This window comes from Streptomyces sp. NPDC002386 (assembly GCF_053593175.1).
In genome coordinates this window covers 57672-115342 of the sequence record NZ_JBSFBX010000016.1, presented here as the reverse complement: position 1 = coordinate 115342, position 57671 = coordinate 57672, and the positions used below count along the sequence as shown (strand labels likewise).

At 74.7% G+C, this 57671-nt stretch carries 27 protein-coding genes (2 of these 27 cut by a window edge); 13 read left to right on the top strand and 14 right to left on the bottom strand.

Going from position 1 to position 57671, the window contains the following annotated elements; translation table 11 throughout:
* On the bottom strand, nt 1–514 hold the 5' portion of the coding sequence (locus tag ACWCPN_RS28435) for a DUF4232 domain-containing protein (RefSeq protein ID WP_451211605.1). The gene continues 212 nt to the left of window position 1, outside the view; the window shows 514 of its 726 coding nt (coding positions 1–514); it begins with the start codon at nt 512–514; its stop codon lies beyond the left edge, outside the window.
* Nucleotides 515–664: 150 nt separating this feature from the next.
* Nucleotides 665–2053: a serine/threonine-protein kinase gene (locus tag ACWCPN_RS28430; RefSeq protein ID WP_451211602.1), complete on the bottom strand. Its 1389-nt coding sequence runs from the start codon at nt 2051–2053 to the stop codon at nt 665–667.
* 46 nt (nt 2054–2099) lie between these two features.
* Here ACWCPN_RS28430 and ACWCPN_RS28425 point away from each other — a divergent pair, with 46 nt between their 5' ends.
* The gene (locus tag ACWCPN_RS28425) at nt 2100–2648 is read left to right on the top strand and encodes an RNA polymerase sigma factor (protein ID WP_199213043.1); all 549 of its coding nucleotides are present in this window, start codon (nt 2100–2102) and stop codon (nt 2646–2648) included.
* Here ACWCPN_RS28425 and ACWCPN_RS28420 read toward each other — a convergent pair.
* On the bottom strand, nt 2642–5026 hold the full coding sequence (locus tag ACWCPN_RS28420; protein WP_451211599.1) for a SpoIIE family protein phosphatase: 2385 nt from the start codon (nt 5024–5026) through the stop codon (nt 2642–2644). The two genes, ACWCPN_RS28425 and ACWCPN_RS28420, sit on opposite strands and share 7 nt — an antisense overlap.
* A 264-nt stretch (nt 5027–5290) precedes the next feature.
* Between ACWCPN_RS28420 and ACWCPN_RS28415 the strand changes: the two genes are divergently transcribed.
* The gene (locus tag ACWCPN_RS28415) at nt 5291–8380 is read left to right on the top strand and encodes a glycoside hydrolase family 2 TIM barrel-domain containing protein (RefSeq protein ID WP_451211596.1); all 3090 of its coding nucleotides are present in this window, start codon (nt 5291–5293) and stop codon (nt 8378–8380) included.
* A 158-nt stretch (nt 8381–8538) separates the two neighbouring features.
* Nucleotides 8539–10788, top strand: coding sequence for a glycoside hydrolase family 9 protein (locus ACWCPN_RS28410; RefSeq protein ID WP_451211593.1), 2250 nt, complete (start codon nt 8539–8541; stop codon nt 10786–10788).
* Nucleotides 10789–10810: 22 nt separating this feature from the next.
* On the opposite strand, the gene ACWCPN_RS28405 is transcribed toward ACWCPN_RS28410, so the two are convergent.
* The gene (locus ACWCPN_RS28405) at nt 10811–12439 is read right to left on the bottom strand and encodes a multicopper oxidase family protein (protein ID WP_451211590.1); all 1629 of its coding nucleotides are present in this window, start codon (nt 12437–12439) and stop codon (nt 10811–10813) included.
* Nucleotides 12440–12753: 314 nt separating this feature from the next.
* Between ACWCPN_RS28405 and ACWCPN_RS28400 the strand changes: the two genes are divergently transcribed.
* The 3 genes from ACWCPN_RS28400 (at nt 12754) to ACWCPN_RS28390 (ending at nt 15593) form a co-directional block, all read left to right on the top strand.
* Nucleotides 12754–12993 (top strand): hypothetical protein, encoded by a 240-nt coding sequence (locus ACWCPN_RS28400; RefSeq protein ID WP_199213045.1) that lies wholly within the window; start codon nt 12754–12756, stop codon nt 12991–12993.
* 3 nt (nt 12994–12996) lie between these two features.
* Complete coding sequence (locus ACWCPN_RS28395) at nt 12997–13374, top strand: toxin Doc (RefSeq protein WP_451211587.1); 378 nt, start codon at nt 12997–12999, stop codon at nt 13372–13374.
* A 494-nt stretch (nt 13375–13868) separates the two neighbouring features.
* Nucleotides 13869–15593, top strand: coding sequence for an RICIN domain-containing protein (locus ACWCPN_RS28390; protein WP_451211584.1), 1725 nt, complete (start codon nt 13869–13871; stop codon nt 15591–15593).
* 46 nt (nt 15594–15639) lie between these two features.
* Here the strand turns inward: ACWCPN_RS28390 and ACWCPN_RS28385 are convergent, their stop codons facing one another.
* Complete coding sequence (locus tag ACWCPN_RS28385) at nt 15640–16809, bottom strand: lactate 2-monooxygenase (RefSeq protein ID WP_451211581.1); 1170 nt, start codon at nt 16807–16809, stop codon at nt 15640–15642.
* A gap of 437 nt (nt 16810–17246) precedes the next feature.
* On the opposite strand from ACWCPN_RS28385, the gene ACWCPN_RS28380 reads away from it, so the two are divergent.
* Nucleotides 17247–17678: a protease inhibitor gene (locus tag ACWCPN_RS28380; RefSeq protein WP_365124955.1), complete on the top strand. Its 432-nt coding sequence runs from the start codon at nt 17247–17249 to the stop codon at nt 17676–17678.
* 231 nt (nt 17679–17909) lie between these two features.
* On the opposite strand, the gene ACWCPN_RS28375 is transcribed toward ACWCPN_RS28380, so the two are convergent.
* The 3 genes from ACWCPN_RS28375 to ACWCPN_RS28365 are packed head-to-tail and all read right to left on the bottom strand — an operon-like array spanning nt 17910 to nt 19789.
* Complete coding sequence (locus tag ACWCPN_RS28375) at nt 17910–18107, bottom strand: CDGSH iron-sulfur domain-containing protein (protein WP_199213047.1); 198 nt, start codon at nt 18105–18107, stop codon at nt 17910–17912.
* On the bottom strand, nt 18088–18741 hold the full coding sequence (locus ACWCPN_RS28370) for a HemK2/MTQ2 family protein methyltransferase (protein WP_451211576.1): 654 nt from the start codon (nt 18739–18741) through the stop codon (nt 18088–18090). The genes ACWCPN_RS28375 and ACWCPN_RS28370 overlap by 20 nt, the downstream gene beginning before the upstream one ends.
* Nucleotides 18742–18763: 22 nt before the next feature.
* Nucleotides 18764–19789, bottom strand: a complete 1026-nt coding sequence (locus ACWCPN_RS28365) for an iron-containing redox enzyme family protein (RefSeq protein WP_451211573.1) — start codon at nt 19787–19789, stop codon at nt 18764–18766.
* Between the two features lie 222 nt (nt 19790–20011).
* Between ACWCPN_RS28365 and ACWCPN_RS28360 the strand changes: the two genes are divergently transcribed.
* Nucleotides 20012–20539 carry an SRPBCC family protein gene (locus ACWCPN_RS28360; RefSeq protein WP_451211837.1) on the top strand — a complete coding sequence of 176 codons (528 nt, stop codon included), beginning with the start codon at nt 20012–20014 and terminating at the stop codon, nt 20537–20539.
* Between the two features lie 25 nt (nt 20540–20564).
* Here ACWCPN_RS28360 and ACWCPN_RS28355 read toward each other — a convergent pair whose 3' ends face one another.
* The 5 genes from ACWCPN_RS28355 to ACWCPN_RS28335 all read right to left on the bottom strand — a co-directional run bounded on the left by ACWCPN_RS28355 (nt 20565) and on the right by ACWCPN_RS28335 (nt 27675).
* On the bottom strand, nt 20565–23381 hold the full coding sequence (locus ACWCPN_RS28355) for an NHLP bacteriocin export ABC transporter permease/ATPase subunit (protein ID WP_451211570.1): 2817 nt from the start codon (nt 23379–23381) through the stop codon (nt 20565–20567).
* Between the two features lies 1 nt (nt 23382).
* Nucleotides 23383–25605 (bottom strand): NHLP family bacteriocin export ABC transporter peptidase/permease/ATPase subunit, encoded by a 2223-nt coding sequence (locus tag ACWCPN_RS28350; protein WP_451211567.1) that lies wholly within the window; start codon nt 25603–25605, stop codon nt 23383–23385.
* On the bottom strand, nt 25602–26408 hold the full coding sequence (locus ACWCPN_RS28345; protein ID WP_451211564.1) for an HlyD family efflux transporter periplasmic adaptor subunit: 807 nt from the start codon (nt 26406–26408) through the stop codon (nt 25602–25604). Before ACWCPN_RS28345 ends, ACWCPN_RS28350 begins: the two co-directional genes overlap by 4 nt.
* 138 nt (nt 26409–26546) lie before the next feature.
* Entirely contained in the window at nt 26547–26762 is a 216-nt protein-coding gene (locus ACWCPN_RS28340; RefSeq protein WP_199213054.1) for a type A2 lantipeptide, read from the bottom strand.
* 499 nt (nt 26763–27261) lie between these two features.
* The gene (locus tag ACWCPN_RS28335; RefSeq protein ID WP_451211561.1) at nt 27262–27675 is read right to left on the bottom strand and encodes a PaaI family thioesterase; all 414 of its coding nucleotides are present in this window, start codon (nt 27673–27675) and stop codon (nt 27262–27264) included.
* 202 nt (nt 27676–27877) lie between these two features.
* On the opposite strand from ACWCPN_RS28335, the gene ACWCPN_RS28330 reads away from it, so the two are divergent.
* A complete protein-coding gene (locus ACWCPN_RS28330; protein ID WP_451211834.1) occupies nt 27878–29341 on the top strand; it encodes a S1 family peptidase in 1464 nt (487 codons plus the stop codon).
* A 193-nt stretch (nt 29342–29534) separates the two neighbouring features.
* Here the strand turns inward: ACWCPN_RS28330 and ACWCPN_RS28325 are convergent, their stop codons facing one another.
* Nucleotides 29535–31685 carry a SpoIIE family protein phosphatase gene (locus ACWCPN_RS28325; protein ID WP_451211829.1) on the bottom strand — a complete coding sequence of 717 codons (2151 nt, stop codon included), beginning with the start codon at nt 31683–31685 and terminating at the stop codon, nt 29535–29537.
* 1349 nt (nt 31686–33034) lie between these two features.
* On the opposite strand from ACWCPN_RS28325, the gene ACWCPN_RS28320 reads away from it, so the two are divergent.
* From ACWCPN_RS28320 to ACWCPN_RS28305, 4 genes are all read left to right on the top strand, one after another.
* Complete coding sequence (locus tag ACWCPN_RS28320) at nt 33035–34243, top strand: cytochrome P450 (RefSeq protein WP_451211558.1); 1209 nt, start codon at nt 33035–33037, stop codon at nt 34241–34243.
* A gap of 100 nt (nt 34244–34343) precedes the next feature.
* Entirely contained in the window at nt 34344–35696 is a 1353-nt protein-coding gene (locus ACWCPN_RS28315) for a serine hydrolase domain-containing protein (protein WP_451211555.1), read from the top strand.
* A gap of 806 nt (nt 35697–36502) precedes the next feature.
* Entirely contained in the window at nt 36503–55249 is an 18747-nt protein-coding gene (locus ACWCPN_RS28310) for a non-ribosomal peptide synthase/polyketide synthase (protein WP_451211552.1), read from the top strand.
* A gap of 13 nt (nt 55250–55262) precedes the next feature.
* Nucleotides 55263–57671: the 5' portion of a non-ribosomal peptide synthase/polyketide synthase gene (locus tag ACWCPN_RS28305; RefSeq protein WP_451211549.1), read on the top strand. 17673 nt of this gene lie beyond the right edge of the window; the window shows 2409 of its 20082 coding nt (coding positions 1–2409); it begins with the start codon at nt 55263–55265; the stop codon falls past the right edge of the window.

Genomic DNA, 57671 nt, shown 5'->3' with positions numbered 1-57671 from the left:
TGACGGTCGCCGCAGTGCCGGAGGAACGCTTGGGGTCGGGACCGAGCTGGGTGCCGGAGGCGTCCACGAAGGCCGCTCCCGGATAGCCGCGCAGGGTGCAGGTCCGGCCCGACCTGTTGGTGAGCACGAGGGGGAAGTTCTCCTGGCCGGCGCCGGGGTTGTTGCGGCCGACGGCGGCCCGCAGCTCCGAGGTGTGGCACCGGGTGCTGGTGGCGGCGGTCTTTCCGCCGCTGTCGGTGCCGGTGCCGGTGTTCGTGCCGCTGCTGGTTCCGCCCGACGTCGTGCCCGTCTTCGGTGCGGAGGAGGAAGCCGTGCCACCGGGGGTGGAGGCGGCGGGGGAGGAGACGGTGGAGGCCGGGCTGCCGCCGGCCTCGGTGGCCGGACCCGCCGTGCCCGACACCTTCTGGGGCGCGGAGCTGCCGTCCTGGCTGCCGCAGGCGGTCAGCAGGCCCAGTACGGCGACCGCGCCCGCGAGGAGGGCCCCGCGCCGCGGGGACCGGGATGAGTACGCCATGTCGCTCAACACTCCTGGATCTTCACGGCACGCGACGGGCGCGTGCCTCCGGCGCCGGGTGCGCCGTCACCACACTCCGATGCGCGGGGCGCCGGAAAAGTTCGCCTCGCCCGGAAATCCCTTCCCCGCACCTGGGCGCGCGGAACGTCCTCAGGTCACCCGCAGTGAGCGCAGTACGGTCTCGGTCCCGTCGCCGTCACCCCGCCGGCGGACCTGGACGTACACCTGCGGCCCCCCGGAGTCCCCTGCCGGTACCAGGGCCGACTCCGTGACCGAGCCGCCGTCCGGGCAGCCGCTCCAGGCCCGGACGCGGCCGTGCCAGTCGGCGCTCTCGAAGCTCCGGGATCCGGCGTAGTGACAGCTCGTGTGGGTGAGGGCGGTCACCCGGGCGGTGACGTCGCCGTGCTCGCTGAGTCCCACGAACACGCCGTCGACCCCGGCCCGCATGTCGGACCAGCGGGACAGGTCGCCGGCGACCACCAGCCCCGGCTGGTGCCCCGCGGGCAGCCCGAGGGCGTGCGGATCCCAGCCGGAGTCGCGCAGCTCGCGCGCCCAGCCGGCCGGCACCTCGACCGAGACGCGGCCGGTGGCGTCCCGCACCTCGGTCCGGCCGCCGGAGCCGGGGCGGTACAGCACCAGCGTCACCGTGACGGCGGCCGCCACCGCCGCGGCCACCGCGGCCAGGACCAGCGTCCCGGTGCCGAGCCGCCGCCGGAGGGAGTCGAGCCGCCCGCCCGCCCGGCCGTCCACGGGCGCCGCGAGCCGGTCCAGCTCGTCCGCGAACGCCTGCGCTCCCGGCCAGCGCCGCTCCCGGTCCGGCTCGAGGGCGCGCAGCAGGGCCCGCTCGGCGTCCGCGCCCAGGTCCGGCCGCAGCCGCCCTGGCGGCACGACCTTCCCGGGCGGTCCCGGGACGGTGCCGGTGACCAGTTCGTAGCCGACCGCCCCCAGGCTGTAGACGTCGGCGCGGGCGTCGATGCCCGCGCCCGGCTCCGCCTGCTCAGGCGGCTGGTAACCCGCCGAGCCGGCCGCGAGGGTGAGTACCGAGGCCTGCGCGAGGCTCTTGGCCAGCCCCAGGTCGGCGAGCAGTACCCTGCGTTCCCCGTCCGGGGCGGTGTGCAGCAGCACGTTGGTCGGCTTGATGTCCCGGTGCACGATGCCCGCCTCGTGCAGCGCGGCGGCGCCGCGCGCGGCCAGCGCGGTCAGCGCGAGCGCCCGCGGCACCGGCAGCGGACCGGCCGTCAGCAGATCGGCGAGGGTGCCGCCGTCGGCGTACTCCATCACGAAGTACGGTCTGCCGTCGGGGAGTTCACCGATGTCGTAGACCTGCACCACCCGGCTGGAGCCGGCCCGGCGCAGCAGCCGCGCCTCGGACAGGAAGCGCTCCCGGACGTCGAGCCGGTGCGCCCAGTTCTCGGCGAGGACCTTCACCGCCACCGGCGCGTCGAGCTCGTCGTCGTGGGCGAGCCACACCGTGGCGAAGGCGCCAGTGCCCAGGCGCCGTTGGAGGCGGTAGCGGCCGATCCGCTCCAAGGAGTGCATACCGCTATCATGCCTGCCCTGAGATCGACTTCCAGGGGGCCCCGACGTGCCGGACGAGGCGACGGCCGAAGACCTCGCCCGGAGCGCCGCCGCCGGCGACCGGGCGGCGCTGGACCGGTTGCTGGCCGGGCTGCGGCCCGAGGTGGTGCGCCGCTGCGGACGGTTCCTGCCGTGCCGGGAGGACGCCGAGGAGGCGGCGCAGGACGTGCTGCTCCAGGTGGCCCGGCACATCTCCGGCTTCGAGGGCCGCAGCCGCTTCAGCACCTGGCTGTACACCGTCGTGGCGAACTGCTGCCGGCAGAAGTACCGGGAGCTGAAGCGGCGGGCGGCCGAGCGGCCCGCCGTCATCGAGCCCGCCGAACACGTCGACCCGCGCACCACCAGCGTGATCGCCGGCTCCCGGGTGGACCTGCTGGAGGCCCTGGACCGGCTGGAGCGCGAGCACCCGCACCTGGTCGCGCCCCTGGTGTACCGGGACATCTGCCAGCTCGACTACGCCGAGGCCGCCGAGCGTGCCGGCATCCCGCTCGGCACCTTCAAGTCCCGCCTGCACGAGGCCCGCAAACAGGTACGGCCCTGGCTGCGGGTCTACTGATCCTCCCCGGTCAGGGTGAGTTCCGCCCAGATGGTCTTGCCCTCCGTGGTGTGCCTGCTGCCCCACCGCTGGGTGAGCTGGGCGACCAGCAGCAGCCCGCGGCCGCCCTCGTCGAAGATCTTGGCGCGCCTGAGGTGCGGCGCGGTGTGGCTGCTGTCGGACACCTCGACGATCAGCGTGGCCGCGTCGTGGATCAGCCGCAGCCGGATCGGCCGCGAGCCGTACCGGATGGCGTTGGTGACCAGCTCGCTCACCACCAGCTCGGCGGTGAACGAGGCCTCGCTCAGCGACCACGTCTCGAGCTGGTCCAGCACCTGCTTGCGGATCGGCGCGACCAGTGCCGGGTCGGCGGGGATGTCCCAGGTCGCCACCTGGGAGGCGGGCAGCCCCCGGGTGCGGGCCAGCAGCAGGGCCACGTCGTCGGTGACCTCGCCCGGCGGCAGCAGCGTCTGCAGCACGAGGTCGCAGGTGTCGTCCAGGGAGCCCGCGTACGCCTTCAGCGCCTCGCCGAGCAGCCGCCTGCCGACGTCCAGGTCCCGGCTGCGGGACTTCACCAGGCCGTCGGTGTACAGGGCGAGCACGGTGCCCTCGGGCAGCTCCACCTCGGCGGACTCGAACGGCAGCCCGCCCAGCCCGAGCGGGGGACCGGAGGGCAGCTCCAGTTCGTGCGGTTCGCCGCCCGGCCGCAGCACCAGCGGCTGCGGATGGCCCGCGCGGGCGAGCGTGCAGCGCCTGGACACCGGGTCGTACACGGCGTACAGGCAGGTGGCGCCCACCTCACCGGGGCTGTCGTCGCCGCTGTACTGCTCGGACAGCCGGATCACCAGGTCGTCGAGGTGGGTGAGCAGCTCGTCCGGGGCGAGGTCGAGGTCGGCCAGGGTGCCGACGGCGGTACGCAGCCGGCCCATGGTGGCCGAGGCCTGGATGCCGTGCCCGACCACGTCCCCGACGACCATCGCGACCCGCATGCCGGACAGCGGGATGACGTCGAACCAGTCGCCGCCCACCCCGGCCCGGGCCGCCGGCAGGTACCGCGAGCGGGCCTGCAGGGCGGCCGTGCGGGGCATCGTGCGGGGCAGCAGGCTGCGCTGGAGGGCGAGGGCGGTCTCGCGCTCGCGGGAGAAGCGGCGCGCGTTGTCGATGCAGACGGCGGCCCGGGTGGTGATCTCCTCGGCCAGCAGCGCGTCGTCGGCGGTGAAGGAGTCCGGCCGCCGGTGCCGGGTGAGGACGGCGACCCCGAGGGTCAGACCGCGCGCCCGGATCGGCACCGACATGGTCGAGTGGATGCCGAACCTCCGCACGACCTGGTCGCGCGCGGTGTGCCAGCTGTGCCACTTGGCCATGTTCCCGGCGGCCACCGAGGCGATGATGGTGCGCCCGGCGGTCAACGCGTCGGCCTGCGGGGAGAAGTCCGGGTACAGCTCCGCCCGTCCCGGCCGGACCACCGCCTCCGGTACGCCGCCCAGCACGGACTGATGGGCGGTGCGGCGCAGCCGCAGGGGCGCGGTGACGCGCGCCGGGGGCTCTCCGTCGTACTCCTGGGGGTCCAGCAGGTCGATGGTCACGAAGTCGGCGAGCACGGGTACGCACACGTCCGCCAGTTCCTGGGCCGTGCGCGTGATGTTCAGCGTGGTGCCGATCCGCGCGCTCGCCTCGTTGACCAGCTGCAGCCGCTGGCGGGCCCGGTGGTTGTCGGTGACGTCGTGCGCGGCCAGGCACACGCCGACCACCCCGCCCCCCGCGTCGGTGATCGGCGCCATCCGGGTGAGCCAGGCCGTGATCCGGTCGTCGCCGCCGACGTTCCCCGTGTTCTCCATGTCCAGCGGCAGGCCGGTGGACAGCACCTGGAGCATGCCCCGTTCCAGGTCCTCCGTCGGCCGCTGCCCGCCGAGTTCGGAGATCCGCAGGCCCCTGACACGCTCCTCGGGCAGCCCGATGAAGTCGGCCATGGCCGGATTGATGCGCCTGAGGCGGAGCTGGTCGTCGTAGAGCGCGACCGCGCAGGGTGACTGGATGAGGCTCGCCCCGGTCAGCGTGTCGTCGTCCAGGGCGTGCGGCCGGTCGCCGGTCAGGGGGGAGACCAGCAACCAGTCGGCGCCGTGGCCGTCACCGGGCGGCCGGCGGTGGGCGAGCAGCCACACGGGGACGGTGCGGCCGTCCCGGTGGCGCAGCTCCAGCGTCCCGTGCCAGCGCGTCCCGGGGGGCGCCTCGGGCAGGCTCTCCCCCGCCAGCAGGCGGGCGGCGGGGTGGCCCACGACGGACTCGGGCGGGTGGCCGAGCAGGCGGCGCGCGCCCTCGTTCCACTCGACCAGTGTTCCGTCGTCGTCGATGACGGCCCGGGCCGTGGCCGCATCGTCGAACGGATAGACCCGGCTCATCGTCGCCGCTCCCAGCGCACACTCACAGTGAACAGTTGGTACCCCGCGCGTTCCAGCCTAGTGCGTGCCGCACCTGGCGCGGGGACGGTGACTCCCGGCAGTCGGGTCGATCCGTCGAACAGGGTCAAGGGGGATTTCCGGCCGATGTGCCACCGGGTCCGAATGCGCGGTTCCGGGCCCTTGACGGCGGCGTGCGCGGCGACGTCAGAATCTGTTGGAACACGATCAGTTGTGAGTACTTCTGGGCCCGGATGAGGGAGAACGATGACGGTCACGCGCAGATCGGTTCTCGTCGCCGCCACGGCGGCGCCCGCCGCCGGGGCGCTCCCGGGCGCCCCCGAGGCACTGGCCGCCGGTGCCTCCGGGGCGGCGGGAGGGCGCCACACCCTCCCGCTCCGGGACGGCTGGCGCTTCGCGCTGGCCGACCTGGACGGCGGCGCCGGGGAGAGCGGGAGCCACGCCGGCGCGGCGGAGCCCGGATACGACGACTCCGGCTGGCGCCAGGTCGCCGTGCCCCACGACTGGAGCATCGAGCAGACGCCCACCACGGAACACGGCACCACCAGTGGCACCGGCTTCTTCCCGGGCGGCCTCGGCTGGTACCGGCTGTCCTTCACGCTGCCTCCGGCCTACGCCGGCCGGCGGATCTCGGTGGAGTTCGACGGCGTCTACATGGACTCGTCCGTCTACTGCAACGGCACCGAGGCGGGCCGTCATCCCTACGGCTACACCGGCTTCGCCGTCGATCTCACGGGCCTCGTGCACACCGACGGCAGGACCACGAACGTCCTCGCGGTCAAGGTGCGCAACCAACTCCCCAGCAGCCGCTGGTACTCGGGCAGCGGCATCTACCGCGAGGCCCGACTCGTGGTCACCGAGCCCGTGCACGTGGCCCGCTGGGGCACCCGGGTCACCACCCCGGAGATCACCGCGGGCCGGGCACTGGTCCGGGTGGCGACGACGGTGGTGAACGAGTCCGGCACCGGCGCGGTCGTCCAGGTGCTGTCCCGCGTCACCGGCCCCGACGGCCGCACGGTCGCCCGTACGTCGAGCACGGCCGCCGTCGCGGGCGAGGCCACCGAGACCCATGAACTGACAGTCCCCAAGCCGCGGTTGTGGGACTTCGACACCCCGCACCACCGCTACACCCTGCACACCGAACTCCGCGTCGGGGGCCGTACCACCGACACCCACAGCACCTCCTTCGGCATCCGCGCCTTCCGCTTCGACCCCGACGAGGGCTTCTCCCTGAACGGCGCGCACACCAAGATCAAGGGCGTGGACCTCCACCACGACCAGGGCGCCCTCGGTGCCGCGGTCAGCCTGGACGCGGTGCGCCGGCAGATGACCGTCATGAAGTCGATGGGTGTCAACGCCTTCCGCACCTCGCACAATCCGCCCTCGCCGCAGATGATCCAGGTCTGCGAGGAACTGGGCATCGTGATGATGGTGGAGGCCTTCGACTGCTGGCGCACCGGCAAGACGGCGTACGACTACGGGCGCTTCTTCGACGAGTGGTGCGAGCGGGACGCCACCGAGATGGTGCTCGCCGCCCGCAACTCGCCCGCCGTCGTGCTGTGGTCCATCGGCAACGAGATCCCCGACTCCACGACCACCGCCGGACTGGCCATGGCCGACCGGGTCATCGGCGCCGTCAGGGCGGCCGACGACACCCGCCCGCTCGTCATCGGCTCGGACAAGTACCGCCGGGTGCCGGCGAAGGGCTCGGCGGCCGACCTCATGCTGGCCAAGCTCGACGGACTGGGGCTGAACTACAACACCGCCCAGTCGGTGGACGCGCTGCACGCCGCCTACCCGCACCTGTTCCTCTTCGAGTCCGAGTCGTCCTCGGAGACCTCGACCCGGGGCGCGTACCAGGAGCCCGAACACCTCAACACCGGTGAGAACCACACCCCGGGCCGGCGCGACGCCTCCTCCTACGACAACAACCTCGCCTCCTGGACGATGAGCGGCGAGTACGGCCACAAGAAGGACCGCGACCGGAAGTGGTTCGCGGGACAGTTCCTGTGGTCCGGCATCGACTACATCGGCGAGCCGACGCCGTACGACGTCTTCCCGGTCAAGGCGTCCTTCTTCGGCGCCGTGGACACGGCCGGCTTCCCGAAGGACATGTACCACCTGTTCCGCAGCCAGTGGACGGACGAGCCGATGGTCCACCTGCTGCCGATGAGCTGGAACCACGAGGAGGGGACGACGGTCGAGGTCTGGGCGTACGCGAACGTGCCCTCCGTGGAGCTGTTCCTCGACGGCAGTTCCCTCGGAACGAGGGAGTTCGACGTCAAGCGGACCACCGACGGCCGCGCCTACCTGGAGACCACGGAGGCCACCGGTGACGACAAGACCTTCACCGGCGGCCCCTACCCGGGCAGTTACACCAGCCCCAACGGCAGCGCGGGCAAGCTGCACCTGAGCTGGAAGGTGCCCTTCCGGCCGGGGGAGCTGAAGGCGGTGGCCCGCCGGAACGGCAGGATCGTCGCCACCGACGTGCTGCGCACCGCCGGCGATCCGCACGCGGTGCGCCTGACCGCCGACCGCGAGTCCCTGGCCGCCGACGGCCGCTCACTGGCCTTCGTGACCGCGGAGATCGTGGACGCGCACGGTGTGGTGGTGCCCGACGCAGGCCACCTCATCTCCTTCTCCGTCACCGGGGGCTCCCTGGCCGGCGTCGACAACGGCCGCGAGGAGAGCGCCGAGCGCTACCAGGCGAGCACCCGCACCGCCTTCCACGGCAAGGCCCTGGCGATCGTCCGGTCCGGCGGCCGGCCGGGCCCGCTCGAAGTGACTGCGCGGGTGGCCGGCCTGCGCGAGGGCACCGTGCGGATGCGCACCGCACCGGCCCGCTCGGTCGCCACCACGCCGGTCACCTCGTTCGGGCCCGGCCGCCCGGAACCCGCCGGCCTCCCGCACGCGGACGCCAGTTACTCGGGACGGCCCGACACCCTGCCCGCCGCGATGCTGGACGGGGACCCGGCCACCGGCTGGTCCAACGCCTTCGCCAAGGCGGCGACGGCGCTGCTGCCCGCGTTCAGCGGCGCCCGCGCCGCGGACTGGGTGTCGGTCGACTTCGGCCGCTCCCGCGACCTCGACCGGGTGGCGGTCTCCTTCACGGTCGACAGCACCCACGCCAGGCCCGCCGAGGCGGCGGTGGAGGTGTGGGACGGCCGCGCGTACGTCCCGGTGACCGGGGCGAGGACGGACTGGGCCACCGCCTCGGACGCCCCGACGGTGATCACCTTCGACCGGGTGCGCGGCTCGCGGCTGCGCCTCCGGCTCACCAGCGCGTATCCGGGCGGGGCCGGGGGAGCGGTGCGCATCAGCCGGCTCGACGTCTGAGAGCCGGGGCGGGTCCGGACGGGGAGCCGCGAACGGGCGCCCCCGTCCGGACCGTTGACGCGGTGACATGTCTGGAACAAACATGGGGGACGTTCGCTCTTGGGAGCGCTCCCATTGACGCGGGCGCGACCCCCGCACCTCCCCCGAGGAGCCCAGACGTGAAACGACCGAGGACGGCGACACCGACCCTCACCGCCCTGCTGGCGGCCATGCTCACCGCGTTACCGGCCGCCCCCGCCGGTGCCGACGCGACCGAACAGATCAGGAACGGCGGCTTCGACACCACCACCGAGCCCTGGTGGACGACGAGCAACACGAGCCCGGCCCTGTCCGAGGGGCGGCTGTGCGCCGATGTACCCGGGGGCACCGCCAACCGCTGGGACGCCGCCGTCGGGCAGAACGACGTCACGCTGGTGAAGGGGGAGTCGTACCGCTTCTCCTTCAAGGCGTCCGGGGTGCCCGAAGGCCATGCGGTGCGGGCGCTCGTGGGGCTGCAGACGGCGCCGTACGACACCTGGTTCGAGGTCAGTCCGCAGCTCGGCGCCTCCGGTGACGGCTACTCCTACTCCTACACCTTCACCTCACCCGTGGACACCGGCCAGGCGCAGGTCGCGTTCCAGGCCGGCGGCGCCGCCGACCCCTGGCGGCTCTGCCTGGACGACGTGTCGCTGCTCGGCGGGGTCCCGCCGGAGGTGTACCGGCCCGACACCGGGCCCCGGGTCCGCGTCAACCAGGTCGCCTACCTGCCCACCGGGCCCAAGAACGCCACCCTCGTCACCGACGCCACCACCGCCCTGCCCTGGCGGCTGAGGGACGCCGGCGGCCGGACGGTGGCCCACGGCCGTACCGTGCCGCGCGGTACCGACGTCTCCTCCGGCCAGAACGTCCACTCGATCGACTTCGGCGCCTACCGCGGCCACGGCGAGGGCTTCACGCTGGTCGCCGACGACGAGACCAGCCGGCCCTTCGACGTCGGCACCGGCGCCTACGAACGGCTGCGCCTCGACTCGCTGAAGTACTACTACACCCAGCGCAGCGGCATCGCGATCCGCGACGATCTCCGCCCGGGCTACGGCAGGCCCGCGGGCCACCTCGGCACCGCGCCCAACCAGGGCGACAAGGACGTGCCGTGCCGCCCGGGGCTGTGCGACTACACGCTGGACGTCACCGGCGGTTGGTACGACGCCGGCGACCACGGCAAGTACGTCGTCAACGGCGGAATCTCCACCTGGGAACTGCTGAGCACGTACGAGCGTTCCCTGACGGCGCGCACCGCGGAGCCCGCCCGGCTCGGCGACGGCAGCCTCGACCTGCCCGAGAGCGGCAACAAGGTGCCCGACGTGCTCGACGAGGCACGCTGGGAACTGGAGTTCCTGCTGAGGATGCAGGTGCCACACGGGCAGCCGCTCGCCGGCATGGCCCACGGCAAGGTGCACGACGCCGAGTGGACCGGGCTGCCGCTGCTGCCCAGCGACGACCCGCAGAAGCGGGAACTGCACGCCCCCACCACCCAGGCCACCCTGAACCTGGCGGCGACGGCCGCGCAGGCCGCCCGGCTCTACCGGCCCTACGACCCGCGGTTCGCGGCGCGGGCGCTCACGGCCGCGCGCACGGCCTGGCGGGCCGCTCTCGCGCACCCGCGGACGTACCCGGATCCCAACGACGGCACCGGCGGCGGCGCCTACCCCGACGACGACGCGTCCGACGAGTTCTACTGGGCGGCCGCCGAGCTGTATCTCACGACCGGCGAGAAGGAGTTCGCCGACCACGTGCTGAGGTCGCCGGTCCACACCGCCGCCGTCTTCGGCCCGCTCGGCTTCGACTGGGGCCGCACCGCCGCGGCCGGCCGGCTCGACCTGGCCACCGTGCCGAACCGGCTGCCCGGCCGGGACCGGGTGCGCCGGTCCGTGATCAGCGCGGCCGACACCTATCTGGCGACCGCCGCCTCCCAGCCCTACGGCCTGCCCTACGCCCCGGAGGGCAACGTCTACGACTGGGGCTCCAACGCCCAGGTGCTGAACAACGCGCACGTCATCGCCACGGCCTACGACCTCACCGGCGCGGCGAAGTACCGGGACGGCGCGCTGGAGAGCATGGACTACCTGCTCGGCCGCAACGCGCTGAACATCTCGTACGTCACCGGCTACGGCGAGGTCGCCGCCCACCACCAGCACAGCCGCTGGTACGCCCGGGAACTCGACCCCGGGCTCCCGGACCCGCCGGACGGCACCCTCGCCGGCGGACCCAACTCCGCCATCCAGGACCCCTACGCGCAGAGCAGGCTGAAGGGCTGCACGGGTCAGTTCTGCTACATCGACGACATCCAGTCCTGGTCCACCGACGAGACGGCCGTCAACTGGAACGCGGCGCTGGCCTGGATGGCCTCGTTCGTGGCGGACCAGGGGTAGGGACGCGGACCCGGGCCCCGGGTCAGCTGCGGTACCCGAGGATGGTCATCATGCCGCTCTCCGAGTGGTACTGGTTGTGGCAGTGCAGCATCCACAGCCCGGGGTTGTCCGCGTCGAAGTCGACGACCAGCTTGCGGTGCGGCAGCACGATGGCCGTGTCCTTGCGCGCCCTCGCGCCGTCGAGACCGGCGACGGCGAACGTGTGGCCGTGCAGGTGCATGGGGTGCCACATGTCGGTGGCGTTGATGAGGGTGAGCCGTACCCGCTCGCCGGCGCGTACCGGGTGGCGCTGGCGGACGGAGTACGGGCGGTGGTCGAAGCCCCAGTCGTACTTCTCCATCGTGCCGGTGATCCTGATCCGCATCTCGCGGTCGGGACGGCGGTCGTCCAGGGCCACGGAGTCGTCCGGCCGCAGACGCCGGGCCGGGACCAGCTTCCGGTCGAGCCCGTCCGGGCGGACGTCGGCCGGGGGAACGTTCCGGCCCTTGTCGGTGCGCAGGACGGCGAGGGCCTGGCCCCGCTTGCCCTCGGCCAGGGCGACGAACGGGAAGACGCCGTCCTTGGCGGTGACGAGGACGTCGTAGCGCTCGGCCATGCCGACCAGGAGGGCGTCGGTCTCGGTGTGCCGCACCGGATAGCCGTCGGTGTGCGTGACGGTCATCGGGTGTCCGTCCAGCGCCACCCGGAACGCGGTCTCGGAACCGGCGTTGATGATGCGCAGCCGGACGCGCTCGCCGGGCCGGCACCGGAACACAGAGGGGTGCCCGGGGGTGCGGCCGTTGACCAGGTAGAGCGGGTAGTCGACGCTGCCGGCGTCCCCGTGCAGCATGCGGCTGTGCCCGTGGCGCAGCACCCGGTCGGGTCCGCCGGCCGCCGCCCGGGTGTGCGCGGCGTGCGGGGTGCCCGGCCGGCCGGACCGGGTGCCGGCCGGCTCGGGGCCCATGGCCATGCCCTCCATCTTCATGCCCTTGGGCATGAGCTGCTTGAGCACCTCGTCGGGGGTGGAGCCCTGGACGCCGTCGAGCCAGTCGTCCAGGACGATGACCCACTCCTTGTCGTAGGCCAGGGGCTCCCGGGGGTCCTCGACGATGAACGGGGCGTACAGACCGCGGTCGGGCTGCATGCCGACGTGGGAGTGGAGCAGGAACGTGCCCGGGTGCGAGACGGTGAAGCGATAGGTGAAGTCGGTCCCGGGCGCGATGGCGTTCTGCGTCAGACCCGGGACGCCGTCCATGTCACAGCGCATGCGCACGCCGTGCGAGTGCAGGGTGGTGGTGTCCGGCAGCCGGTTGGCGAGGGTGAGACTGAGGACGTCACCGGCGGTGACGCGAACCAGCGGGCCGGGAAGCTGCTCGTGGTACGCCCACGTGCGCACCTGCCGCCCGCCCAGGTCCAGTGTGGTCTCGGCGGCCGTGAACCTGAGCATGCGCACCGGGCCGGAGCCGCGTCTGCGCTCGGCGGCACGCACCTCGGGACCCGACGGTTCGACATATCCCTTCGGTCCGGGCGGAACGAAGTCCCCCTGGACGCTCGCCGCGGCGGCGGGGCCGGAACGGGGGTGGGAGCCGGAGTCGGTGCAGGCAGCCAGCAGTCCCGCGCCGGCGGCAGCGAACGGGGCTTGGAGCAGGGTACGCCGGGAAGGTGTGTGCATAAATGAAATAAGACACGTTTTGCTGTGATATGTGCGGGATCCCGGGCGGCGCGTCCGATGGAGTCGGCGCCCCCCCCGGCCGCGAGTGTCCTCGTCCGTTCCCGCGCGCGGGCGGCGGGCGCGCCGTGTTGCCCCGTCGGGGGCGGCGGCGCGAGAGTGGGGCCACCGGACTGCTTGGGGGTGTGGACCGTGTGCGTGGGCGTCGCGGCACCGGCGGAGAACGGACATGGCCCAGGAGTTCATCAGGTACCGGGACGAAGTGGTTCCGACCTGCTGATATTTACGGGCGAGTACCCGAGCGGTACCGTTGGCGCATGCCAGCTCTCAACGTGGAGTTCACTGACCGCGAACTGGAGGACCTGCGCCAGATCGCCAAGGAGCGCGGTACGTCGATGAAGGCGCTGGTGCGCGAGGCCGCCGCCGCCGACATCGCCCGCCACCGGGCGCTCCAGGAGGGCGCGGAGGCGTTCCGGAGCTTCTTCACCGCGCACGCCGAGGAGTTCGCGGCCGCGTTCCCCGACGACGAACCCCCGGCCAAGGGCGAGGCCGCCTGAGCGATGTCACCCGTCATCCACATAGACGTCCCCTGGCTGCTCCAGCGCCACGAGGAGGTCCTGCCGGACCAGCCCACGGTCGACGACTTCTCCGCGCTGGTCGCCGCCGTCGCCCGGCACCGGGTCGACCCGCCCCGGCTGGGCGTGGACTCCGACCCCGCCTGGCGGGCCGCCGCCCTGCTGCACACCCTCGCCGTGCTCAAGCCGCTGCCCTCGGCCAACGCCCGTTTCGCCTGCGCGACCGCGGTGGCCTACATGTTCGTCAGCGGCACCGGCATCGACGCGCCCTACGGCGCCCTCGTCGACCTCGCCCGCGACCTGATCTCCGGCAAGACGGACGTGTACGGCGCCGCCGACCGGCTGCGTTCCTGGCAGATCTGAGACGGCCCCGGGCCGGCGGGGGAAGCCGCCGGGGCCGCCGGCCGGGGACGCCCGCACGGAACGGGGCCGCCGGCCGGGGGCAGTGGAACGGGGCCGGCGGCCCGTTTCGCGGGGGAGAGCTGCCGTCCCGCCGCGCGGCCTTCCGAGGGGCCGGACCCAGTGCACCACCCGGCCGCGCGCCCCGGGAGCGTGCGTGGCCCTGCCGGCGCGGGCGCGGCGTTCGCACGGGGCGCGCGGAAACCGGAAAGGGACGGGGGAGACCCGTCCCGGCGGTACCCCTCCGGCTCCGTCGCAAAGGCCGCCGATGTCGCGCGAATGCCTTGTTCCGTGTGTGGAGGTTGTGCAAGGGTTGAAACACGGTGCGGGGGGTAATCGCCAGGATTCTCAGGCCAGTTGGGAACCGGGCCGGTCCGGCACCGGTGAATTCCCGCTCCCCGCGCGCGTATCCGGCGATCGGCAATCGACGCACCACACCCATCAAAGGATTCCGCTCAGTGCCCACCCCCCACCCCCCTCGTCCGCCCTATCCGCCGCCGGGCGGGGACCCCGGCGAGTCCGACGAGTTCCTCGCCGCCCCGTTGCGGGCCGGTTCGGACGCGGAGGCCTCCCGGTCCACCGCGCTGCTGATGGCCCGCCACTGGCCGGCCGCGCACGACTACGCGGTCGTCTGCCTGGCCACGCCGGGCCCGCTCGCCCACATGGTCACCGGCGCCGCCTTCCACCGGACCCTCGCCCGGCTCGCGCTCGGCGAGTCCGCCGAGGCCGTCCGGCCCCGTCTGCTGGTGGCCGTCCGGGACACGGTCCTCAACTGGTCCTGCGAGGACGGGATCACCGCCGTACTGCCGGCCCTGCGAAAACCCGCCGGGGGCCGCGGTATGCGCACCGCGAAGACCCTGATACCGGAAAACCGGACCCTTTCCGAACGTTCTTTCCAGAGCCTTCCGCGACTCGAACAGACGTTGCTGTGGCACATCGAGGTCGAGGCCGAACCGATAAACATCCCCGCCGCTCTGCTCGGACTGGACACCGACAGCGCGGCGGCGGCACTCGGACAGGCCCGGGAGAAATTCCGGGAAGGCTGTGTCCGGGCCCACCGGGAACTCGCGCCGAGCTCCGAATGCCGCCACTACAACCGCCTTCTGGACGTACCGATCCGCCGGGGCGGCGCCCTGCTCCCGGACGTCCGGCAGCACCTCGACGGCTGCCCGTACTGCCGGCACGCCGCCGAGCAGCTGGGCCGCGTCGACGGCGGCCTCGGCGTACTGCTGGCCGAGGCGGTGCTCGGCTGGGGCGCCCGGCGGTACCTGGAGTCGCGCCCCGGCCGGAGCGGAGCCGCCCGCGCCCGCGGTGTCTCGCCGGGCCCCGGCGGACGGGGACGCGGCGGGCGGCGCGGGCCGCTGGACGGGGTGCCGGCGCGGGCGTCCGGCGGACGCCGCAGACGCGGCAGGGCGTCCGGGCCGTTCGGCGCGGTCCTGGGCGCCCCGGCCGGATGGCCGGCCAGGACGCTGCTCGTGGGGGTCGGGGTCGCCTCGGCCGTGCTGCTCGCGACCGTCGTCGCCCTCAGCGCCTGGCCCGACGGCGGCGACCACACCGCGCCGGTCGCCTCCGACGCGGCCCCCGGTGGCGTACGGCCCCCGACCGGCCCCGCCACCTCGCCCGGCTCGGCGGGCCTGCCCACGGCCGGCCGGACCGCCCGGCTGCGCAACGCCGCCACCGGTCTGTGCCTGGACGTCCGGGGTGAGGTCAGGGCGGGCGCGAGCGTGGTGCTCGCGGCCTGCGCGGCGGCGCCGCGGCAGCAGTGGACCTACGAGGCCGACGGGCTGCTGCGCAGCGCGGCCGCCCCCCGGCTGTGCCTGGACTCGCACGCCGACGCGGGCGTCGTCATCGTCGGCCGCTGCGCCGGCGCGCAGGCGCGGCGGGGCGACGACGTGCGCTACGACCTCACCGCGCGCGGTGAGTTGCCGCCCCGCTGGGACCGCACCCTCGCCCTCGCGCCGGCGGGGGACCGGGCGGGCGCCGACGTCGTCGTCAAGGTCCGCGACGGCTCCGCCGCCCAGCGCTGGCGCAGCGACGCCCCGGCCGCGAGCCCGGGCTCCCTGTCGGTCGCCGGCGGCGACGGATCCGCCGGGTCCGGCGCGGCGCCGTCCGACGGACGGGCGGCGCGGCCCGTGCGGCAGGTTCCGGCCCGGGCGGCCACGGCGCCGGGAACGGTTCCGTAGGGAATCCGGCCCGTCCCGCCGCCGGCCCGGCGGCGGGACGGGCCGGTCAGACGGCCGACTCGACGAGGTCGTCCCGCGTGACCGTCGCGGGCGTGGCGTGGCCGGACAGGGCCAGGGTGAGGTCCAGTTCGGCGAGGACGCAGCGGACGACGTGCTCGACGCCCGCCTGCCCGTCCAGGCCGAGGCCGTAGACGTAGGGCCGGCCGAGCAGCACCGCCCGCGCGCCCAGGGCGAGCGCCTTGAACACGTCGTCGCCGGTGCGCACCCCGCTGTCGAAGAGCACGCTGAGCCGGTCTCCCACCGCGTCCGCGATCCCGGGCAGCGCGTCGGCCGCCGCGATCGAACCCGCCACCTGCCGGCCGCCGTGGTTGGAGACCACCACGCCGTCCATCCCGGCGTCCGCGGCGAGCCGGGCGTCGTCCGGGTGCAGGACGCCCTTGACGACGATCGGCCCGTCCCAGTGCTCGCGCAGGAAGCCCAGGTCGGGCCAGGTGTGGCCGGCGTCGCCGAACAGACCGAGGAAGTGCAGCACCGCGGCGTTCGGGTCCTCGTGGACGGGCTTGGCGAGGCCCGCCCGGAAGGCCGGGTCGGTGAAGTAGTTGGCGGTGCCCACCCCGTGCAGGAACGGCAGGTACGCCTGGTCCAGATCGCGGGGGCGCCAGGCCAGCAGCGGTGTGTCGAGGGTGACGACGAGCACCGAGAACCCCGCGTCCTTCGCGCGGGCCAGGAAGCTGCGCGTCACCTCGCGGTCCTTGCCCCAGTAGAGCTGGAACCAGCGCTCGGCGTCCCCCATGGCCTCCGCCACCGCTTCGAGCGGCGTGCTCGACGCCGAGGACAGGACGAACGGCACGCCCTGGGCGGCGGCCGCCCGGGCGGCCGCCGTCTCGGCGTCCGGGTGCATGATCGACAGCACGCCGACCGGGGCGAGGGCCAGCGGCGCCGGCAGCGTGCGGCCCAGTACCTCGGCCGTCAGGTCCCGCTCCTGGACGTCGCGCAGCATGCGCGGCACGATCCGGCGCCGGGCCAGGGCCGCCCGGTTGGCGCGCGCGGTTCCGCCGTCCCCCGCGCTGCCGGCGACGTAGCCCACCGGCCCCGGCCCGAGCCGGTGTTCGGCGAGCTCCTCCAGCCGGGTCAGATCGGTGGGCAGCCGGGGCACGGCACCCGTCATCCCGTTGAGGTAGATCTCGTACTGGAAGTCCGCCCAGTGCTTGGCCATCCGCCCCTCCCAAGGCTTGCCGCGCTCGCCGCCGTGTCAGCGCGTGCCGACGATACTCGCGGGCAGACCGGGGCGGCTCCACCGGGAAGGCCCTGGCCGCGGCGGCGCCACGCGCTTCCCTGGACGCTCCATGAACGTGAGAAGTCGTGAAGGGGTCGTGAAGGGCTCGCGGTGGGGCGGGGGCGTCATGTTTCAGGCCGATTAACGAGACGGTGTTTTTCGGCCATTCGACCGGTCGCCGCGATCAAGAACCGCTCAGTTGTGCGGTCGAAGCGTTCAGTTTCCGTGACTTCACGCCACTGTTTCAACACGCAATGTTACCGAAAGCTGTGGGTGGGATGTGTGTTTCGCCGACGGACTCGGCAGAGTGGCGCTCGCCGCTCCGGCGCCGACCGGGCCGGAGGGCACCCGTCTACTCGAGCGGAAGGATGCACACAATGCGGAACACCGCGCGCTGGGCAGCGATCATCGGCCTCACGGCCGCCGTATGCGGACCCCTGACCGGGGCCGCCCTCGCTGCACCGGGCGCCGCCCCGTCGTCGCTCTACGCCCCCTCGGCGCTGGTGCTGACCACCGGCCACGGCGAGACCGCGGCCGCGGCCACCCCCGAGCGCGCCGTCACCCTGAACTGCGCCCCGACGGCCTCCGGCACCCACCCGGCGGCGATCGACGCCTGTGCCGAACTGCGTGCCGCCGGCGGCGACCTCTCGGCCCTGAAGGGCCGCGACGACGTGCGGTGCACCAAGCTCTACGACCCCGTCGTGGTCACGGTCCAGGGTGTCTGGCAGGGCAAGCGCGTCGCATACGAGCGCACCTTCGGCAACTCCTGCGTGCGGGACGCCATGAGCAGCAGCGTCTTCGCGTTCTAGACCGGGATCGTACGGTTTCCGCGACGCCGGATCAGGCTCGCAACTGGGGAGTGCGGCCCCTGGAGCGGGAACCTGCGATCTCGCACCGGGACCGACGGGCGGAGTGGGGCCGCCCGCCGGACTCCCGGGCACACAGCCGCTCCCCGGAAAAGGCCCGTGGGGGGCCTCTCCGGGGAGCGGCGAAAAACGACCGGTATCGAAAAACAACCGGTTTCAACTGAAGATTGGACGTCACGCCTTGCGCCGGTGACTCGTGTCGCACCAGGGGTATGTGCGACTGCGCCGGCAGGTGCACAGGGCCACCCGGAAGCGGTCGGAGGAGACCGTGGTGCCGTCCTCCAGTTCGATCTCCACCGGGCCCTCCATCAGGAGCGGCCCGCGCCGCTGCATCCGGATCCGGCGGGGCCGTTCAGCGGGCTCGTTCGGCACGGATCACCACCAGCTCCTCCTTGTCGTCGGCGGCCGTGAGCAGACCGCTCCGGCGCAGCCAGTCCTTCCGGGAGCGCAGCACCGGACCGAAGTCGATCCAGCGGCGCCGGACGACGGCGGCCTTCAGATCCGCCGCGCGCAGCAGTTCCAGGGTCCGCTCCGGGCCGCTCAGCGCCGAGTGGACCAGCAGCAGCACCCCGCCGGGCCGCAGCAGCCCGGGCGCGTCCCGGCAGATCCGGTCCAGCAGCAGCCGCCCGTCGTGGCCCGCGTCCCAGGCCCGCGACCGGCCGTGCGGCTCGCGTCCGGTGCCCGGCGCCGGCACGTACGGCGGGTTGGCCAGGATGAGGTCGTACGTGCCGTCCGCGACCGGGACGAAGAGGTTGCCGCGCCGGATCCGCACTGGCAGCCGGGTCAGCCACGCGTTCAGCCGCGCCGTCCACACCGCCCGCCGGGACACGTCCACCGCGGTCACCTCGGCACCGTGCCGGGCGGCCGCCAGGGCCAGCGCACCGCTTCCGGTGCCCACGTCCAGCACCCGCGAGCCGGGGGCCGGTGCCTCTTCGTCCAGTGCCTCGGCCAGCAAGGCGGTGTCGTCCTGAGGGGCGTACACGCCCGGAAGTACCCATGCTGTCACGGAGCACTGAGTACCCGCGCGATCAGGATGTATGGGCCAGTTCTTGGGCATCCGCCGCGAACGGGACACGGAGCGACGACCGTCCCGCGCGCCACTCGCCGAGCAGCCGCCGCGCCAGCCGCCCCTCCAGGAACTCGGTGGCGTCGACACCGAAGGCGATGTCGTCCGCGAGACCGGGTTCCTCCGCGAGCAGCCCGCCGATCACGTCGTGGCGGACGACCTGCTCGTGCACCGCGTCCGCCTCGACGTGCTCGTCGTAGAAGAACTCGGCGGCCGGCCCGGCACCGGTGCGGCGCATCGCCTCGGCCAGCCGGCGGGAACCCGGCGAGGAGGTGATCTCCACGTCCGCGAAGTGGCCCACCAGGGCCCCGCGCAGCCGGCGGTGCAGCCCGAACAGGGACATCAGGTTGACGACGGCGAGCATCTCGGCGCAGGCCGCGTCCAGGTGGCGCCCGTACGTGGTGTCCAGGCCGAGGTCCGTCATCAGGTCGGCGAACAGCTTCGCGTGCATCCGCTCGGCCCGGCCCGCGCCGAACTCGTCGAACTCCACCGCCGCCATCGCCGCCTTGGCCCGGCCCCACAGCCGGGGCAGCACCCAGGCGTGCGGGTCGGCCTCCTTCAGGTGGTAGAGGGAACGCTGCGCCGCGTACTCGCGCAGATGCCACAGCTCGCCCTCGGCACACAGGAAGTGCGTGACGCCCGCGCCCTCGGCCGGCTCGACCAGGAGGGCCTCCAGGGCCTCGTCGAGGCTGTCGTGCGCCGGCGTGTCGGCGCGCAGCGCGGACAGGAAGCGGTCCTCCAGCGCGCCCCGCAGCGCGAGCAGCCCGGGATCCCACTCGAGTTCCGGGCGGACCCCGGCGAAGCCCCGGTAGTGCAGTTCGTAGCACAGGTACAGGGAGAGCTGGAGATCGTCGCCGTAGGGATCGGCCGCCGCCCCGGCGCCGCGGGCGTCGGGCAGCGGGCCGGTGCCGCGCAGAAACGCCGTGACCGCGGCGGAGAGGGGCCCGCGCGGCGCGGGCAGCTCGGGTCCTCGCAGGTGGTGGTTCATGACGGCCGGGTACCCGGACGGGGCGAAAGCACCGGCGGCCGCGCTCTCGGCCGGCCGGCCGACGCCTCCCGCCCCGGCCCCCGTCGCCGGCGGCCGCCCGGCCGGCACGGCCCGCTCAGTTCTCCCAAGCGCCCCGACGGGCACGGCGTCCCCCCACGAGTCCGGGCGGGCGGGTAGCCTCGGCGCGCGGAGGGGGACCGTACCGTGGAGGGACCGATCATCATGCCCGCCGACCTCACCGGCACCTTCCTGACGCTGGACGACGGCCGCCCGGCCGTCCGGTTCGGCCGCGCCTACGACCTGCCGGCGGACCGCGTCTGGCGGCTGCTCACCGACCCCGGCGAACTCGCCGGCTGGTTCCCCTCGCGCGCCGAGATGGACCTCCGTCCCGGCGGCGCGATCCGGTTCAGCGGCGACCCGAACATGCCGGAGTCCACCGGCACGGTGCTCGCCGCCGACCCGCCCCGGCACCTCTCCTTCGAGTGGGGCGGCGACGAACTCCGCTTCGACCTGGACGCGGAGGACGGCGGGCGCACCCGGCTCACGCTCACCGACGTGCTCGCCGCGGAGAACACCGCCGCGCGCAACGGCGCCGGCTGGGAGGTGTGCCTGGCCGCCCTCGACGCCAGGGCGCGCGGTGAGCGTTCCGCGGGACCGCACGCCGGGGCGGGCCCGGCCTGGCGGGAGTTCTACGACGGCTACGTCGCGGCGGGAGTGCCCTCGGGCGCGCCGGTCCCGGGCCTGGACTGACCGCTCGGCGCGGGCCGGCCCCGGCCTACGCGAGCTGCCTGCGCACCAGTTCGTGCAGCCTGCCCCCGGTGTCGGCGAGCAGTTCGGCGGGCGGCCCCTGCTGGATCACCCGGCCCTCCTCCATCACGATCACCCGGTCCGCGTCCAGCACCGTCGACAGGCGGTGCGCGATGACGATCCGGGTGGCGTTCAGCTTGCGGGTGCTGTCGATGACCGTGCGCTGGGTGTCGTTGTCCAGGGCGCTGGTCGCCTCGTCGAAGAAGAGGATCCGCGGACGCCGGATCAGCGCCTGGGCGATCATCAGCCGCTGCCGCTGGCCACCGGAGATCGCGCCGTTGCCGGCCACGATCGTGTGCAGGCCCATCGGCATCCGCCTGATGTCCTCCGCGAGGCCCGCCAGCTCGGCGGCCGCCATCGCCTCCTCCGGCGTGTACGGCTCGGTGCCGCAGATGACGTCCAGGATGGAACCGGTGAACGGCTGCGCGTGCTGGAGCACCACACCGCACTGGCGGCGCACCGCCGACTGGTCCAGGGCCGCCAGGTCCTGGCCGTCGTACAGGACGCTGCCCGAGACCGGCCGGTCGAAGCCGATGAGCAGCCGCAGCAGCGTGGACTTGCCGCAGCCGCTCGGACCGACGACCGCCACGAACTCGCCCGGGCGGACGGCGAAGGAGACGTCGTCGAGGACGAGCGGCCCGTCGTCGGCGTACCGGAACGACAGCCGGCGGGCCTCGACGGCGCCCGACAGCGGACCGGGGCGGGTGCTCGCGGTGCGTACCTCGGGCGTGGCGTCCAGTACCGGCCTGATCTCCTCGAACAGCGGCAGCGCCGCCACCGCGGAGACGAAGGAACCGGTGAGCTGGGTGACCGAGGTCAGCACCATCGTCACCGAGGTGCTGAAGGTGAGGAACGCCGCCGCCGACATCGAGCCCCTCGCCGGTCCCGCCAGCAGCATGAACATCAGCAGCGTGCACACCGGCAGGTAGACCGCGCCCAGCACCGAGGTGAGGTTCTTGATCCGGCCCACCTTCTGCTGGAGTTCCCGGCTGTGCGCGAACTGGCGCGCCCAGGCGGCGTACGCGTAGTTCTCCGCCGCCGCCACCCGCAGTTTGGGCAGGCCGCGCAGGGTCTGGAAGGCCTGGTTGTTCAGCTTGTTGCCGAGTACCACCAGGCGCCGCTGCCAGCGCACCTGCCACAGGCCGAGCCCCAGGAAGACCGCCGCGATGACGACGAGCATGCCGATCGCCGCCATGGCCATCGGCGCGCTGTACCAGAACAGCAGCCCCAGGTTCATCGCGCCGACCGTCACCGACTGCGCGACCACCGGGCCGGTACCGGCCAGCAGCCGGCGGATCGCGCTGATGCCCATGGCGGCACTGGCGAGTTCGCCGGTGGAGCGCTGGGTGAAGAACCGGGTGGGCAGCCGCAGCAGCCGGTCCCAGACGGCCGGCTGCAACGCCGACTCGATACGGCCCTCCATGCGCAGGATGGTCAGGTTCTCCAGCAGCGTGAACGCGGCCGACACCACCCCGCTCACCATCACCGCCAGGCACACCTGCACGATCAGACCCGTCTGGGCCTTCGGCACGTACTCGCCGAGCACCTTGCCGGTGGCGATCGGCACCAGCGCGCCGATGGCGACCGTCACCAGCCCGGCGAGCATCAGGTTGCCCAGGTCGCCACGCGTGCCGCGCAGGCTGAAGCGCAGCAGTCCGAGCGGCCCGAGCCGCCGCTCGGGCAGCGGCCGGTAGAACATCACCGCGCGCGGCTCGAACTCCTCGGCGTTCGCCTTCTCCACCGGCGTCTCGCGCCCGGTGCCCGGATGCACGGCCACATAGCCGCCGCGCCGCCACAGCAACGCGACCGGCGCCCCGGACAGTGCCCGGTGCCCCACCAGCGGACCCACGTTCTCCCGCCACCACCGGCCGTCCAGACGGACCGCGCGGGTGCGCACCCGGGAGGCGAGCGCCACCCGTTCGACCGGGTCGAGGCGCTCGCTCTCGGTGCCGCTCTGCGCGGGGGCGGCCAGCTCGATGCCGGCCGCCTCGGCGACCAGCTTGCAGGCCGCGTAGCCGGCGTCGGCGTCGGCGGCCGTCGCGGGACGGGCCGAGCGCCTGCCGATGGAGGCCAGCAGCGTCCGGTCGGCCTGGGCGCGGACCGCCTCACCGGCCTTGATCCCGGCCGCCGTCCGCGTCTCGTGGGTGCGTTCGAGCTGCTCGATCCACCGGTCCAGCGCGGTCAGCAGCCGGTACTGCTGATCGACCATGCTCTGCCACAGCGCCGGGTCCATCAGCAGATCGGCGGCGGCCTCGGCACCGTACACCGAGCCGTACTGCACGCTGCCCGGCGGCACCTGCATCCAGAACACGTCGTCGTCCGCGGGCGCGGCGGTACGCTCCTCGGCCATCGGCGCCTGGAAGAGGACGGACAGACCGCGGCCCACGCCGAGGGCGAGGGCGTACTCCAGCGGGCTGGTCGTGGGCGGCACGTACTGCGGGTTGCCGTACTCGTCGTACGACCAGGTCTGGGTGTGGGCGGGCTGGTACAGCTCACGCAGGTTGACGCGGTGCAGCACGCAGTCCCGCACCGGGCGGGCCACCAGCGTGTGCTGGGGCCCGGCGACCGGGCCGAGCAGCAGCGCGCCCGCCTCGAGACGGCCCAGATGGTGCCAGTGGCCCTGCTGCTCGGCGTCCACCGCGAACAGGTCGAGCGCGCCGGCCGCGACCAGCCACAGCACCTGCGGCCCTTCGAGGTCCACGCGGCTGAAACCGGCGCAGTCGATCCGCGTGCCCAGCGAACCGAGCGCGCCGAGGACGAGGTCGCCTTCGTGCACGGACGTCATCTCACCGCTCCCTGACCAGCGCGGCGTACGCGCCACCGCGCGCCACCAGCTCCTCGTGCCGCCCGCGCTCCACGACCGTGCCGTGCTCCAGTACGACGATCTCGTCGCTGTCGCGGACCGTGCTCAGCCGGTGGGCGATCACCACGCAGGCGCAGCCGCGCCGGCGCAGGTTGTCCATCACGACCAGCTCGGTCTCCGCGTCCAGCGCGCTGGTCACCTCGTCCAGCACCAGGATGCTCGGCCGGCGCACCAGGGCCCGGGCGATCTCCAGTCGCTGCCGCTGCCCGCCGGAGAAGTTCCGGCCGTCCTGCTCGACCGTGCTGTGGATACCGCCGGGCCGGCGGGCCACCACGTCGTACAGGGCCGCGTCCTTCAGCGCCTCGATCACCGCGTCGTCGGGGATCGACGGGTCCCACAGGGCCACGTTGTCGCGGATCGAGCCCTCGAACAGGAACACGTCCTGGTCGACGAAGGACACCGAGGCGGCGAGCGCGCCGCGCGGGATGTCCTCCAGCCGGCGGCCGTCGATGCGGATCACCCCGTCCCACGGCGTGTACAGGCCCGAGATCAGCCGGGACACCGTCGACTTGCCGCTGCCCGAGCCGCCGACCAGCGCCACCTGCCGGCCGGGGCCCACGGTCAGGTCGAACCCGGTCAGCAGCGGCTGGTCCAGGGGGCTGTAGCCGAAGGTGACGTTCTCCAGCTCGATGTGCCCGTGCAGCCGGCGGGTGGAGTCGCCCGAGCCGGGCCGCGCGTAGAGCGGGTCGGCCTGGAAGTTCTCCACGTCCTTCAGCCGGGCCACGTCGGCGGCGAAGTCCTGGATGCGCCCCGCCACGCCGTTGAGCCGGGTCAGCGGCGCGGTGAACCGGGTGACCAGCGCCTGGAAGGCGACCAGCAGACCGACCGAGATGTGCCCCTCGACCGCCCGCATGCCGCCGATCCATAGGATCAGCGCGCTGTTGAGCGTGGCGAGCGTCGGCGCGACCACGCCCAGCCAGGCGCTCGGCACGCCGAGCCGCTGCTGCTCCTCCAGCGTGGTGGCGTGCTGTCCGGCCCACTTGCGGAAGTAGCCGTCCTCGCCGCCGGTCGCCTTCATCGTCTCGATGAGCTGCAGCCCCGAGTACGAGGTGTTGGTGAGCCGGGCGGTGTCCGCGCGCAGCTTCGCCGTCCGGGTCGCCCGCAGCCGCACCACCAGCCGCATCGCCACCACGTTCAGCAGGGCCACGCCGATGCCGACGAACGTCAGTTGCGGGTCGTAGGTGTACAGCAGCACGGCGTACAGCACGACGACGATGGCGTCCACGCCGGCCGCCGCGAGGTCGCGGGCCAGGGTCTCGGCCACCTGGTCGTTGGACTGCAGCCGCTGCACCAGGTCGGCAGGGGAGCGCTGGGAGAAGAAGGTGACGGGCAGCCGCAGCAGATGGCGCAGGAAACGTGCGCTGGAGAGGGTGGAGGAGATGATCCGGCCGTGCAGCAGGTTGGCCTGCTGGAGCCAGGTCAGCACCAGGGTGAGCGCGACGCAGGTGGCCATCGAGGCGAACAGCACGCCGAGCAGCGAGGTCTGGCCGCCGATGAGGAACATGTCGATGTACGTACGGCTGAGCGCGGGCACCGCCGCGCCCACCGCCACCAGCAGCAGGCTGGCCAGCACGGCGGCCGGCAGGGTGCCGGCCGTGCCGCGCAGCCGGGCCGGCATCGCACCGAGCACGCCCGGGCGGCGGCCGCCCCTGGCGAAGTCGTCGCCCGGCTCCATCACCAGCACCACACCGGTGAAGCTGCCGTCGAATTCCTCCATCGGCACGAACCGGCGGCCCTTGGCGGGGTCGTTGATGTACACCCCGCGGCGGCCGAAGCGGCGGCCCATGCCGTCGTAGACGACGTAGTGGTTGAACTCCCAGAAGAGGACGGCCGGCGCCTTCACCTCGGCGAGCGCCGCCAGGTCCATCTGCATGCCCTTGGCCGTCAGCCCGTAACCGCGGGCGGCCTTCAGCAGGTTGCTGGCGCGCGAGCCGTCGCGGGAGACGCCGCAGGCGATGCGCAGCTCCTCCAGCGGGACGTGCCGGCCGTAGTGGCCGAGCACCATGGCGAGGGAGGCGGCGCCGCACTCGACGGCCTCCATCTGGAGCACGGTGGGCGTACGCACCGTGCCGGCGCTCGACTTGGGGACCGGCCTGCGGGCCGGGGCGGCCCGTCTGCGGCCGCGGGTTTCCGTCTGCGTGGTCACGGGAGCAGCCAATCGACGGGACGCTGGTCGGCCAGCTTGATCGAACCGGAGGCGAGCGTCATCGAGTCGAGCCGGTACGGCGGACCCTCGGCGGACGACCAGCGGTAACCGCTCTTCGCCGACGCCGACCTGTCCAGCGCGACCAGCACCGCCACCGGGCGGCCCTTCCGGGTGAACTGCTCGCCCAGCTGGCTGTCGCCGAGGAACGCGGCGATCGACTGCGGGGACTGCGCGGCGCGGTCCACCGACTTCACGTGCCCGCGCAGCACGCCGTACCGCTGCGCCGGTACGGAGGACACGGTCAGGTCGACCGGGGCGTGCGCCGGGATGGCGGCCGCGTTCTCCGCGGGGACGTACACGGTCGCGTACAGCGGGTCCGAGGCGTGGGCGACCTTCTCGACGGAGGCCACGTTGGCGCCGGTCTGGACGATCTGCCCGATGGTGGCGGCGAGCGCGGTGATCCGGCCCGCGGCGACGGTGCGCACCACCGTCTCGCCCTGGCCCGTGCGGACCTTGAGGACGGGCGCGCCGGCCGGCAGCCGCTCACCCTGCTCGGCGAGCACGGCCGTGACCTGCCCGGCCACGGGGCTCTGCAGCAGGTAGCTGCCCTGCCCGTGGGTCAGGACGGCCTGCGCGCCGACGGTGGAGGCGACCGATCCGGTCACCGCCCACACGGAGGCCGCCGCCATGACGACGACGGTGACGCCGAGCGCGAGCCAGCCCTGGGGACGGGCCAGCCGCACCGGAAGGTCCAGCTCCTCCGGCGACTGGAGCTTGGCGAGGGCCTGTTGGCGGAACTGCACGGAACTTCCCTCACCCGAGGAGAGACATCGTTACGACAAGACCGCGGGTGCCGCGGCCGGACCACCGGTCCGGTGCGGGCACCCGAGAGTCCCGGAGCCGGGGGGCGGCTCCGGGACTTCGGTTACACCGAGGTGCGATCAGAGACCGGCGACGAGGCCGGTGACCGGGGCGGTGTTCAGGCCGGTGACACCCTCGACGGTGCCGACGGCGGTGTCCACCAGGCCGGCGACCGGGGCAACGCCGTTCACGGCACCGGTCACGGTGTTGAGGGCGTTCAGGGACAGACCGCCGGAGACGTTGTCCAGCTCGGCGTCCGAGATCTCGACGGTCTCAACCTGGGGGGTGGAGTTCATGGTGGAACTTCCCTTCGTATGGATATTCATAAGGGGGGAAGCGGCCCCCTCTGGGGACAGACGGACGGCCGCGACCGCGGGCTGCGAACCCCCGTTTCCGGAAGCCCGGGGAATGCCCGCGGTGCGAAGGATCAAAGCACGCCCGCAGCCCTGGCTTCCAATCAAACAGGCCTCTCACCTGGGCACTTGGCGCGCCAAGGGGCTCAACGGTGCAGGTTTGCGCACGCCGTGTCGGCCACTCCTTCACATGCCGCACGGCATCGGCGCGGCCATGTCCTTGCCCGCCGGGCGGCGAATCCGGCACTCCGCGCCAAAGACGTACCCGGGGGGCGCGCGGATGTGCAGATACGGCGGCGGCGGTGACGCGCTTGGGCATTCGATGTGCAGATTCCCTGAAGCAGGGATTCCGGTACGTGTACGGAACTGACCGTTACCGGTCGGTAGCCGAGCGTGCCGGTTCGGGGGCGCGCGGACTGCCGGTCGGGGAACCTACGGACCGTCAGCCCAGGAGCGCGTAGACCGTGCTCGCCCGGGCCGCGAGCTCGCCCGACTCCGCGTCGCACAGGGTGATGTCGGCGAACGCCGTCCGCCGGCCCAGCTTGGTGAGCACCGCCTCGATCCGGACGTCCGACCCGGTCACCGCGCGCTGGAAGGACGTCGACTGCTGCACCGTCGTCATCGGCACGAAGCCGCCCCGCGCGGCCGAGACCGCGATCACCGTGGCCGTGTCGGCCGCCGCCATCAGCGCCTGCCCCGACAGCCCGCCGCCCTCCCGGGCCAGCCGCTGCGACCAGGGCAGCCGCAGCACCGCGCGGTCCTGGCCCAAGGACTCCACCGCCAGCCCCAGTTCGAGGACCCAGGGGGCGAAGCAGGTGGAGAGGATCTTGTCGGCTCCGGCAATGGTCAGCGTCATGGGGGCGATTGTTCCCGGCCCGGCACCGGGACACGCGCGACGCGGCCGATTCGCCGCCGTGGCAGGGGAGTCGGCAACCGGAATTGAACGCACCGCGTGACCCGCCCGTACCTGTAGCCATCCAGGCGCCCCGAACGAACGACTGCCCGACTGCGGCAGACCCCCCGTCCCCAGGAGGTCGAGAAGTTTGAGTCACAAGCGAATGCCCAAGCGCAAGGCCGCGATAGCGGTGGGCGGTGTCGCGGCGCTCGGCGCGGCGGCCCTCCTGCTGCCCAACGCCAACGCTTCCCAGGACAAGGCCTCGGGTGCCGCCGGCACCGCCAGGACCCTCAAGGCCGCGGACGCCTCGGATCTGGCCGCGCAGCTGCAGAAGGCGCTCGGCGACGCTCTCGCCGGGTCCTACTACGACAGCTCCAAGCAGCAGCTCGTCGTCAACGTGGTCGGCGGCGACAAGAACGTGATCGTGCAGGCGGAGAAGGCCGGCGCCGCCGTGCGCCAGGTCGACAACAGCACCGCCGAACTGAAGTCCGCCGCCCGGACCCTGAAGAGCAGGGCCACCGTCCCGGGTACCGCCTGGGCCGTCGACCCGCGCACCAACAAGGTCGTGGTCACCGCCGACTCCACCGTCACCGGCGCCAAGTGGGACCGGGTCCAGTCGACCGTGCGCGGTCTCGGCTCCGGCATGGCCACCCTGAAGAGGTCCTCGGGTTCCTTCAAGACCTTCGTCTCGGGCGGCGACGCCATCTTCTCCCAGGTGCAGGGCGGCAACGTGCGCTGCTCCCTCGGCTTCAACGTCACCGCGTCGGACGGCAGCCCCGCCTTCCTGACGGCCGGTCACTGCGGAGTGGCGGCCAAGCAGTGGTCCGACTCCCAGAACGGGCAGCCCATCGCCACCGTGGACCAGGCCACCTTCCCCGGCGAGGGCGACTTCTCGCTCGTCAAGTACGACGACCCCAACACCCAGGCGCCCAGCGAGGTCAACGCGGGCAACGGCCAGACCGTGCAGATCAACCAGGCGGCGGACGCGACGGTCGGTCAGACCGTGTTCCGGATGGGCTCCACCACCGGCCTGCACAACGGCCAGGTGACCGGCCTCGACGCCACCGTCAACTTCCAGAGCGAGACCGACCCGAACGGCGTCGACACCGTCACCGGCCTCATCCAGACCAACGTCTGCGCCGAGGCGGGCGACAGCGGCGGCTCCCTGTTCACCCAGGACGGCGGCGCGGTCGGCCTCACCTCCGGCGGCAGCGGTGACTGCACCAGCGGCGGCGAGACCTTCTTCCAGCCGGTCACCGCGGCCCTGCAGGCCACCGGCGCCACCCTCGGCGACGGCGGGAACGGCGCCGGCGGCCAGGCGGGCGCGGGGGACCAGTCGGGCGCCGGCGCGGGCGACCAGGCCGGTGCCGGTGACCAGGCGGGTGCCGGCGCGGGCGATCAGGCCGGTGCCGGTGACCAGGCGGGTGCCGGCGCGGGCGATCAGGCCGGTGCCGGCGACGGTTCGGGTGCCGGTGACCAGGCGGGCGGCGACCAGATCGGCGGCGGCGCCGACCCGTCGGCCACGGCGGGCGGCGACCAGAGCGGCACGGGCGAGGGCACCGGCACCGGTGCCGGTGACCAGTCGGGCGCGGGCGACGCGGCGTCCTCCGCCGACGGGTCCCACTGACCCGCACCGGGTCGCACCGACCCGCACCAGGTCCCACCGAGCCGTAACGGGACCACCGGGAAGCACCACCGCTCCCTGACCGGCCCGCAGCGGTTCCGGCCGGCCGGGGAAGGTCCGGTCCTCCGGCGGGAGGGCCGGACCACGGCCGTCACGGCACCCGGGACCCGGCCGCCGCGGCACGGCGGCCCGCCGCTCAGCCGCACTCGTGCGCCCTGAGCAGCAGCACCGCCACGTCGTCCACCCGTTCCTGCGCCGCCGCGCTGTGCCGCACCAGTTCGTCGGCCAGCTCCTCCAGCGGCCGGCCGCCCACCTCGCCGAGCAGCGCGCCCAGGTCGACCAGGGAGTCCTCGATGTCCACGCCGGGCGACTCCACCAGGCCGTCCGTGTACAGCGCGAGGACCGAGCCCGGCGTCAGCGACACCTCGGTCGTCGGGTACGTGGCGGAGGCGTCGATGCCCAGCAGCGGGCCGCCGGCCAGGTCCAGCACCCGCACCCGGCCGTCCGGGCGTCTGAGCAGGGGCGGCGGATGCCCGGCGCGGGCCATCACGGCCCGGCCCCGGGCCGGATCCAGACTCAGGTACAGGCAGCTCGCGAACAGTTCGGCGCCGAGGTCGATCAGCAGCCGGTTGGTGCTGCTCATCACCTCCTCCGGCGGCTGCCCCACCGTGGTGTAGGCGCGCACCCCGGTGCGGATCTGGCCCATCAGCGCCGCCGCCGTCACGTTGTGGCCCTGCACGTCCCCGATCACCGCCGCCGCCCGCGGCCCGGTCGGCACCAGGTCGTAGAAGTCGCCGCCGATCTCCATCCCCTGAGTGGCCGGAAGATACCGGGCGGCCGCCTCGATACCGGGCAGCCTCGCCAGCGAGTGCGGCAGCAGGGACTCCTGCAGCCCCTGCGCCAGCCGGTGCTTGGCGTCGTACAGCACGGCGCGCTCCAGCGCCTGCGCGATGAGACCGCCGAGACTCGTCAGCACCGCCCGCTCGTCGGCGGGGAACGCGCGCGGTTCGGCGTACGCCAGCACACAGGTGCCCACCGGCCGTCCGGACGCGATCAGCGGCAGGAACGCCCAGGCCGCGTAGCCGTCCGGGGTCTGCTGCCGGCTGGGGTACAGCCGTTCGAGCTGCTCCTGGGTCTCGAAGAACCCCGGCACGCCGCTGTTCAGGACATGGGTGCCCGGCGTGCGCTCGCTCAGCGGCAGCCCGTCGAACCGCTCCACGACATGCGGGTCCGCGTACCCGCGGTGCCCCAGCACGTGCAGCCGCCCGCCCTGGGAGCCGAGGATCACCAGCGCCTGGCTGCCGACCGCCGGCGCCACCTCGTCGGCGACGAGCTGCACCACGTCCTCCACCCCGATCGCCTCGGTCAGGGCCCCGGCGAGGCTCAGTACCTGAGAGATCGTCACCAGCCGGGACGGTCCCGTGCCCGGCTGCGGCGCCTCGCGGGTGATCTCCGCGACCGCCCGGGCCCGGGTGATCCGCACGCTCAGCCCGGTCGTGCTCGGGTACAGCCGGAACGACAGCCACTCGCCCGGCGGGCGCAGCGCCACGAACGACGCCACCTGCTGGCTGATCAGCGCGGCCCGGTAACGGTCCTCGTACACCGGGTCGTTGAGCCAGGGCACCGACACCCAGGGGAGGGTGCCCAGCAGTTCGCTCGCGGGCCTCCCGAGCAGTTCGGCGGCGGCCGCGTTGACGAAGCCGACCCGGCCGTGCAGGTCCAGCGACACCAGCCCGTACGGCAGCCGGGCCACCATCCGCGCCGCCTCCAGCGAGCCCAGTGAGCCCGCCGCCCCCGACACCGGCGCCGCCAGCAGATCGGCCTCGGGGAGCAGTGTCAGGTTCTCCTCGGCGGCCCGGGCCAGCCGCAGCGCCAGCCGGTCGCAGCTCCCGGTCAGACGGTCCCGCTCCGGGGCCGACAGCTCCGGCGGACGTGCTCCGGGCCAGGTCACGAACACGGCGCCGTACACGGCGTCGGCCGTCGCCACCGGCGCGGCGGCCAGCGCGAAGGGGTACGGCAGCACCACCGAGATACGCGGATAGCGGCGCGCCATCTCCTCCTCGCCGTTCACCCACACCAGCCGGCGCTCGCGCGCGGCGTCCGCCACCGGGATCGGCGCGTGCAGCCCGACCCGTTCCCACGGCGCGGCGAACGCGCGGGGCATGCCCGCCATGACCGCCATCTCCAGGACCGGCTCGGAGTGACGCAGCAGGTAGACCGCGCCGGAGTGCGCGCCCAGGTCCTCCAGCAACGCGGCCAGCGCGAGCGACAGCAGCGGCCGGCCCGCCGTCGTGCCGGTCACCTCGGGTGTACGCCCGGCCCCTGGCCCGTCGGGCACGGCGACCACCTCCTCGTACGGCCGCGCCTCACCTCCCGGGATCAAGGTTGCCCCGTGGGGGCGCCGGGCGCACGGCGAACGTCCCGGGGGCGTCCGGGAGGCCGTTCTCCCGCCTCCGCGAGGCGGACGCCTCCGAGTGCCCCGTGCAGCCGTCTCCATACGCCGGCGCTCACCGGTGCACGGACCGGCGCGGCGGGCGCGGTGGGCCGGGCCGTCGCCCCGGCCTCCCCCTCCGCACGGGTGCCGGGTGCCCAGCCGGGGGTCCTCCCGCCCTGGACGGTGCCCGTGCGATCGGATGGCCGCCGCGGCCGGGCCGGCCCGGCCGCGGCGGGCGTGCCCTGGTCGCCGGCCGGGACGCGCGACCCCTCGGGAGAAGCACGGGTGGTGTGCCGATGCCCCATGTGCGCCCCCTAGCGCCAGGATGGCCGAATCCACGCGCAGGGCACGTCGTTCCGCTTCGGGGCGGTGGCGGGTGCGGCGGCGGTCCGCCGGAGGACCGGGGCGTGTCGGCCGCGGGCCGGTGCCGCGCACGGCGTGTCGCGTCACCGCCTCACCGGTGGGACCCACAGGGTCAGTCAGTCATATCATCGCCCCAGCTCAGGGGTGGTGGCGGCCGGATCGCCGGAGGGCCGTGCCGGGAGACGGCCGGGCCCGGCCGCCGGGCGGCCGGCGTGTCGGCCACGCGGCGGCGGCTTCCTTTTCCGCCGTGTGCGGTTTACGGCTGCGGCCCAGGGGCACACGCGGTGCGACGTTCGACCGGCCCCGTGCGCCAGGGCCGTGCGAAGTGGCCGAGCAGTGACGCAAAAGCACCGGCAAAGTACGCTCCGTTCAACTTCAAGGGGTTGCTTGCACGTGACTCGCCGTGAAGACTGTGGCCGAGTTCCATCGAAACGAAGGTGTCGCACGGTGCGCATCATGCCAATCGTGGGGCGGCATGGACTGCGGCTGTGTATGTTCACACCTCGTCTCGAACGGCACGGGCCGGCGGCCTCGCTGTCCGTGACGGAGCAGGAAGGGTCCCGCGTGGTCGTTGCGCGGGAGGTGTCACCGAGGGGATGGGGGATGTCGGGTAGGCGCGCCACACGACGAGGCTCGCTGCGGAGCCGGGGCCGGCCGAGTGGCCGTCACGTCCCGCACCGCGTGTGCTGAGGTCTGTGCGCCGCCCCTGTACGAGACCGACGCGGGCCGGCCGTCCCGCCGCTCATGAAGAGGGCCACGCGGGCCATGCGCCGCTCTCGACCGATCCGATGTCCGCGACCACGGCGGCGCAGCCGTGCCTGCCGCCTTCCAGGTCCGCCACACCGCTGCGTGCGTGACTCCTCATGCCCGCAGGCGCCACCCGCAAGCAAGGAGACAAGGTGATCAGCAAGCAAGTGACGGGGGAACGCCTTCTCTTGGAGGAGTTACCCGAGCGCTGGCGGGGCTTACGCGACGCCGGACCCGTGCGGTACGACGAGACGCAGCGGGTCTGGCAGGTGCTCGACCACGAGACCGTCGCGGCCGTGCTCGCCGACCCGGCGACGTACTCCTCCGAACTCTCCGCCCTCGCGCCCACCCAGTCCGACTTCGAGATCTTCACCCGCGGCAACTTCGTCGCCATGGACCCGCCGGAGCACCGCAAGCTCCGCACCCTGGTGAGCCAGGCGTTCACCCCCCGGGTCGTGCAGGGGCTCGGGCCCCGCATCGAGGCCGTCTGCGACCGGCTGCTGGACGCCGTCGCCGACCGCGACCGATTCGACCTGGTCGACGCGCTGGCCTATCCGCTGCCCATCATCGTGATCGCCGAACTGCTCGGCATCCCGGCCGGGGAACACCGGCTCTTCCAGGAGTGGGCGAGCGTCCTGTTCGGCGGCGACCAGCTCGGCGAGGCGCCCGACATGGCCGACCTCGAACGGGCGCTGGAGGCCATCGCCCCGACCGTGCGCGAGATGAACGGCTACATGCTGGAGCACATCCGCGCCCGCCGTGCCGACCCCGGTGACGACCTCACCAGCAGACTCATCGCCGCCGAGGTGGACGGCGCCCGTCTCGCCGACCAGGAGATGGTCGGTTTCGTGGCCCTGTTGCTGGTGGCCGGGCACATCACCACGACCGCACTGCTGGGCAACGCGGTCGTCACGTTCGACCGGCACCCCGGCACGGACGCCGCGCTGCGCGCCGACCCGGCCCGCGTCCCGGCCGCCGTCGAAGAGGTGCTGCGCTGGCTGCCGCCCTTCCCCGAACTGGGCCGCCGGGTCACCCGCCCCGTGGTCCTCGGCGGTCACGAGATCCCGGCCGACAGCCTGCTGATGGCGCATCTGGGCGCCGCCAACCGGGATCCCGCCCGGTTCGCCGCACCCGACGTCCTCGACGTGACCCGGAACCCGAACCCGCATCTGACCTTCGGGCACGGCATCCACTTCTGTTTCGGCGCACCGCTGGCACGGCTCGAGGCGCGGATCGCTCTTCACAAGTTGCATGAACGATTCCGCGCCCTGGCGATCCCCTCCTACGAGGACGTCGCCTACCAGAACCCGGCCGTCATCGTCGGCGTGCGGCATCTGCCCGTAGAGGTCGGCAGAGCCTAGCCCCGGCGCCCAGGCGCCCCCGGCCGGCCCCACACACCGCTCGTACGGGCCGGACCGGCACACCCGCACATGAGACCCACCCAACGGGAGTCCCCTTCTCATGCCGTACATCACCCCCGCCGCTCCGGCGGCCGCCGGGACGCCGTCCCTGTCGCACCGGGAGTTGCAGGACCGCCTCGACGCCCTGGCCAGGATCCACCGGGTGCCCGGCGCCCAGCTCGTCCTTGACACGGGCGGCGACGTCGTCGACGTGCACACCGGCACGGCCGATGTCACGACCGGCAGCCCCCTCACCGCGGACACCGCGGTCCCGCTCGGATCGATAACCAAGCCCTACACGGCCGCGCTCGTCATGCTCCTGGCCGACGACGGCGACCTCGACCTCGACGAACCCGCGGCCGAGTACCTTCCGGAGCTGTGCGGAACACCCGAGGTGACGATCCGTCAACTGCTCAGCCACACAGCCGGACTGCCCACCGGGCCCGACTCCGACACCGCCGCCGCGACCACCGCCGCGCGCTACCTCACGGCCGTCTGCGCCGACCGTGACCTGCTGTTCGCGCCGGGCACCGACTTCTCCTACTCCAACGCCGGCTACGTCGCCGCCGGACGGCTGGTGGAGACCGTGACCGGCATGCCGTGGCCCGAGGCGATGCGGGCCCTGCTCCTCGAACCCCTCGGCATCGTGCCCGCGTTCGTCGGTGACTCCGCGCCCGGCCGCCCGGTGGCCGCCGGGCACGCCGTCAACACCGCCACCGGGCTGGCCGTCCCGGCCCGCCAGAACCTGGCACCGCTGGAGGCGCCGGCCGGCGCGCTGCTCGCGAGCGCCCGGGACCTCGCCGCCCTCGGCAACGCGCTGACCGGCCGCTCGGACGTGCTGCCGCCCGCCGTCGCCAAGGAGATGCGCCGGGCCGAGACCGCCGCCCGCCCCGGCACGCTCGCCGACGGCTGGGGCGCCGGGCTCGCCCTCTTCCACCGGGACGGCCGTGTCTGGTGCGGTCACGACGGAAACGCCCAGGGCACGTCCTGCCATCTGCGGGTGGACCCGGAGAGCGGCGTGGTGGTCGCCTTCACGGGCAACGCCGGGGCCGCCACCGCGCTCTGGCGCGACCTCACCGAGGAACTGGGCCGGGTCGCCGGCATCCGGGTGCCCGCCGGCACGAAGGTCGTGGACCGGGGCGGGGCCGTGGACCTGCCCGACTGCGCGGGCACCTATCGCAACGGCACCACGACCTACCGCATAGAACCCGGCCCGGACGGCGCGCCGGCCCTGTCCGTGGACGGGGATCTGCACCTTCCGCTGGTCTGCTACGCCGACCTGTCCTGCGATCTGCGTGATCCGGCCACCGGGCGCCTCGAACCGGGAGGCAGGTTCCACCGCGATCCGGCCACCGGCCGGGTCGACCGGGTCCAGATATCCGGGCGCACGGCACGCCGTACCGACGACGGCTGAGCCCCGGTCCCGGGCGGCACCGGCGCGGTCCTTACGGCGCGGCGGGATCCGGCGGTCGCGGGCGGCCTTCCGCGGCGGGTCCGCCGGGCTTCGGCAGCCGCCGGTGGATCCCGCCCCGGCGTACGGGCGGGCGGACACGACCGGTACGGATCCATCCGGTCGCCGCCGGCGCTCCGTCCCCGGCGCTCCGGAAAGGCCCGCCGGTGTCCCGTCGCCCGGTCCTTCCGGTGACGGGGCCGCCGACCGGCGTGCGGTCCGGGCCGGTCGGGCCGAGCGGTTCCGGCCGGATCCGGCCCGGGGGCGCATGCCGGGCCGGACGGCGGGGCATCGGCGCCGGCCCGCCGGCCGGCGGCGCCGCGGGTTCGACCGCCGGGCCGCCGGGCCGACGCTTCCGGTCACCGGTACCCGTGGCCCTGCCCATCGGCCCCGACGGCGTGCCGCCCGCCGGGTGGTCCACCGCCCGGGGGCCGGTGGGCCGGTCACCGGCCCGGTGACCTCTTCGCCCACCTGCTCCCGCCGGCCGTCCCCTGCGACACCGTCCCGCCCCACCTCGGCCGGCCCGCCCACCCGTCCGTTCCCGCCCCGAGCCGCTGCCCGGCTCACCCGTCCGCTCCGGAACCGAGCCGCCGCACCGCTCACCGTCCGCTCCCGCACCAGGCCGCCGCCCCGCCGACCGCACCGCAGTACCGCCCCGCCGTCTCGCACACCGGCGTGTCACCTCCGATCCGGCGCACCGCTCCCGAGGCGGTCCGGGGTCGTCCGTGTGGCCCGCGCCGCTTCGTCCCGCTCTCCAAAGGACTTGACCCATGACGGACCTGCACGACAAGCCCGCACCGGCGTCCTCCGAGCCGCAGGCCGGCAACGCCGCCGGCGCGCCGGAGAGCGCGACGGACCCGGCGCGTCCGACGCTCGGCGAGCTCTTCACCGCCTGGGTGGCCCGCACTCCGGACGCGCCGGCCCTCACCGACGGGCGGCGCACCTGGACGTACCGCGAACTGGGCGTGCGCGCCGACCGGCTGGCCGCACACCTCGTGCGGCGGGGTGCCGGGCCCGACCGGGTCGTGGCCCTGGTCCTGCCCCGATCCATGGAGCTGATCGCGGCGGAGCTGGCCGTCGCCCGGGCGGGCGCCGCCTTCCTGCCCGTGGATCCCGCCTACCCCGCCGAGCGCCGGGCGCTGATGCTCGCCGACGCCGGGCCCGCGGTCACCCTGGACGATCCGCGCCGGGTCGCCGAACTGCTCGGCACCGGCGAGCCGCCGGACACCGAGGACGCGGGACACGTCTGCCCGGACCACGCGGCCTACGTCATCTACACGTCCGGCTCCACCGGCACTCCCAAGGGCGTGACGGTCACCCACCGCGGCATCGGCGGCTTCACCTCGGCCGCCGCCGAACGGTACGCGGTGGGTCCCGGCGACCGGGTCCTCCAGTTCTCCTCGCCCAGCTTCGACGCCTCCGTCCTGGAACTGTGCGTCTCCGTCCTGTCCGGTGCCACGCTCGTCGTACCGCCGCACGGGCCCTGGCTGGGTGACGAACTCGCCGCGGTCCTGGACGAGCACCGGATCAGCCACGCCCTCATCCCGCCCGCCGCGCTGGCCACCCTGCCCGACCCCGCCCAGGGCACCGCACGCCACCTGCGCACGCTGATCGTGGGGGCCGAGGCCTGCTCGGCCGGGCTCGTCGACCGCTGGGCACCCGGCCGCCGCATGATCAACAGCTACGGTCCGACCGAGACCACGATCGTCGCCACCTGGACCGGACCGCTCGGCGCCGGCCGCGGCACGCCGACGATCGGCGGAGCCCTGCCGCACACCCGGGTCCATGTGCTCGACGCCGCGATGCGGCCCGTACCGCCCGGCGCGGACGGCGAGTTGTTCGTGGGCGGCGACGCCGTGGCCCGCGGCTACCTGGGCCGCCCGGGCCTGACCGCCGCGCGTTTCGTCGCCGACCCGTTCGGCCCGCCCGGCGCCCGCCTGTACCGCACCGGGGACCGCGTCCGCCGGACCGCGGAGGGGGAGCTGGAGTTCCTGGGCCGACTGGACCGGCAGGTGAAGATCCGCGGCTTCCGGATCGAGCCGGGCGAGATCGAGACGGCGCTGCGCGGCGCCGGCGCCGGAGCGGTCGGCGAGGCCGTGGTCGTGGTCCGCGAGGACGAACCGGGCCGCCGGCGCCTCGTCGGCTACGTCACCCCGTCCGAAGGGGCGTCCGCCGCGGACCCGGCCGCTTCCACCGGCCCCTCCGCGCCCGCCGCCGCGGACGCTCCCGCCCCGCCGCCCGCCCGCTCCCTCGATCCGGCCGCCCTGCGCGCCGCCGTGGCCGCGGTGCTGCCCGCGCACATGGTGCCCTCCGCCGTCGTGGTGCTGGACCGGATGCCGCTCACCCCGCAGCACAAGATAGACCGGCGGGCGCTGCCGGCTCCCGAGCGCGCCGTCCCGGCGGGCCGGGTGGGGCCGCGGTCGGCCGAGGAGCGGGCGCTCGCCGCGATCTGGGCGGATGTCCTGGGCGCCGACGAGGTCGGGGTCACCGACGACTTCTTCGACCTGGGCGGTGAGTCGATCCTCGCCGCCCGTCTCCTCGCCCGGGTCCGGGACGAGCTGGGCGTCCGGCTGACCGTGCGGGACGTCTTCACCGCGCGGACCGTCGCCGCTCTCGCCCCGTTGCTCGCCGACCCGTCGGCCGCCGTGGCGCCGGAGCCGATCCCGACCGTCCCGCACGAGGGCGGCCTGCCGCTGTCCAGCGCGCAGCGCCGGCTCTGGTACCTGGACGACCTCACCGCGGGCGGCACCGAGTACAACACCGGTGTGGCCCTGCGGCTGCGCGGCGCGCTGGACCCCGACGCGCTGCGCCGCTCCCTGCTCCGCCTGGCGGCCCGGCACGCCTCCCTGCGCACCACCTTCCCGACGGTCGACGGCCAGGGCGTCCAGCGCGTCGCGCCCGAGCCGGAGCTGCCCCTGCGGACGGCCGACGTCGCCGGATTGCCCGAAGCACGTCGCGCCGAGGCCGCCGAGGCCCTGCTCACCGAGGAGCTGAGCCGTCCGTACGACCTGGCGGCCGGCCCGCTCACCCGGGCCCTGCTCGTCCGGATCGCCACCGACGACCACCTGCTGCTCCTCGCCCAGCACCACATCGTCACCGACGGCTGGTCGGTGGGCATCCTCACCCGGGAACTCACCGCCCTCTACCACGCGGAGACCACCGGGGAGCCCGACGCACTGCCGCGACCGGCCCTGCAGTACCCGGACTTCGCGGTGTGGGAGCGGGCGCGGCGGGCCGGTGACACGGACACCGGCGATCTGGCCTACTGGAAACGCCACCTGGCGGGCATCGCGCAGCTCGAGCTGCCCACGGACCGGCCGCGTCCCGCCGTACGCACCACCGCCGGCGCCGCCCACCGGCACGCCCTGCCCGCGGAGTTGACGGACCGGCTGCGGCAGCTCGCCGCGGGCCGCGGCACCACGCTGTTCACCCTGTTCGCGGGCGCCGCCGCCCTGCTGTTCTCCCGCTACTCAGGACAGCGCGACATCGCGTTCGGCACCGTCACCAACGGCCGCGGCCGGCGGGACCTGGAGGACGTCCCGGGCTTCTTCGCCAACACGGTCGTGCTCCGCGGCGAGGTGGACGAGCGGGCGACCGTGGACCGGTTCGTGGAGACCATGCGGACGACGGTGCTGGACGCCTTCGCCCACGACGGGGTCCCGTTCGACCGGGTGGTGGAGGAACTGGCCCCGCCCCGCGACCCGAGCCGCACCCCGCTGGTCCAGGCGGTCGTCGTCCAGCAGACCGGGCTTCCGCCGCGGCCGCTCGCCGGCGGCCTGCGTGTCGGCGGACATCCGCTGCCGCGCCCGGCCGCCCGCTTCGACCTGGTGCTGGAGTTCACGCCGGACGCGGACGGCGGCTGCGTGCTGACCGCCGAGTTCAACACCGACCTGTTCGACGCGGCGACCGTGGCCCGGATGACCGCCCATCTGCACCGGCTGCTGGCGGGCATGGCGGACGGGCCCGGCCGCACCCTGGCCGAACTGCCCATGCTCGCGCCCCACGAACAGCGCGCGCTGGTGGACAGCTGGAATCCGCCCGCCCGCCCGGCACGGGAGACCGGGTACGGCACGCTCCCCGGACTGCTGCACGCCCAGGCGGCCCGCACCCCGGACCGTACCGCCGTCGTCTGCGGCCCGGTCCGGCTGGACTACGCCGAGGTCGCCCGGCGCGCCGGCCGGCTGGCCCGGCTGCTCGTCGCACGCGGAGCCGGCCCGGAGACCCTGGTCGCGCTCTGCCTGCCGCGCTCCGCCGACCTCGTGCCCGTGCTGTGGGCGGTGCTCGCCTCCGGCGCCGGCTACCTCCCCGTCGACCCGGCCTACCCCGCCGAGCGCGTCCGCCTGATGCTCGACGACGCCGGGCCCGCGCTCGTGATCGCCACCCGCGAGACCGCCGCGGCCCTGCCGCCGGAGTGCGCGCCGCTGCTCCTGGAGGACCACGCCGCACCGGACGCGGCCGACACGCCGCTGACCGACGCCGACCGGCTGCGGCCGCTGCTGCCGGACCACCCCGCCTACGTCATCTACACCTCGGGCTCCACCGGCCGCCCCAAGGGGGTGGTGGTCACCCACCGCAGCGTCGGCGCGCTCGCGCGGTGGGCGGGGGAGCGGTTCGGCGCCGAGGGGCTGGCCCATGTGATCGCCTCCACGTCGCTCAACTTCGACGTCTCGGTCTTCGAACTGCTCTGCCCCCTGATGGCGGGTGGCACCGTCGAGGTGGTCGCCGACCTGCCGGCCCTCGCCGACGGAGCCGGGCCCCGGCGGGCCGGCCTGCTCAGCGGCGTGCCGTCCGTCGTCTCGCGGCTGATCGCGGGCGGCACCGCGCCCGTCACCGCCGACACCGTCGTCCTCGCCGGTGAGGCGCTGCCCCTCCAGACGGTCCACGATCTGCGGGCCGCCATGCCCGGCTGCCGCATCGCCAACATCTACGGCCCCACCGAGGCCACCGTGTACGCCACCGCCTGGGTCGCCGGCGACCGGCTGCCGGAGCAGGCCCCGCCCATCGGCGGTCCGGTGGCGCTCACCCGCTGCTACGTCCTCGACGGCCGCCTGCGGCCCCAGCCCGTGGGCGTCACCGGCGAGTTGTACCTCGGGGGCGGCGGCCTGGCCCGCGGCTACCTGAACCGCCCCGGACTCACCGCCGCCCGGTTCGTCGCCGACCCGTTCGGCGCGCCGGGGGAGCGCATGTACCGCACCGGCGACCTGGTCCGCCGGCGCCCCGACGGCGGGCTGGAGTACGTGGGCCGGATCGACCAGCAGGTCAAGGTCCGCGGCTTCCGCATCGAACTCGGCGAGGTGGAGGAGGCGCTGCGCGGCTGCTCGGGCGTCGCGGAGGCGGCGGCCGTCGCCACCGCCACCGACGGCCACCGGCGCCTCGTCGGCTACGTCGTCCCGGCCGCCGGGGAGCGGACGGAACCCGAGGCCCTGCGCCGCGAACTCGGCCGTACGCTGCCCGACTACATGGTCCCGTCGACCGTCGTCGTGCTGGACGCCCTGCCGCTCAACCCCAACGGCAAACTCGACCGCGGCCGCCTGCCCGACCCCGGTCCCGCCGTGCGCGCGGCACGGCGCGTCGCACCCCGCACGCCCACCGAGCGGACCCTCGCCGCGATCCTCGCCGAGGTGCTGCGCGTGGAGCATGTCGGGGTCGACGACAACTTCTTCGAACTGGGCGGCGACTCGATCCTCAGCATCCAGGTGGTGGCGCGCGCCCGGCAGGAGGGTCTGCCGCTCACCTCGCGGGACGTCTACCGGCACCAGACGGTGGCCGCCCTCGCGCACTGCGCGGACACCGCGGCGGTCCCGCGCGGGGCCGCCCCCGAGCCGGAGGCCGCCTGCGGCCCGGCACCGCTCACGCCCATCCAGCACTGGCTGTTCGGCACCGCCGGCGAACGCGCCGGCCACTTCTCGCAGGCGCTGTCCGTCCGGCTGCCCGGGGACCTGGACCCGGAGGCGCTGGAAGAGGCCCTGAACGACCTGGTCGCCCACCACGACGCCCTGCGCTCCCGCTTCACCCCCGGCGACGCGCCCGACGCGGCCGCCTGGTCCGTCGACGAGCGGGCGCCCCGCCTCCGCCTGGCCCGTCACACCGGCCCGGAGACGGACACCCCGCACTTCGGCCCGTTCGACCTCGCCCACGGACCGCTGCTGCGGGCCGTGCTGCACGACCCCGGCGCCGGCGGGCCCGGCGTGCTGCACCTCGCCGTCCACCACCTCGTGGTCGACGGCGTCTCCTGGCGGGTGCTGCTGGAGGACCTGGACCGCGCGTACCGCGCCCGCCGCGCCGGCGGGGACGGGTCCGCGGCACTGCCCGCGAAGTCCTCCCCGCTGCGGCAGTGGACCCGCAGACTGAACGCCCACGCGGCCGACGGCGGCTTCGACGACGAGCGCGGCTACTGGGCCGAGGCGGTCCCCGGCACCGAAACGGCCCTGCCCGACGCGCTGACCGGCGGCCCCGGCACCTACGCGGCGCAGCGCTCGCTCTCCGTGCGCCTGACCCCGCAGGCGACCTCGGCCCTGCTGCGCACGCTGCCCGACACCTACCGCACCCAGGCCAACGACGTCCTGCTCAGCGCCCTCGGCAGAGCGCTGTGCGGCTGGAGCGGCCTGGACCGGGTGGTGGTGGACGTCGAGGGACACGGCCGCGAGGAACTCTTCCCCGACCTGGACATCAGCCGCACGGTCGGCTGGTTCACCACCCGGTACCCCGTCGCGCTCTCCGTCCCAGAGGACGCCGGCTGGGACGCCGTACTGAAGCGGGTCAAGGAGCAGTTGCGCGCCGTACCGCGGCACGGCCTGGGTCACGACGCGCTGCGCCGGCTGGCCGGCCCCGGGGCGGCGCCGCGCACCGCGGCGGCCCGGATCAGCTTCAACTACCTGGGCCGCATGGACACTCCGGAGGACCCCGACGGCCTCTACCGGGGCACCGTGCGCCCGCTGGAGCTGGACGCCGACCCCGCGGCCGAGCGCCCGCACACCCTGGAGGTCGTCGGACAACTCGTCGGCGACAGCCTGGAGTTCACCTGGTTCTACGCGGACCGGCCGGGCCAGGAGCACACGGTCGCGGACCTCGCCGGACGCTTCGCCGACGCGCTCGCCGACCTCGCCGGGCACGCCGCCCGGCCCGGAGCCGCCGGCCGCACCCCGTCCGACTTCCCGCTGGCCCGGCTCGACCAGACCGCCGTGGACCGGATCACCGGCGCCGACCCGGCCGCCGTGTCCGACGTGCTGCCGCTCACGCCCACCCAGGCGGGCATGCTCTTCCACGGCCTGTCCCAGGACGACCGCGGGGTCTACGTCCAGCAGCTCACCTTCGTCCTGGACGGTGTGCCCGATCCGGCGGCCCTGGCCGCCGCCTGGCAGCACGTGACCGACCGCGCCGAGGTGCTGCGCGGCCGGGTCCTCTGGCAGGACGTACCCGAACCCCTGCTGGTGGTGGAGCGCCACGCGGCCGTGCCCGTCACCCACCTGGACTGGCGCGACCTGACCGAGGACGAGCGAGGCGCCCGGCTGCACGACCTGCTGGTCCGGGACCGTGCCGAGGGCATCGACCTCGGACGGGCCCCGCTCCAGCGGCTGCTGCTCGCCCGGGTCTCCGCCACCGCGGTGCGCGTGGTGTGGTCCTTCCACCATCTGCTGCTCGACGGCTGGAGCATGTTCCAGGTGCTCTCGGACGTCTTCGCGCACCACTCGGGGACGGACCCCGGCAGCCTTCCGCACCGCCCGCCCTACCGGGACTACGTCGCCTGGCTGCGCCGGCGCGACCCGGAGGCCGCCGAACAGCACTGGCGGCGCCGCCTGTCCGGCCTGACCGAGGCCACCGCGCTGCCCTACGACCGTGAGCCGCGCGAGGCCCACCGCGCCGAGTCCACGCACGCGGTCCACGGCGTGCTGCCCGCGGCCACCACGCGGGCGCTGGAAGAACTGGCCCGCACCTCCGGGCTCACCCTGAACACGCTGGTGCAGGGCGCCTGGGCGCTGCTGCTGGCCCGCCAGGCGGGCCTGGACGAGGTGGTGTTCGGCACCACCGTGTCCGGCCGGCCGCCCGAGCTGCCCGGCGCCGAGGCCATGACCGGCCTGTTCATCACCACCCTGCCCACCCGGGTCACCGTCCCCGGCGACGGCACCCTGGCCGACTGGCTGCGCGCGCTCCAGCAGGACCAGAGCGAGGACCGCCGCTTCGACCACCTGCCGCTCACCCGCATGAAGACGTTCACCGGACTCCCGGACCGGGTCGGGCTGTTCGACAGCATCGTCGTCTTCGAGAACTACCCGGTGGACGACGACCTCGCCACCGTCAACGGGCTGCGCCTGACCGGTCTGGAAGGCGTCGAGACCACCAACTACCCGCTGAGCCTGACCGCTTACCCGGGTACGGAGCTGGCCCTGCGTCTCGGCTACGACCCCGAGCTGTTCGACGCCGGCACCGCCGCCCGCATGGCCGAGTACCTGACCGTCCTGCTCACCGGGATGACCACCGGCTCCCGACGGCCGCCCGCGCGGCTGCCGTTGCTCGGTCCGGACCGCCGCGAGCAGGTGCTGCACACCTGGAACGACACGGCCACCGAGCTGCCCGGCACCACCGTCGCCGCCCTGTTCGCCGCACAGGTGGACCGCACACCCCACGCCGTGGCCCTGGAAGCCGGGGACGACCGCCTCACCTACCGCGAACTGGACGCCCGCGCCGACGAGCTGGCGGCCCGGCTGGCCGGGCTCGGGGTACGGCCGGAACAGGCGGTCGGTGTCCTCATGGACCGCTCCGCCGAGCTGATCGTCACCCAGCTCGCGCTCGTGCGCACCGGTGGCGTGTACGTGCCGCTGGACGGCAGGGCACCGGCCGAGCGGCTGCGCCGGATGCTCACCGAGGCCCGCGCCGGCCTGCTGCTCACCGACGCCGCCTGGGAGGAGACGGCCCGGGAACTGCTGCCGGCCGACCGGGTCCTGCGCGCCGACGCCGGCTCCGGCGCCGGCGGGCCGGCCCCCGCCCACGCCGTCCACCCGGACAACGTCCAGTACCTCATGTTCACCTCGGGCTCCACCGGCACCCCCAAGGGGGTCGCGGTGCGCCAGCGGGACGTCGTCGCGCTCGCCCTGGACCGGTCCTTCGACGGGCACGACCGGGTCCTGGTGCACTCGCCGCACGCCTTCGACGCCTCCACCTACGAGGTGTGGGTGCCGCTGCTGCGCGGCGGCACGGCCGTCCTCGCCCCGCCCACCGACGTGGACGCCGCCCAGGTCCGGCGCGCGGTCACCGAGCGGCGGGTGAGCTGCCTGTTCCTGACCGCGGGTCTGTTCCGCCTGCTCGCCCAGGAGGACCCCGGCTGCCTGCGCGGCGCCCGCGAGGTGTGGACGGGCGGCGAGGCCGTGCCGGGCGCGGTGGTGCGGCGGGTCCTGGACGCCTGCCCCGGCCTGACCGTCGTCGACGTCTACGGACCCACCGAGACCACCGCCTTCGCCACCCGCCGCTACTTCCGGTCCGGTGACCCGCTGCCCGCCGTGCTGCCCATCGGCCGCCCGCTCGACAACACCCGCGTGTACGTCCTGGACGCCGCCCTCCAGCCCCAGCCCCCGGGCGTCGTCGGCGAGCTGTACATCGCCGGGGCCGGCCTGGCCCGGGGCTACACGGACCGGCCGGGGGCGACCGCCGCCCGCTATCTCGCCGACCCCTACGGCCCGCCCGGCACCCGCATGTACCGCACCGGCGACATCGTGCGCTGGAGCGACGACGGCGAACTGCACTTCGTCGGCCGAGCCGACGACCAGATCAAGATCCGCGGCTTCCGCGTCGAACCCGCCGAGATCGAGGCCCTGCTCACCGGCCATCCGGCCGTCGCCGAGGCCGTCGTCTCCCTGTACGAGCACGCCGGACGCAAGCGGCTGGCCGCCCACCTGGTGCCGGCCGGCGCCGCCCCGGTCCCCCCAGCCGCCGAACTGCGCGCCCACCTGGCGTCCGGGCTGCCCGACTACATGCTGCCCGCCGCGTTCGTCACCGTGCCGGAACTGCCGCTGACGGCCAACGGCAAGGTCGACCGGCGCCGGCTGCCCGCCCCGGACTGGTCGGCGGGCGGCGAGCGGGCCCACCGCGCCCCGCGCACCGACACCGAGCGGATCCTCGCCGCGATCTGGGCCGAACTGCTCGGTGTCGACCGGGTCGGCGTGGACGACAACTTCTTCATGCTGGGCGGCGACTCCATCCTCAGCATCCAGGTGGTCTCCCGGGCCCGGACGGCGGGACTCGCGCTCAGTCCCCGCGATCTCTTCCGGCATCCCACCGTGGCCGAACTCGCCGCAGCCACCGGCGGCGCCGCGCCCGCCGTCGCCGGCACCGGACCGGTCGGCGGAGCGGCCGGTCTGCTGCCGATCCAGCACTGGTTCCTCGACCCGCGCCCCGCGCACCCCGAGTTCTTCAACCAGTCCGTCGTCGTCGAGGCGGCGGGCGCCGTCGACCAGGACGCCCTGCGCGCCGCCCTCACCGCCCTGTGGACGCACCACGACGCCCTGCGCGCCCGGTTCGCCCTCGACGGCGACGGGACCTGGCGCCAGGACGTCGCCGCCGCCGACACCCCGCTCCCGGACCTGCTCCAGGTCCACGACCGGGCCGACGAGGAACACGTCACCACGGCCGCGCACACCGGACTCCGGCTGGACACTGGCCCGTTGCTCGCCGCCCGTCTGTTCACCGACGACGGCACCGGGCCCGCCCGGCTGCTCCTGGTCGCCCACCACCTGGTGGTCGACGGCGTCTCCTGGCGGATCCTGCTGGAGGACCTGGAGACCGCCTACCGGCAGGCCGCGTCCGGCGAACCCGTCACGCTGCCCGGCCGCACCACCTCCGTGCGGGAGTGGGCCCGCCGGCTGCGCGACCACGGCCGGTTCGCCGACGGGATCGCCCACTGGGAGCGCACCGCCCGCGCCTGCGCCGGCCCGCTGCCCGTGGACGGCGACGGCGGCAACACCATGGCCGACGTCCGCGAGGTCACCGTCCGGCTGGACCGCGAACGCACCGACGGCCTGCTGCGCCGTGTCCCCGGCGTCTACCGCACCCGCATCGACGACGTCCTGCTCACCGCGCTCGGCCGGGTCCTCGCCGACTGGGCCGGACGCGACACGGTCGCCGTCGGCCTGGAGGGGCACGGCCGCGAGGACCAGCTCTTCGAGGACGTCGACCTGTCCCGCACGGTCGGCTGGTTCACCTCCCTGTACCCCGTCGCCCTGACCGTCCCGGCGGGGGACTGGGGCGCCGCCCTGAAGTCGGTCAAGGAGCAGCTGCGGGCCGTACCCGACCGCGGACTCGGCTACGGCGTGCTGCGCCACCTCGCCCGCGACGAGCGGCTCACCGGCGCACCCGGACCCGGCATCACCTTCAACTACCTGGGCCGCTTCGACTGGTCCGCCGACACCGGCGCGCTGGTCGGGTCCGTACCCGGCGGCCTCGGCGGCGCGGAGGCACCCGGCACCGAACGGCCGCACCTGCTGGACGTCGTGGCCCGGGTTGAGGACGACCGGCTGGAGATCACCTGGTACTACAGCGCCGGACGGCACCGCGCGGAGACCGTGACCTCGCTCGCCGAGGGCATGCTGCGGGCGCTCGGCGACATCGTCGCGCACTGCGCCCTGCCGCACGCGGGCGGCCGTACCCCGTCGGACTTCCCGCTGGCCCGGCTGGACCAGGCGGCCGTGGACCGGATCGCCGGGAACGGCCGGGACGTCGCGGACATCCACCCGCTGACCCCCATGCAGGCCGGCATGCTCTTCCACAGCCTGCTCGACGACGACAGCCGCACCTACGTCAACCAGGCGCAGATGGTGCTGTCCGGCGTCACCGACCCCCACGCGTTCGCCGAGGCGTGGCAGCACACCGCGGACGCCAACCCGGTGCTGCGCACCCGCCTGGTGTGGCGGGAGACCCCCGAACCGCTCCAGGTCGTCCGGCACCGGGCCACCGTGCCCGTCACCCACCACGACTGGTCCGGACGGCCCGCCGGGAGCACCGGGCACGAGCTGGACCGGCTGCTCGCCGAGGACCGGGAGAAGGGCATCGACCTCGGCGCCGCGCCCCTGATGCGGCTGATGCTGATCCGGCTGTCGCCGGACCGGGTACGGCTGGTGTGGACGTTCCACCACGTGCTGCTCGACGGATGGAGCGCGGCCCAGGTCTTCGACGAGGTGTGCGAGCGGTACGCGGCGCTGACGGCGGGGCGCCGGCCGGACGTGCCCGGGCGCCGGCCCTTCGCCGACTACCTGCGCTGGCTGGCCGGGCGGGACACCGGCCGCGCCGAGCGGTACTGGCGTGCCACCCTGGCGGGCTTCCCGGCGCCCACCGGACTGCCCCGCGACCGGCGGCCCGCCGAGGCCCACCGCGCCTCCTCCTCCGGGTCCGTCCGGATGACCCTCGGCGCGGACGTCTCGGCCCGGCTGCGGGAGACCGCACAGCGGGGCGGCCTGACCCTCAACACGGTCCTCCAGGGCGCCTGGGCGCTGCTGCTGTCCCGCTACGGCGGCGGGGACGACGTGGTGTTCGGCACGACCGTCTCCGGCCGGCCCGCCGAACTGCCCGGCGTCACCTCGATGGTCGGCCTGTTCATCAACACCCTGCCCACCCGGGCCCGCGTCGACGGGCGGCGGCCGCTGCTGGACTGGCTGCGCGAACTGCAGGAGGCCCAGGCGGAGGCCCGCCGCCACGACTTCGTCTCGCTCGCGCAGGTGCAGTCGTGGAGCGAGGTGCCCGGCGGCACCGGCCTGTTCGACTCCATCGTGGTGTTCGAGAACTACCCCTTCGACGAGGGCTCCCTGGCGAGGCACGGCCTGGCCATGGAGCAGGAGCGGGACCTGGAGCCCACGAACTACCCGCTCAGCGTGATCGTCGCGCCCGGTGACACCCTCGCCGTGAACCTGGACTACGACCCGGACGCCTTCGACGCCACGACGGTCGAGGCGCTCGGCGAGAGCCTGCGCACCCTGCTGACCGCGATGGCCGGCGCACCCGACCGCCGCCTGGCCGCGCTGCCGCTGCTGGACCCGGCCGAAGGGCGGGCGCTGCTGGCCCGGTTCGGCGGACCGGTGGCCGAGGCACCGCACGGGACCCTTCCCGAGGCGTTCCGGCGCCAGGCCGAGCGCACCCCGGACGCCCCGGCGGTCCGCCACGACGGCACCTGCCTCACCTACCGCGAACTCGACGCCCGCTCCAGCAGGCTGGCCCGGCTGCTCGTCGCCGCCGGCGCCGGGCCCGAGCGCTTCGTCGCGCTCTGCCTGCCCCGCACCGCCGACCTGGTGGTGGCGCTCCTCGCCGTTCTCAAGAGCGGCGCCGCCTATCTGCCGGTCGACCCGCAGTACCCGGCCGAGCGCGTCGCGTTCCTCTTCGACGACGTGCGCCCGGACGCCGTGATCACCGCCGCGGAGACCGCCGGCCGGCTGCCCGAGGGCTCCTTCACCCGGATCCTGCTGGACGAAGGACCCGTCGGCGAGCCGGCGGACACCCCCGTCGGCGACGACGAACGCCGCGGCGCCCTGCTGCCCGCGCATCCCGCCTACGTCATCCACACCTCCGGCTCGACCGGCCGACCCAAGGGCGTGGTCGTCAGCCACGCGTCCGTACTGGCCCTCACCGACTGGGCCGCGGCCGAGTTCACCGGGCGCGGACTGGAGCACGTGGTCGCGTCCACCTCGCTCAACTTCGACGTGTCGGTGTTCGAGATCTTCTCGCCGCTGCTGTCCGGCGGCTGCGTGGAGATCGTCCGCGACCTGCTGGCCCTCGCCGAACGTCCCGGGCCCTGGCGGGCCGGGCTGCTCAGCGCCGTGCCCTCCGCCCTGGACCGGCTGCTCGCCGAGGACGCCGTCAGGATCACCGCCGAGACGGTCGTCCTGGCGGGCGAGGGGCTGCCCGCCCGGACCGTGGACCGGGTCCGCGCGGCCGTCCCCGGCAGTCAGGTGCGCAACATCTACGGCCCCACCGAGGCCACCGTCTACGCCACCGCCTTCACCTGCGACCCCGCCGACCCCGACCGCGACCCGCCGATCGGCCGGCCGCTCGGCGGCGCCCGCGCCTACGTCCTGGACGAACGGATGCGCCCGGTGCCCGCCGGCGCGCCCGGCGAGCTGTTCCTCGCGGGGACCGGCGTCGCCCGCGGCTATCTGCGCCGCCCCGGCCTGAGCGCCGGCCGCTTCCTGCCCGACCCGTTCGGGCCGCCCGGCGGCCGTATGTACCGCACCGGCGACCTGGTCCGCTGGACGGCCGACGGCGACCTCGTCTACCTCGGCCGCGGTGACGACCAGGTCAAGGTGCGCGGCTTCCGCATCGAACTCGGCGAGGTCGAGGCCGCGCTGGCCCGCCACCCGGCCGTGGCCGCGGCAGCGGCCCGGGTCGTCGAACACGCCGGCCACCGCCGTCTGGTCGGCTACGTGGTGCCGCGCTCGCCGGACGCGCCGGCTTCAGCCGGCGAGCAGCCGTCCGTGCCGCGTCCCCGCGACGGCCGCGCGGAGAACCGGCCCACCGGTCTGCCCGACACGGGCGAACTGCGGGCCTTCCTCGGCCGTACGCTCCCCGACCACCTGGTCCCCGCTCTCGTCGTGCCGCTGGAGCGGCTGCCGCTCGGGGCCACCGGCAAGCTCGACCGGCGGGCGCTGCCCGTGCCCGAGTGGGCCGCGCCGGCCGCCGGGACGTCCGCGCGGCCGCCGCGCACCGACGCCGAGCGGACGCTCGCCGCCATCTGGTGCGACGTGCTGGGCGTGGCCGAAGTCGGCGCCGACGACAACTACTTCACGCTCGGCGGGGACTCCGTCCTCGGCATCCAGATCGTCTCCGCCGCCCGCCGCGCCGGACTCACCCTGACACCCCGGCACCTGTTCACCCACCAGACCCTCGCCGAACTCGCCGCCGCGGCCGAGCGGACGCCCGATCCCCGTGCGTCCGCCGTCGTCGCCGAGCAGGGCCCGGTGACCGGTGACATCCCGTTGACCCCCGTGCAGCACTGGCTCCTGGACACCCTTACCGGCGACCCCGCACACTTCAGCCAGACGGTCTCCTACGAGCTGGCCGAGGAACCCGACGAGGCGGTGCTGCGGGCCGCCCTGGGCGCCGTACTGGAGCACCACGACGCGCTGCGGACGCGGCTCGAGACGGGACCGGCCGAGGGCGGCACCGGAGGGTGGCGGCAGTACGGCACCGCGCCCGGTGACCGCGACCCGCATCTCGAGGTGCACGACGGGGCGGCACCGGACGAGGTGGCCGCCGCCCTGGGCGCCGGGTTCGACCTGGCCGGCGGGCCGCTGCTGCGGGCCGCGCTGTGCCGGCCCGGCGACGACGGGCGGCCGGTGCTGCTGCTCGCCGCGCACCACCTGGTCGTGGACGCCGTGTCCTGGCCGCTGATCCTGGAGGACCTGGAAACCGCCCACCGGGCGCTGCGGGACGGCCGGCGGCCCGAACTCGCCCCGAAGAGCACCTCGTTCCAGGCGTGGGCGCGGCGGCTCGCCGAGCACACCGAGGCGGGCGGCTTCGACGCCGAACTCGCCCACTGGCGGGGCCTCGACGCCGGTACGGAGCTGCCCACGGACCACCCCGGCGGCGCCAACACCGTCGCCGACGAGGACAGCGTGACCGCGGGACTCGACGCCGAGGAGACCCGCCGGCTGCTCCAGGACGTGCCGGACGCCTACCGCACCCGCGTCAACGACGTCCTGCTGTGCGCGCTGGGCCGGGTCCTGGCCCGCTGGACCGGGCGGGACCGGGTGGCGGTCACCCTGGAGGGCCACGGCCGCGAGGAACTCTTCGAGGACACCGATCTCGCCCGGACCGCCGGCTGGTTCACCGCCATGTACCCGGTGGCCCTGGACGTGCCCCGGGACGCCGACACCGGCGGCGTGCTGAAGGCCGTCAAGGAGAACCTGCGGGCCGTGCCGCACGGCGGGCTCGGCTACGGCGCGCTGCGCTTCCTGCACCCCACGGCGGGCCGCGAGCTGCCCGCCCTGCCGCCGGTCTGCTTCAACTACCTGGGCCGGCAGGACCGCACCGGCACGCCGGGCGGCCTGCTGCGCGCTCCGCACGGCGGGCTCTCGGGCGGCATGGACGCGGCCGCGGACCGGCCGTACCTCCTCGACGTGCTCGGCCGGGTCACCGGCGACCGGCTGGAGTTCACCTGGTCGTACTCCCGCGAGGTGCACCGGCGCGAGACGGTCGCCCGGCTGGCCGCCGAACTCACCGCGGAACTCCGCGCGATCGTCCGGCACTGCGCCGAACCCGGCGCCGGGGGCCGCACCCCGTCCGACTTCCCGCTCGCCCCCCTGGACCAGGCGGCCGTCGACCGGCTCGTCGGCGACGGGACGGACGTGGCGGACGTCTATCCGCTCACCCCCACCCAGGCCGGCATGGTGATGCACGGCCTGGACGACGCCGAACACGGCCTCTACGTCGAGCAGATCACCTTCGTGGCGGACGGTGCCCGCGACCCGCGGACCCTGGCCGCCGCCTGGCGGCACGTCGTCGACCGGACGCCCGTGCTGCGCACCTCCGTCGCCCTGCGCGGCGTACCCGTGCCGCTCCAGGTCGTCCACCGGGACGTGACCCTCCCGGTCACCGAACACGACTGGAGCGGGATCCCGGCGGACCGGCACGCCGCGGAGCTGGAGCGGCTGCTGGCCGAGGAGCGGGCCCGGGGCGTTGCCCTGGACCGCGCCCCGCTGCTGCGGCTCGCCCTCGTCCGGCTCGGCCCGGACGCGGTCCGCGTGGTGTGGACCTTCCACCACGTCGTGCTGGACGGGTGGAGCGTCTTCCACGTCCTGGCAGACGTCACGGCCGCGCACGCCGCCCTGGTCCGCGGCGAGCGGCCCCGGCTGCCCGAGCGCAGGCCGTTCGCGGACTACGCCGCCTGGCTCGCCGCCCGCGACGACCGCCAGGCCGAGGAGCACTGGCGCGGCGCCCTGGCCGGTCTCGCTTCCCCGACCCCGCTGCCCTACGACCGCAGGCCCGCCCCGGACACCACGTCCCGCTCCGGCACCTGGCTGTCCCGGCGGCTCGGCACCGAACGGACGCACCGGCTGCTGGAGTTCGCCCGGCGGCACCGTCTCACCCTCAACACGCTGGTCCAGGGTGCCTGGGCGCTGCTGCTGTCGCGGTGGAGCGGGGAGCGGGAGGTGTGCTTCGGCACCACCGTCTCCGGGCGGCCCGCCGACCTGCCCGGCGCCGACACCATCACCGGCCTGTTCATCACCACCCTGCCCGCCCGCACCGAGGTCGACGGCGGTGCCCGCTGCGACGCCTGGCTGCGCGCGTTCCAGGAGGCCCGGGCCGAGGACCGCCGCCACGACCACCTGCCCCTCGGCGCGCTGCACGCCCTCACCGGACTTCCGCCGGGCGCCGCCCTGTTCGACAGCCTGGTGGTCTTCGAGAACTACCCGGTCGGCGACGCCACCGCCGGCGCGCACGGGCTCGCCCTGCGGGACCTCGACGCCCGCGAGGCCACCAACTACCCCCTCACCGTGGTCGTCTCACCGGGCGACCGGCTGACCGTCGAACTCGGTTACGACCCGCGGTGCTTCGACGAGGCCAGCGCCCTCTCGCTGGCGGAGCAGCTGCTGCACACCCTGGACGTCCTGGCCGCCTCGGACGGCACCGCCCGCCTCGACGACCTCGACGTCCTGCCGCCGGAGCTGCACGACCGGCTGCTGCGCGGCCCGGCCCGCCCCGAGCTCGGCCCGGTCCCCGCGGCCACCCTGCCCGCCCTGGTCGAGGCCGCCGTCGACCGGTGGCCGACCGCACCCGCGCTCGACGCGGCCGGCGCGCCACTGACCTTCGCGGAGACGGAGGAACGGGCCAACCGGCTCGCGCACCGGCTCATCGCGCGGGGCACCGGACCCGGCGACCTCGTCGCCCTGCTGCTGCCCCGCTCGGCGGACATGGTGCTGGCGCAGCTCGCGGTCACGAAGAGCGGCGCGGCGTTCCTGCCGGTCGACCCCGCCTACCCCGAGGAGCGCATCGCCCTGATGCTGCGCGACGCGGCACCGGCCCTCACCCTCGACGCCAAGGAGATCGCCGGCCTGCTCACCGCCCCGCCGGACGGCACGCCCGGGCACCGGCCCACCGACGCGGACCGGACCCGCCCCCTCGACCTGGACGATCCCGCCTACGTCATCTACACCTCCGGCTCCACCGGCACCCCCAAGGGCGTCGTCGTCACCCACCGCGGCCTCGCCGCCTTCTCCGCGGCCGAGGCCGCCCACTACCAGGTCGCCCCCGGCGACCGGGTCCTGGCCTTCGCCACGCCCAGCTTCGACGCCTCCGTGCTGGAGCTGTGCATGTCCCTGCCGCACGGCGCCCGGCTCGTCGTACCCCGGCCGGGACCGCTGCTCGGAGCCGAACTCGCCGACGTCCTGCGGGCCGAGCGCATCACGCACACCCTGCTGCCCCCCGCCGCGCTCGCCACCCTGCCGGACGGCACCCCCGGCACCCTGCCGGACCTGAAGACGCTGACCGTGGGCGCCGACGCGTGCGGACCCGAACTCGTGGCCCGCTGGGCACCGCACCACCGCATGGTCAACTCCTACGGCCCCACGGAGGCCACCGTCGTCGCCACCTGGACCGCCCCGCTGACGGCGGACGGCGCCGCGCCGCCCATCGGCCGCCCGCTGCCCGCCACCGGTGCCTACGTCCTGGACGCCCGGCTGCGGCCGGTCCCCGACGGCGTCACCGGCGAACTGTGGCTGAGCGGTCCGGCACTGGCGCGCGGCTATTCGGGCCGCCCCGGACTGACCGCGGCCCGCTTCACCGCCGACCCGTTCGGACCGCCCGGCAGCCGCATGTACCGCACCGGCGACCTGGTGCGCCGCGACAGCGCGGGCGAACTGCACTACCTCGGCCGCGGTGACCACCAGCTCAAGCTGCGCGGCCACCGCATCGAGGCGGGCGAGGTCGAGGCGGCCCTGGTGCGCCATCCGGGCGTGCTGGACGCCGTGGTGACCGTACGCGAGGACGAACCCGGCCTGCCGCGCCTGGTCGCCCACCTGCTCACGGCCCCCGGCGCCGAACCGCCCGCCCCCGCCGGGCTGCGGGCGCTGGCCGCCCGCTCGCTGCCCGGGTACATGGTGCCGTCCGCGTTCGTGGTGCTGGACCGCTTCCCGGTCACCGAGAACGGCAAGACCGACCGGTCCGCCCTGCCCGCCCCGGCCGCCGCCGCGGAACGGGACCGGCCCCAGTACGTGGCACCCCGCACCCCCACCGAGGAGGTGCTCGCGGACATCTGGGAGGAGATCCTCCAGACGGCCGTGGGCGCCGAGGACGACTACTTCCTGCTCGGCGGCGACTCGCTGCGCGCCCTGCTCATCTCCTCCCGCGCCGACGACGCGTTCGGCGTCCCGCTCACCCCCCGCGACGTCCTGGTCTCCCGCACCGTCGCCGCCCTGGCGGAACTGGTGGAGGAAAAGGTGCTGAGCGAACTCGAACAGGCCGCGTACGGCGACGGCGATCCGGACGCCGCGGACGGCCACGACACCGAAGACGCCGCGTCCGGCGGCCACGACCACGAACGGTGAGGATCCGACGACCATGACGTCTTCGACCCCTTCGCATCCCTCCGGCTCCCCGCGCCCCGACCGCGGTTCCCGGCGGGACCGCGCCGAGGCCCTGCCCGACGACCTGCGCGAGGCGCTGCGGCGGCGGCTCGCCGGGCGGGCCGGCGGCTCCGCCCCGGCCGCCCGCCCCGGCATCCCGCGCGCCGACCGGGACCGTCCGCTGCCGCTGTCGTTCGCGCAGCAGCGCCTGTGGTTCCTGGACCGGCTGCGGCCCGGCGACGCCCGCTACAACAGCGCGGTCGCCCTCCGCCTCACCGGCACACCGGACCAGGAGGCCCTGCGGGCCGCGCTGGCCGCCGTGGTCGCCCGGCACGAGGCCCTGCGCACCACCTTCGAGGAGACCGACGGCCGCCCGGCGCAGCGTGTGCACCCGGCCGGCCCGGTGCCGCTGCCGGTGCGTGACGCCGACGACCTGGACGCGGACCTGCTGGCGGAGTACTCCCGGCCCTTCGACCTGGGGCACGGACCCCTGCTGCGGGCCCTGCTGCTGCGCGAGTCCGCGGCCTCGCACGTCCTGCTGCTGACGGCCCACCACATCGTCACCGACGGCTGGTCGATGGGCGTCGTCCTGGACGAGCTGTGCACCGCCTACGACGCCCTCGCGCGGGGCGCCGCACCCGAGCTGCCCCCGGTGGCCACCCAGTACCCCGACTTCGCGGTGTGGCAGCGCGCCCGTCTCTCCGGCGCCCGCCTCGACGGCGAACTCGCGCACTGGAAGGGGAAGCTGGCCGGGGCGGTGGCGCCCGAGCTGCCCCTGGACCGGCCGCGGCGCGGCGAGGAGGCGGGCGAGGGCGCCGTCCACACCTTCACCGTGCCGGCGCGGGTGGCCACGCGCCTGCGCGACCTCGCCGGAGAGCGGCACGGCACCCTGCACACCGCCCTGGTCGCCGCCGCGCAGGCGCTGCTGGCCCGCTGGTCCGGCCAGGACGACATCACCGTCGGCTCCCTCACACCGGGCCGGTCCCGCACCGACCTCGAACGGACCGTCGGCTTCTTCGTCAACACGGTCGTGCTGCGCACCGCGGTGGACACCTCGGGATCCTTCCGCGACCTGCTGGCCGGGGCGGCCGAGACGGTGGGCGACGCCTTCGCCCACGGCGACACGCCGTTCGAGCGGATCGTGGAGGCGGTGGGCGCGCCCCGCGAGGCCGGCCGCAACCCGCTGTTCGACGTGATGGTCCTGCTGCACCCCGACCCGCCCGCCGCCTCCGCCCCGCGCGGGCTCGCCACCAGCCCGGTCACCGTGCCCCGGCAGGCGGCCACCTTCGACCTGAGCATCGAGTTCGTACCGGACGGGGACGGCCTGACCGGCCTGCTGGAGTACCGCACCGACCTGTTCGACGCGGCCACGGCCGAGCGGATGGCCGGTCAGCTGCTGCGCCTGCTGGAGGGCGTCTGCGACGGTCCGGACCGCCCGCTGGGCAGCCTGCCCCTGCTGTCCGACGAGGAGACCCGGCGGCTCGTCCACGACTGGAACCCCGCCCCCCTGCCCGCGGCCGACACCACGTACCCCGGCCTGTTCGAGCGCCGGGCGGCCCGGACCCCCGAAGCCCTCGCCCTCGTCGCGGGCGGTGAGGAACTGGACTACGGCACGCTCAACGCGCGCGCCAACCGGCTCGCCCGCCACCTCGCCGCCCAGGGCGCCGGCCCCGAACGGCTGGTGGCGCTCCGGCTGCCGCGCACCGCAGACATGATCACGGCGATCCTCGCCGTCTGGAAGTCCGGCGCGGGCTACCTCCCGCTGGACCCGGCCCTGCCCGAGGAGCGGGTCCGGTACCTGCTGGACGACGCCCGGCCGGCCCTGGTGCTGGACGAGGCCGCCCTCGGCGCCGTGCCCCCGACCGCCCCGGACACCGACCTCACCGACGCCGACCGGCGCGCCCCGCTGGACCCGGACCACACCGCGTACGTCATCTACACCTCCGGCTCCACCGGCCGCCCCAAGGGCGTGGCCGTCTCCCACCGCGCGGCGGCCCACCTGCTGGCCGCCCACCGGGCCGGCTTCGTCGCCGAGGCGGGCGGCGGCCCGCTGCGGGTCGCGCTCACCGCCGCGTTCTCCTTCGACACCTCCCTCGAAGGCGTCCTGCTGATGGCCGACGGCCACCCGCTGCACCTGGTCGACGAGGTCACCCGGATGGACCCGGCCGCCCTGGTCGAGTACGTCGTCGCGCACCGGATCGACTTCCTCGACGTCACCCCGTCCTACCTGCGCCAGCTCCTGCCCGCCGGACTGCTCACCGACCCCCGGCACCGCCCCCGGGTCCTCATGCTCGGCGGCGAGGCGGTCGGCCCGGCGCTCTGGCGGGAACTGGCCGCCCACCCGGACGTGGCGGCCCACAACTTCTACGGCCCGACCGAGTGCACGGTCGACGCGCTGTCCTGC

What these genes read in the sequence shown, in the direction of transcription:
- ACWCPN_RS28430 (WP_451211602.1), bottom strand. Translation starts at nt 2,053, where the DNA reads ATGCACTCCTTGGAGCGGATCGGCCGCTACCGCCTCCAACGGCGCCTG.
- ACWCPN_RS28420 (WP_451211599.1), bottom strand. Translation starts at nt 5,026, where the DNA reads ATGAGCCGGGTCTATCCGTTCGACGATGCGGCCACGGCCCGGGCCGTC.
- ACWCPN_RS28415 (WP_451211596.1), top strand. Translation starts at nt 5,291, where the DNA reads ATGACGGTCACGCGCAGATCGGTTCTCGTCGCCGCCACGGCGGCGCCC.
- ACWCPN_RS28405 (WP_451211590.1), bottom strand. Translation starts at nt 12,439, where the DNA reads ATGCACACACCTTCCCGGCGTACCCTGCTCCAAGCCCCGTTCGCTGCC.
- ACWCPN_RS28400 (WP_199213045.1), top strand. Translation starts at nt 12,754, where the DNA reads ATGCCAGCTCTCAACGTGGAGTTCACTGACCGCGAACTGGAGGACCTG.
- ACWCPN_RS28395 (WP_451211587.1), top strand. Translation starts at nt 12,997, where the DNA reads ATGTCACCCGTCATCCACATAGACGTCCCCTGGCTGCTCCAGCGCCAC.
- ACWCPN_RS28385 (WP_451211581.1), bottom strand. Translation starts at nt 16,809, where the DNA reads ATGGCCAAGCACTGGGCGGACTTCCAGTACGAGATCTACCTCAACGGG.
- ACWCPN_RS28380 (WP_365124955.1), top strand. Translation starts at nt 17,247, where the DNA reads ATGCGGAACACCGCGCGCTGGGCAGCGATCATCGGCCTCACGGCCGCC.
- ACWCPN_RS28365 (WP_451211573.1), bottom strand. Translation starts at nt 19,789, where the DNA reads ATGAACCACCACCTGCGAGGACCCGAGCTGCCCGCGCCGCGCGGGCCC.
- ACWCPN_RS28360 (WP_451211837.1), top strand. Translation starts at nt 20,012, where the DNA reads ATGCCCGCCGACCTCACCGGCACCTTCCTGACGCTGGACGACGGCCGC.
- ACWCPN_RS28355 (WP_451211570.1), bottom strand. Translation starts at nt 23,381, where the DNA reads ATGACGTCCGTGCACGAAGGCGACCTCGTCCTCGGCGCGCTCGGTTCG.
- ACWCPN_RS28340 (WP_199213054.1), bottom strand. Translation starts at nt 26,762, where the DNA reads ATGAACTCCACCCCCCAGGTTGAGACCGTCGAGATCTCGGACGCCGAG.
- ACWCPN_RS28335 (WP_451211561.1), bottom strand. Translation starts at nt 27,675, where the DNA reads ATGACGCTGACCATTGCCGGAGCCGACAAGATCCTCTCCACCTGCTTC.
- ACWCPN_RS28330 (WP_451211834.1), top strand. Translation starts at nt 27,878, where the DNA reads ATGCCCAAGCGCAAGGCCGCGATAGCGGTGGGCGGTGTCGCGGCGCTC.
- ACWCPN_RS28315 (WP_451211555.1), top strand. Translation starts at nt 34,344, where the DNA reads ATGCCGTACATCACCCCCGCCGCTCCGGCGGCCGCCGGGACGCCGTCC.
- ACWCPN_RS28310 (WP_451211552.1), top strand. Translation starts at nt 36,503, where the DNA reads ATGACGGACCTGCACGACAAGCCCGCACCGGCGTCCTCCGAGCCGCAG.